The following is a 52,152-nucleotide window of genomic DNA, read 5'->3' on the forward strand; positions in this document are numbered from 1 at the left end:
ACCCCCCAAGGCTTTCGGCCAGCGGACCGACCCGCTTGCCGAAGGCCTCGCCCTGGTAGCTGAAGGCAAGCTCGGCGCCCTCGGCATGGAGCGCCTGCGCGATGCCCCAGGCGATCGAGTGATTGTTGGCGACCCCCATCACGAGGCCGCGTTTGCCGGTCAGGAGGTCAGGCATGGCCGTTCACCCGTGGTATTTCGACAAGGCGAGCGAGGCGTTGGTGCCGCCGAAGCCGAAGCTGTTCGAGATCACCGTATCAAGGGTGGCCTTGCGCGTCTCGGTCACGATTTCCTCGGGCCGGAGCGCCGGGTCGAGGTCGTGCACGTTGATCGAGGGAGCGATGTAGCCGCCCTGCATCATCAGGATCGAATAGATCGCCTCGTGCACGCCGGCCGCGCCCAGCGCATGGCCGGTCATCGACTTCGTCGCGCTGACCGGCGGGTGATCCTGGCCGAAGACGCGGCGGATCGCCTCGATTTCGGTCACGTCGCCGACGGGCGTCGAGGTGCCGTGGGCGTTGATGTAGTCGACAGTGCGGTCCCCCAGCGTCGAGATCGCAAGCCGCATCGCCCGTTCGCCGCCTTCGCCCGACGGGGCGACCATGTCATAGCCGTCCGATGTCGCGCCGTAGCCGGTGACCTCGGCATAGATCTTCGCGCCGCGCGCCTTGGCGTGCTCGAGCTCTTCGAGCACGACCATCCCACCGCCACCGCCGATCACGAACCCGTCGCGCGTCACGTCATAGGCCCGGGCCGCCGTCGTGGGGGCGTCGTTGTACTTCGACGACATCGCGCCCATCGCGTCGAACAGGCAGGACAGCGTCCAGTCGACTTCCTCGCCGCCGCCCGCGAAGACGATGTCCTGCTTGCCCATCTGGATCTGTTCGACCCCGTTGCCGATGCAATGCGCGCTGGTCGAGCAGGCCGAGGTGATCGAATAGTTGATACCCTTGATCTTGAAGGGCGTGGCAAGGCAGGCCGACACGGTCGACGACATGCAGCGCGTGACCATGAACGGCCCCATCTTCTTCGGCGCGCCCTTTTCCTTCACCGTGGTGAAGGCGGTGAAGAAGTTCGAGGTCGAGGGCCCGCCCGAGCCGGCGATGAGGCCGGTGCGCTCGTTCGAGACGTCGCTTTCCTCAAGTCCGCTGTCGGCGACCGCCTGTTCCATGGCCAGATAGGCATAGGCCGCGACCGGCCCCATGAAGCGAAGCTGCCGCTTGTCGATCACGTCTTCCAGAACGATGTCGGGTCGGCCGTGGACCTGGCTGCGAAAGCCGTTCTCGGCGTATTCGGGGGCGAAGGTGATGCCCGAGCGACCGGCGCGAAGGCTCGCGTCGACCTCGGCGGCAGAGTTGCCGATTGGCGAGATGATCCCGATCCCGGTGATGACGACTCGACGCATGGCGTTCCTTCCTCGTAGGGGCCGTCAGCTTTCCGACAGCGCGACCTTCATGTCCTTGACCAGATAGATGATTTCGCCATCGGCCTCTACCCGTCCGTCAGCGACGCCCATGGTCAGGCGGCGTGTCTGCAGCGCCTTGGTGAAATCGACGTGATAGGTCAGCATCTTCCGGTCCGGCCGCACCATCCCGGTCAGCTTGACCTCGCCCACGCCCAGCGCATAGCCCCGTCCGGGCCAGCCGCGCCAGCCGAGGTTGAACCCGGTCAGCTGCCACAGCCCGTCAAGGCCAAGGCAGCCGGGCATGATCGGGTTGCCGGGAAAGTGGCAATCGAAGAACCACAGCTCGGGCGTGATGTCGAACTCGGCCACGACATGACCCTTGCCGTGCGCGCCGCCATCATCCGAGATCTCGGTGATACGATCCATCATCAGCATGGGCGGCAGCGGCAGCTGCGCGTTGCCGGGGCCGAAAAGCTCGCCCCGCGCGCAGGCCAGAAGGGCCTCCTTGTCGAAATAGGTCGGATACTGGCCCATTCTCCCCCGCTTTGTTTTTCTCTGTCCGGTTCCCGGTTCGGCACCTCTATCAAACGTGCAAGCGGACACGCAAGCCTGCCGAACTCCGCGAAAACCCCGCCTTGCCCTTGATTTTCGGGCCAAACTGGACGATTTCAAAGGGGCAGTCGCAATGTAACACCACGCGAGGCCCAGCCATGACGCCCCTGGCCCTGGAACGCAGCACGGAATGGCTGGCCGCCGCCGGCCTGCGCCCGACCCGCCAGCGCCTGTCGCTGGCGGCTCTTCTCGTGGGCGACGGGCTCAACCGCCACGTCACCGCCGAAAGCCTGTTCGAGGCATCGCGCGAGGCCGGCGAGCGGGTGTCGCTGGCCACGGTCTACAACACGCTCAAGGCGTTCTGCGATGCGGGGCTGATGCGCGAGGTCACGGTCGATGGGTCGAAAAGCTACTTCGACACGCGCATCGACGACCACCCGCATTTCTACTGGGAAGACACCGCGACGCTGACCGACGCGCCTGCCGACGAACTCGAGATCGCGCGCCTGCCGAAGGCGCCCGCGGGCGCCGAAGTGGCGAAGGTCGACGTGGTCATCCGCCTGCGCCGCAGCTGAGTGCACCCGGACCCGGCGCGTCCAACCTGACCGCACTCGAAGGGGCCCAGCCCCGCAGCGACGGTCGCGACCGACAGCGGACGCCGGCTCAGAACCATTGGCCGGCCTCCATCAGCCCGAGGTCGAGAAGCTGCTGCGGGTCCCACTCGAAGCGGACAGAATTCGGCCAGACGAAGCTCCCGATCGCCTCCCGGCTTCCCGGGATCGCCCGCAGCGCCCTGGCCGCGCGGAACGAACAGACCGCCGCGGTCAGGTTGTTGTGCCAGGGGCAGGCATAGGTGTTCATCTCTTCGTCCGTCAGCGTCGCGTCCGGGCGCAGGCGCAGCCCGCGTCGCGCCCGGAAAAGCGCCACGCGGTCGATCCGCCGCCGTTCGTGCGGGACATGCTCCTCGAAGCGCCAGCGCAGGCCGCCGTGGAAGTCGAACTGGCGTTCCTTCGCCTTCCAGCTGTTCCCGGGGTCCTTGCGATCGAGCGCGTGATAGCCTGTCCGGTCAAGATGCGCCTCGGCCACCGACACCCCGTCCGGCGCGGCCGCAAGGTTGGGCGCGTAAAGGTCGATCACGAAGGCCACCATCGCGTCGCGCCGCTCTTCGGCGTGGAAGGCCAGCATCTCGGCGACGCTGCGGCTGTCGCAGAAGGGGTAGAACAGGAACTCGGCGTTGTAGCCCCAGTAAAGCCAGGTGCCCGGGGGGGCCGCGTCGATCACGGCATTCACGGCCGCGGGCACCGCGCCCTCGGCCATCGTCGGATAGCGGACGGTGGTGACCTCCGGCCTGGCCGCCTCGTCCGGGATGGCCAGACCCGGCGGCACGAACAGGACCAGACTGCAGAAGCCAAGCCCGAGGTGATGCGTGACCGTCCGGCCCAGCTCGGCCCCGTCCTCGGCAAAGATCAGCGCGACCGGCCCGCGCGCAAGCGCCGCGCGTCCGCCTGACGTCAGCGCGGTCAGCTCGCCGTGGTCGATGCCGTCGATCTGCCCCATCCCTGCGAGCGTTCCACGAAGCGTTTTCCCGCGCAAGCGTTGCAGCGCGGGCCCCGATCCGCTAGAGGGCGCGGGATCGTCAAGCGGCAGGGGACCGGCCCGTCATGGCACCGACGCGCAAGCTCTTCGTCAAGACCTACGGCTGTCAGATGAACGTCTATGACAGCGAACGCATGGCCGAGACGCTGGGCGCGCAGGGCTATGTCCAGACCGATCGCGCCGACGAGGCGGACATGATCCTTCTCAACACCTGCCACATCCGCGAGAAGGCGGCCGAAAAGGTCTATTCCGAGCTTGGGCGCATGAAGCCTCTGAAGATGGCGAAGCCCGACCTCAGGATCGCGGTGGCCGGCTGCGTGGCCCAGGCCGAGGGCGAAGAGATCCTGCGCCGCCAGCCCATCGTCGACCTCGTCGTCGGACCGCAAAGCTATCACCGCCTGGCCGAGATGGAGGCGCGGGTTGCGCGCGGCGGAACGGCGGTCGACACCGATTTCCCGGCCGAGGACAAGTTCGATCACCTCGTGGCGCGCCCCAGGGCCCTGCGCGGACCGACGGCCTTCCTGACCGTGCAGGAAGGCTGCGACAAGTTCTGCGCCTTCTGCGTCGTGCCCTACACCCGCGGCGCCGAGGTCAGCCGCCCCGCCGCGAAGGTCCTTGCCGAGGCGCGCGACCTGGTCGATCGCGGTGTGCGCGAGATCACGCTTCTGGGGCAGAACGTCAACGCCTACCACGGGGTGGGCGAAGACGGCGCCGACTGGACGCTGGCCCGCCTGATCCGCGCCCTTGCCGGGATCGACGGTCTGCTGCGCATCCGCTACACCACCTCGCACCCCAACGACATGAGCGACGACCTGATCGCGGCCCATGGCGAGGTCGAAAAGCTCATGCCCTATCTGCACCTGCCGGTGCAGTCGGGATCGGACCGCGTGCTGAAGGCGATGAACCGCAAGCACGGCGCCGAGGCCTATCGCCGCCTCGTCGACCGCATCCGCGCCGCCCGGCCCGACCTGCTGTTGTCGGGCGACTTCATCGTCGGGTTCCCGGGGGAAACCGAAGCCGATTTCCAGGCCACGCTCGATCTGGTCGAGGCGGTGGGCTACGGACAGGCCTACACCTTCAAGTATTCCGAACGCCCCGGCACCCCCGCGGCCGAGCGCGCGCAGGTGCCCGAGGACGCGAAGGATGATCGCCTCCGGCGCCTGCAGGCGCTGATCACCCGCCAGCAGCGCGCCGCGCAGGATGCGATGGTCGGCCGCGAGGTCGGCGTGCTCTTCGAAAAGGCCGGGCGCATGCCGGGCCAGATGGTCGGCAAGTCCGACCACCTGCACGCCGTCCACGTCGCCGCCCCGGGCATTGCGCAAGGCGACCTGCGGCGGGTGCGCATCGTCGAAAGCGGACCGAACTCGCTTGGCGGGGATCTCGCCGCGGGCTGAAACTCAGCGCCACACGGTTGCGTTTCTTCTGGCCGGAAATACCTCGGGGGTCCGGGGGCAGAGCCCCCGGCATCACGAAATCTTCGTGACAACCGACACTATCCCTTGCGCGATGCCGCCTTCCGAGGCACCATTTCTGCGCAAACCCCTCGAACCGGAGAGCTCCTTGGTTATCAGCGCCCTTGGCCCGACGACTCACCCCGACGACCTTGCGGAAACGCAGCTCGAGTTCCCGGACAACCGGCTTCTGATAGACCTCTGCGGCGAATACGACCGCAACCTCGCCCGGATCGAGCACCAACTCTCCGTCCAGATCCTGCGCCGCGGCAACCGCCTGTCGGTGATGGGCGACGAGACCGCGCGCGCTCAGGCCGCCGCCGTGCTGGAAGAGCTTTACGCAAAGCTCGAATCCGGCCGCGCGATCGAGGCGGGCGACATCGACGGCGAAATCCGCATGGGTGGGGCCGGGGCGCGCCAGGGCGTTCCGCCCGGCATGCGCCCGGCGGCGCATCCGGGGCTTCGCCCGGGCGACCAGCTCGAGATGTTCCAGGGCGGGCGGGTCGAGATCCGCACCCGCAAGAAGCTGGTCGAACCCCGGACCGAGGCGCAGAAGGCCTATGTCCGCGCGCTTTTCGCCAACGAACTCGCCTTCGGGATCGGCCCCGCCGGCACCGGCAAGACCTATCTCGCCGTCGCGGTGGGCGTCTCGATGTTCATCGGCGGGCATGTCGACCGTATCGTCCTCAGCCGCCCGGCGGTCGAGGCCGGCGAACGTCTGGGCTTCCTGCCCGGCGACATGAAGGACAAGATCGATCCCTACATGCAGCCGCTCTACGACGCGCTGAACGACTTCCTGCCGTCGAAGCAGGTGCAGAAGCTGATCGAGGACAAGCGGATCGAGATCGCGCCGCTGGCCTTCATGCGGGGCCGGACACTTTCGAACGCCTTCGTCGTGCTCGACGAGGCGCAGAACGCAACGACCATGCAGATGAAGATGTTCCTTACCCGCCTGGGCGAGGGCAGCCGCATGGTCATCACCGGCGACCGCAGCCAGGTCGACCTGCCGCGCGGCGTGGCCAGTGGCCTTGCCGACGCCGAGCGTCTGCTGAAAAGCATCGACAGCATCAGCTTCAACTACTTCACCTCGAAGGACGTCGTCCGCCATCCGCTGGTGGCGAAGATCATCGAAGCCTACGACGCCGATTCCGAGGCCTGAGGCCCGTGGCCGCGCAGGTCGAGGTGCTGGTCGAGGGCGGCGACTGGGACGCCGCCGCGCTTGAGGCGCTGGCCCTTCGCGCGGTCGCGGCGACGTTCGGGCATCTGGGCATCGGCGGCGACCTCGAAGTGGCGGTGCTCGCCTGCGACGATGCGCGCATCGCCGCGCTAAACGCCGATTTCCGCGGCAAGCCGCAGCCGACGAATGTGCTGTCCTGGCCCTCCGAGGACCGCGGCGCCGACGAAGACGGCGCCGTGCCGCGACCACCCGAGGCGGGGGAGGACACGCTTGGCGACATCGCCATCGCCCATGAAACCTGTCTGCGCGAGGCGGCCGAGGCCGCCAGGCCGTTCGAGGATCACGTGGCCCATCTGCTGGTCCATGCCACCCTTCATCTGTTGGGCTACGACCACACGCGCCCGAAAGATGCGGAATTGATGGAAGGTCTCGAGGTCGAGATACTTGCCACGCTGGGGGTCCCCGACCCATATTGAGCGCGCGCCCGCCGACGGGCGCGGCATTTGGAAAGGTACGATGGGCGACAGCCAGGACGGATCTACGATCGCAGCGCAGGGCGCGCTGCATAGCGGGATCGACGAAGACGAGGACGAAAACCGAACCAGGCCGGGCTTCTGGTCCCGGCTTTTCGGAACGGCGGAACCGGATACTGGGGAGGGCGCCTACAGCGCCGAGCCCGCCCAGGCGAATGGCGTGGCCCGGCTTCCGGGGCTTGGCAACCTGCGTCGCATGCGCGTCGAGGACGTGATGCTTCCGAAGGCCGAGATCGTCGCCGTGCCCGTAACCATCAAGAAGGACGACCTTGTCGAGAAGTTTCGCGAAAGCGGAATGACGCGTCTGCCTGTCTATAACGGCACGCTCGACACACCCATGGGCCTTGTCCATCTGAAGGACTTCGCGCTGAGCCACGGCTTCAACGGGTCGAGCGGGCGTTTCGCGCTGCGCTCGATGTTGCGGCCGTTGCTTTACGTGCCGCCATCGATGCCGATCGGCGTGCTTCTGCAGAAGATGCAGAACGACCGGATGCACATGGCGCTCGTGATCGACGAGTACGGTGGGGTCGACGGTCTGGTGACGATCGAGGACCTGATCGAGCAGGTCATCGGCGAAATCGAGGACGAACACGACACCGGCGAGGACCGCTTCTGGACCGAGGAGAGCCCGGGCTGCTACCTGGCCCAGGCCCGCGCGCCGCTGGACGAGTTCGAGGCCGAAGTCGGCATGAAACTGGTCGACAAGGACGACGAGGAAGAGATCGACACCCTTGGCGGCCTTGTCTTCATGCTGGCGGGTCGGGTTCCCGCGCGGGGCGAGGTGATCCACCACCCCGACGGTCCCGACTTCGAGGTCGTCGACGCCGACCCACGCAAGATCAAGCGGCTTCGCGTGCGCGTGAAGGGCAAGCATGCCGATGCCTGAGGCGCCGCCGGCGCCTCTTGGGCGCCGGCGGTCCGAACGGATCGGGGCGTCGTCCGGGCGGGTCCGATTCGCGCTTGCGCTTGGCGCAGGTGGCCTGGCCGGTCTGGGACAGGTGCCCTTCTCGCTTGTGCCGGTGTCGCTGCTGGGCTTCGCGCTGGCCTGTCTTGCGCTTTTGTCCGCGCCGTCTCTGGGCGCGGCGGCGGTCGCCGGCTGGGCGGTCGGGGCGGGGTATTTCGCGATCACGCTGTTCTGGATCGTCGAGCCCTTCTTCGTGGATGCCGCCCGCCATGCCTGGATGGCGCCCTTCGCGCTTGTGTTTCTTGCCGGCGGACTTGCGCTGTTCTGGGGCGCCGCCTTCGCCGCGGCGCGTCTTCTCGCGCCCGGGGACGAGCGGCGTCAGGCGCTGGCCTTCGCGGTGACGCTGACGCTTGCGGAACTGGCGCGATCCTATGTCCTGACCGGCTTTCCCTGGGCGCTGCCCGGCTATGTCTGGACGGAAACGACCCCGCGCGGCTGGGCCGCCGTCGTCGGGCCCCATGGCCTGAGCTTTCTGACGCTGGGGCTGGCGGCGCTTGTCGCCCTTGTCCTTGCCGCGCCGCCCCGGCCGATGGCGTGGCGGCGGCTTGCGGCGGCGGCGGTGGGCTTTGCCCTATTCCTGGGTGCGGGCCCGCTGTTCCTGCCGGCCCCGGGGCCGGGCGGCGACGGGCGGCCGATCGTTCGTCTGGTGCAGCCCAACGCCCCCCAGCACGAGAAGTGGGACCCCGACAAGGCGGTGGGCTTCGTGCGCCGTCAGATCGATTTCACCGGCGCGCCCGCCGCGCCGGGTCAGGCGCGCCCCGACCTGATCGTCTGGCCCGAGACCGCGATCCCCTATCTGCTGGAACAGGCGGACCCGGTCCTGCGGGACATCGCCGCCGCGGCCGGGGATGCGCCGGTCGTGATCGGCGTGCAACGGCGCGCGGCGGAGCTGGCCTACAACGCGCTGGCCGTCATCGGCGCCGGCGGCGCGATTTCTGCGATCTACGACAAGCATCACCTTGTTCCGTTCGGGGAATACATCCCCCTCGGCCAGCTTTCGACGCTTGTCGGGATGCGCAGCTACGCCGCGCGCGACGGCTATGGCTACAGCCCGGGGCCGGGACCGCAGCTTCTGGACCTGGGACGGCTTGGCGTGGCGCTGCCACTGATCTGCTATGAAGCGATCTTCCCGCAGGATCTGGCCGGCGCGCCGGGGCGGGCGGATTTCCTGCTTCAGATCACCAACGACGCCTGGTTCGGCGAGTTCTCGGGGCCCTACCAGCATCTGGCCCAGGCGCGCATGCGCGCGGTCGAGCAGAACCTTCCCATGGTGCGGGTCGCCAACACCGGCGTCTCGGCGATGATCGATCCCGCGGGCCGGGTCCTGGCAGAGATCCCGCTGGGTCAGGCCGGCTGGATCGACGTGGCGCTGCCCGCGGGCGGGGCGCCCACGATCTACGTGCGCACCGGCGACTGGGCCGCGCTAGCGGGTCTTCTGGGGCTGCTTGCCCTGCTGGCCGCGACACGCGGGATGGCCCGGGCGCGAAATCGTCATTGAAACTGGCGCCAAGCTTTCGTATCGCTGCGCACCGAACCGTCACAACGGCTTCCTGGCGTGACGGGGATACCCCAACGGAGCACTTCCCATGACCCGAAACGATTATCTCTTCACCTCGGAAAGCGTTTCCGAGGGGCACCCCGACAAGGTCTGCGACCAGATCTCGGACGCGATCCTCGACATGATCCTCGCGCGCGAACCCGAGGCCCGCGTCGCGGTCGAGACCGGCGCCACGACCAACAAGGTCGTGCTGATGGGCGAGGTGAAGATCTCCGAGGAGAACGCCGTCAATCACGAAGAGATGGTCGAGGCCGCGCGCGAGACGATCCGCCGGATCGGCTACATGCAGAAGGGCTTTCACTTCAAGACCTGCGACATCGACTGTTATGTCCACGAGCAGAGCCACGACATCGCGCAGGGCGTCGATGCGGCGCTCGACAAGGACAAGGACGAGGGCGCGGGCGACCAGGGCATCATGTTCGGCTATGCCGTCGACGAGACGCCGGAACTGATGCCCGCGCCGATCCTTTACGCCCACAAGGTGCTTCACCGCCTGGCGCAGGCGCGCCATTCCGGTGCCGCGCCCGAACTTGGCCCTGACGCCAAGTCGCAGATCACCGTGGAATACCGCGACGGCAAGCCCGTGCGCGCGCACACGATCGTTCTGTCGACCCAGCATCTGGACGGCGACATGACCTCGGCCGACGTGCGCGACGTGGTCGAGCCGTATATCCGCGAAACGCTGCCCGAGGGCTGGGTCGACGCGCAAACGGTCTGGCACGTGAACCCGACCGGGCGCTTCGTGATCGGCGGGCCCGACGGCGACGCTGGCCTGACCGGGCGCAAGATCATCGTCGACACCTACGGCGGCGCCGCGCCCCATGGCGGCGGCGCGTTTTCCGGGAAGGACCCGACCAAGGTCGACCGCTCGGCGGCCTATGCCGCGCGGCATCTGGCGAAGAATGTCGTCGCGGCCGGTCTGGCGCGGCGCTGCACGATCCAGCTGGCCTATGCCATCGGTGTCTCCGAGCCGCTGTCGATCTATGTCGATACCCACGGCACCGGCGAGGCCGATCCCGCGCGGATCGAGGCCGCGATCCGCGAGAGCGTCGATCTGACGCCGCGCGGCATCCGCACGCGGCTGGGCCTCAACCGGCCGATCTATCAACGGACGGCTGCCTATGGCCATTTCGGGCGCGATCCCGAAACCGACGGCGGCTTCAGCTGGGAGCGCACGGACCTTGCCGCGGCGCTGAAGGCGCTGGTCTGAGGTCAGGGGCAGCCCCGACGGGGCAGGGGGCTCTGCCCCCGCCCCCGCCTTGGCGGGGGCTCCCCCGGGATACTTGACCCAAGAAGAACGCCAGGTGGGGGTTGACGGCAGCCGCCGCCCCGGCAAGACAGCCCGGCCATGACGACAAGAGATCCCCAAAGCCGTCCCGATGGTCACCCGAGCGGCGCGCCGTGGCGCAATTTCTATGGACGCCGGCACGGCAAGACCCTGCGCGACCGGCACAAGGCGTTCCTCGAGACGGATCTGGAAAGACTGTCGCCCGGACCCGTCGCATGGGAGGACAACCCCGGCCGTGCGCCGCTTGACCTTGCCTCGCTGTTCGGCGGGCGCGAGGTCTGGCTCGAGATCGGCTTCGGCGGGGGCGAGCACATGGTGCATCAGGCCGCGTCGCATCCCGAGGTGGGCCTGATCGGGGCCGAGCCCTTCATCAACGCGGTGGCGATGCTTCTGGGGCGGATCCGCGAGGCGGGCGTCGAGACCATCCGCATCCATCCCGGCGACGTGCGGGATCTTTTCGACGTTCTGCCCGAAGGATCGGTGGCGAAGGCCTTCCTGCTCTACCCCGATCCCTGGCCCAAGGCCCGCCATCACCGCCGCCGGTTCGTGACGCCAGAACATCTTGTGCCGCTGGCCCGCGTGCTGAGGCCGGGGGCCGAGTTCCGCGTCGCCACCGACATCCCCGACTATGTGCGACAGACCCTTGAAGAGGTGCCGCGCCACGGTTTCGAGTGGCTGGCCGAGGGGCCCGAGGACTGGCGGCGGCCCTGGCCGGACTGGATCCCGACGCGATACGAGGAAAAGGCGCTGCGCGAGGGACGGGTGCCGCATTACCTGACCTTCCGGCGGCGCTGAGGGCGGCGCGTGCGGCGGGGCTGTGTTAGGCTGCCGGGGTGATCCCGTCCCCAGGCCCGAGCGACCCCGATGCAAGAGACCGAAATCGTCAACTGCCACGTCCATACCTTCACCACCGCCCACACGCCGCGCTGCTTTCCATCGGTCCTCGTGGTCGTGGTGCGGGCGTTCCCGGGGCTGATCACGCTTCTGCGCTGGGGCGCCGAGGCGCTGGGGCGCGAGCGGTCGGCCGACTACCTGCGCCGGATCGAGCTGTTTCACCGCACCGGCAAGCGGCGGTCGCAGCGGGCGGTCTTTCGCGAGGTGCTGCATCACTATCCGCGCACGACGCGCTTCGTGGTGTTGCCGCTTGACATGAGCGAGGCCGGTCACGGGCCGGTGGCGCGCGACATCGTGGCCCAGCATGATGAACTGGCCAGCCTCGCCGCCGATCCTGACTATGGCGCGCAGGTCATCCCCTTCGCAGGCGTCGATCCCCGGCGCGCGGGGGTGATGGATGAACTGCGCCGCTGCGTCGACGACCTGGGCTTTCGCGGCGTGAAGATCTATCCGCGCATGGGCTTTCGGCCTGACCACCCGGTCCTGATGGACGAAGTCTATCCCTTCTGTCTCGACAGGAACCTGCCGGTGATGTCGCATTGTTCGCGCGGCGGGGTCTGGCGCAAGGGCTGGCTGCCGTCGCAGCAGGATGCCGTGACCGCCCCGCAGGCGCACGAGCCGGTGCTGCGGGCCTTTCCCGACCTGCGCCTGTGCCTTGCGCATTTCGGCGGCGATCGCGACTGGCGCGCGCATCTGCGCGACGGCGTCGACCCCGATGACCCCGACGCGCGCGAGCGCAACTGGTCGGCCAAGATCGCCCGGCTTCTGAAGGACCGGACCTATTCGAACCTTTACACCGACATCAGCTATACGATCTTCCGCTTTGCCGATCACATGCCGCTTCTGCGGCTTCATCTTGCGCATCCCCACATTCGCGAGCGGGTGTTGTTCGGATCGGATTTCTACATGACCCGGCAGGAGGAACTGTCCGAGAAGGCCGTCTCGATCCGACTGCGCGATGCATTGGGCGAGGATCTGTTTCATCAGATCGCCCATGTGAACCCGCGCCGCTGGCTGGGCGAGGCGTGAGGGCGCTGGACCCCCGTGCGGCAATTCGCTAAGCGCGCAGGCACGACAGATCCAGAAGAAAGTGCTTCCATGTCCGCCCACGGCGCGCCCATCCCGATGACCTCGCATCCCGCCGGCCCTCTGCGGGGCGAGGCGCGCGTGCCGGGCGACAAGTCGATCAGCCACCGCTCGCTCATCCTTGGGGCGCTTTGCGTGGGCGAGACGCGGATCACCGGCCTGCTCGAGGGCGAAGACGTGCTTGATACTGCCAAGGCGATGCGCGCCTTCGGGGCCGAGGTGACGCAGCACGGCCCCGGCACCTGGAGCGTGCATGGCGTGGGTGTCGGCGGTTTTGCGGAACCCGCGGACGTGATCGACTGCGGCAACTCGGGGACGGGCGTGCGCCTGATCATGGGGGCGATGGCGACCTCGCCCATCGCGGCGACGTTCACGGGCGACGCGTCGCTCCGGTCGCGGCCGATGGGGCGGGTGACGGACCCGATGCGGCTGTTCGGCGCGATGTCCTACGGCCGCGCCGGCGGACGGTTGCCGCTGACGCTGGTCGGGGCGGCCGACCCGGTACCGGTGGATTATGCTCTGCCTATGCCCTCGGCGCAGGTGAAGTCGGCAGTGCTTCTGGCCGGCCTCAACGCCCCGGGCCAGACCGTCGTGCGCGAGGCCGAGGCGACGCGCGACCATACCGAGCGGATGCTGGCGGGGTTCGGCGCCGAGGTGTCGGTCACGGTCGAGGACGGCCAAAGGGTGATCCGCCTGGCCGGTCGACCCGAACTGCGACCCCAGACCATCACGGTGCCCCGCGATCCCTCGTCGGCCGCCTTCCCGGTCTGCGCGGCGCTGATCACCGAGGGTTCGGACGTGCTGGTGCCGGGCATCGGGCTGAACCCGACGCGGGCAGGGCTTTACGCCACGCTACGCGAGATGGGCGCGGATCTGACCTATGAGAACCCGCGCGAGGAAGGTGGCGAACCCGTGGCCGACCTGCGCGCCCGCTTCTCGCCCAACATGCGCGGAATCGAGGTGCCGGCCGAGCGCGCGGCCAGCATGATCGACGAATACCCGATCCTGTCGGTCGTCGCGGCCTTTGCCGAAGGGGCGACGGTGATGCGCGGCGTGGGCGAGCTGCGCGTCAAGGAAAGCGACCGGATCGACGCGATGGCCCGGGGACTCGAAGCCAACGGTGTGCGCATCGAGGAAGACCGCGAGACGCTGATCGTCCACGGGATGGGGCCGAAGGGCGTGCCGGGCGGCGGCACGGCGGCGGCGCGGCTGGATCACCGGATCGCGATGTCCTTCCTTTGCCTTGGCATGGGCGCGCGCCATGCCGTCGGGGTCGACGACGCAAGCCCCATCGCCACGAGCTTTCCGATCTTCGAGGATCTGATGACGGGCCTTGGCGCCAGTCTTGAAAGGGCAAGGGGATGAGCGCGGTCCGCGTCCGTCACGCCGCGCTGCGCCGGCCTCGCGCCTTCGCGGCGGTGCAGGCGGTTCGCGGATGAGCGGGACCGCCCCCTTCACCGTCGCCATCGACGGTCCGGCGGCCAGCGGCAAGGGCACGATTTCGCGCCGGGTCGCGGCGCATTTCGGCTTTGCCCATCTCGACACCGGGCTGCTCTACCGCGCGGTCGGACGCAAGGTGCTTGAGGGGACCGAACCGGTGGATGCCGCGCGCGGTCTGCGTGCCGAGGATCTTGAGGCCCCCGGCCTGCGCAGCGCCGAGGTGGGGCAGGCGGCCTCGAAGGTCGCCGCGATCCCCGAAGTGCGCGGGGCGCTGACGGATTTCCAGGTGGCGTTCGCCCGGCGCGCGGGCGGTGCGGTTCTTGACGGGCGCGACATCGGCACGGTGATCTGCCCCGAGGCCGAGGTGAAGCTCTTCGTCACTGCCTCGGACGAAGTGCGCGCCCATCGCCGCTTCCTTGAACTGAAGGACGGCGGGGCGGACGTGACCGAGACGGGCGTCCTCGATGATCTGCGTGCCCGCGACGCCCGCGACAGTGCCCGCGCGACGGCGCCACTGCGCCCTGCCGAGGACGCGGTCACCCTGGACACCACGGGCATGAGCATCGACGAGGCCGTCGCTGCCGCCATCGCCCTGGTCGAGGCCGCGCGCCTCTAGGCCGTGCGCAGGTTCGCGGCGATGACCTTCGACTTGAGGTCATGCGCGATCGCGACTTCGAGCGCCGCCACCAGACGCGAATTCTGATCGCGCAGCCGAAGCACGGTCGTCAGGGGGATCGCCCAGTGGCGCGTTGGCGTCTCGACCTCGGTCGTGGCCGATGCGGGGCCGCCGCCCACCAGCGACATCTCGCCCACGAAGGACCCCGGCGCGCAGGTCGCCACGCGCCGGCCCCCGACGAAGACGGCGACGGTTCCCGACGAGACATAGATCAGGTCCTGCACCATCTGACCCTGGGTCGTCAGCCGGGTGCCGACGGGGGCGTCGACCCAGGTTCCCAGGTCGAGAAGCCGGCGTGCCTCGAACTTGCCAAGGCCCTGCAGGCGGGCGTCGATGAAGCCCTGTTCCTCGGCGGTGAAGCGTGCCTTGCGGTTGGCGCGCCATTCCAGCGTGATCTGGACGATGTTCACGACCACGAGCGCCGATTCCCAGAAGGTGCTGACCGGATCGTTCAGCCAGATCGCCGCGTAGGCGATCGCGGTAAGGGCGGACAGGATGACAAGAACGCGCAGCCAGAAGAGCGACCGCATCAGCATCGAGACGACGAGAAGGAGATAGGCGAAATGCCCGACAAGCCCGCCCGTCGAGAACGCGGATTCGAGCGTGAGGTCCAACTCTGATCTCCCCGTGACAGGAATACGGGGCAAACCCCACGTTTGATCTGCCTTCGCAGATCTGATTTGTCACGAGATTTCCGGGAAGAGCTTTTGATTGCAAGAAGAATCGAGCCTCGCCCCCCCCCCCCCGCCACCGTCGTTGCCCCGCGCGACGGATTGACGCCGGCCACAGCCCGGCCTGGCGATGGCGGAAGAGGGCAGGGCAGGCCAGAGTGGGCAGGCCCTGTCGACTTACTGTGCGGTTGGGGCAGTATTCCGAAGTGGACGACCGCGAATCACAAGGAGAGACCCATGGCCGATCTGATTGCCGTGACATTCGACGACGAGACCACCGCCTTCGAGCTGCGCGCCGAACTGGCGAAGCTTCAGAAGGAATACCTGATCGACATGGACGACGTCGTGGTCGTGACGCGCGACGACGCCGGCAAGGTCAAGCTTCACCAGGCGGTGAACCTGACCGCGGCGGGCGCCGTGGGCGGGTCGTTCTGGGGGCTGCTGATCGGGATGCTGTTTCTCAACCCGCTTCTGGGCATGGCCGTGGGCGCTGGCGCCGGTGCGCTGTCGGGCAAGCTGACCGACATCGGCATCGACGACAAGTTCATGAAGGAACTGGGCGCGAACCTGCCCAAGGGCGGCTCGGCCCTGTTCACCCTGGTGAAGCGGTCGACGCCGGACAAGGTGCTCGAGCGACTCGAGCCGTTCCGCGGAAAGGGCAAGGTGATGCGCACCTCGCTGTCGAAGGAATCCGAAGACGAACTGCGCGCCTTCCTCGAATCGATTCAGGGCACCTGAGACGGGCCGAAACGCTTGCGCCGGCGGCCGCGTCCCACTATATGGGCGCGGTCAGACGGCGGAAACAGCCGTGAACCGAAGACTGAGCAGGGTCGGGCAACCGGCCCTTTCGTTTTATGGCCCGCTGACCGATCGCAACCCGCGAGGGACCGAAACCAAGACCGGCGGAGACAACCGCCAGGCCCGCATAGAGATGAAAAGGAACTGAATGCGCATGTGCGCTAAAGCGACCATGGAGGAATTCGAGGCCCTCCTTAACGAAAGCCTCGAAATAGACACGCCCGAGGAAGGGTCTGTCGTCCGCGGCAAGGTTATCGCCATCGAGGCGGGCCAGGCCATCATCGACGTCGGCTACAAGATGGAAGGCCGCGTCGATCTCAAGGAATTCGCAAACCCCGGCGAAGCGCCCGACATCGCGGTCGGCGACGAGGTCGAGGTTTATCTCCGCTCGGCCGAGAACGCCCGCGGCGAAGCCGTCATCAGCCGTGAAATGGCCCGCCGCGAAGCGGCGTGGGACCGTCTCGAAACGGCCTATGCCGAAGATGCCCGCGTCGACGGCGCGATCTTCGGCCGGGTCAAGGGTGGCTTCACCGTTGATCTCGGCGGTGCCGTGGCCTTCCTTCCCGGCAGCCAGGTCGACGTGCGCCCCGTGCGCGACGCCGGCCCGCTCATGGGGATGAAGCAGCCCTTCCAGATCCTCAAGATGGACCGCCGCCGCGGCAACATCGTGGTCTCGCGCCGAGCGATTCTGGAAGAAAGCCGCGCCGAACAGCGTGCCGAGGTTATCGCCAAGATCAAGGAAGGCGACACCGTCGACGGCGTCGTCAAGAACATCACCGAATACGGGGCCTTCGTGGACCTCGGCGGTGTCGACGGCCTTCTGCACGTCACCGACATGGCCTGGCGTCGCGTCAACCACCCCTCCGAGATTCTGTCGATCGGCGAGACCGTGAAGGTCCAGGTCATCAAGATCAACAAGGACACTCACCGCATCAGCCTTGGCATGAAGCAGCTTCAGGACGATCCGTGGGATTCGGTCGAAGCGAAGTTCCCGCTCGGGTCGGTCCACCAGGGCCGTGTGACCAACATCACCGACTACGGCGCCTTCGTCGAGCTTGAGCCGGGGGTCGAGGGTCTTGTCCACGTCTCGGAAATGAGCTGGACCAAGAAGAACGTGCACCCGGGCAAGATCGTGTCGACCTCGCAGGAAGTCGACGTCATGGTGCTCGAGATCGACAGCGCCAAGCGCCGCGTGTCGCTGGGTCTTAAACAGACCATGCGCAACCCGTGGGAAGTCTTCGCCGAGACGCATCCGGTCGGCACGCGTGTCGAGGGCGAGGTCAAGAACATCACCGAATTCGGTCTGTTCGTGGGCCTCGACGGCGACATCGACGGCATGGTGCACCTGTCGGACCTCAGCTGGGACCAGCGTGGCGAAGAGGCGATCCAGAACTACCGCAAGGGCGACACGGTCGAAGCGGTTGTCACGGAAGTCGACGTCGAGAAGGAACGCATCTCGCTTTCGATCAAGGGCCTCGACAACAGCTTCTCGGACGTGGTCGAGGGCGTGAAGCGCGGCTCGGTCATCACGGTTGCGGTTACCGCGATCGAGGATGGCGGGATCGAAGTGGAATACGAGGGCGCCAAGTCCTTCATCCGCCGCTCGGACCTGTCGCGCGATCGCGCCGAACAGCGCCCCGAGCGCTTCCAGGTGGGTGACAAGGTCGATGTCCGCGTGACCAACGTCGACGCCAAGACCCGCCGCCTGGGCTTGTCGATCAAGGCGCGCGAGATCGCCGAAGAGAAGGAAGCCGTGGAACAGTACGGCTCGTCGGACTCCGGGGCGTCGCTGGGCGACATTCTGGGTGCCGCGCTCAAGGGCGAGAACAAGTAGAACGACCCTCCCTTCTTGGGGGGTGCGACCCCGCGGCAGCGATGCCGCGGGGTTTTCCTTTGCCGACGGGCGGTTGCCGGACGGCGACGTGCCCTTCGGGCCGCCGGGACGGCGGCCATGCGTCGGGCGCATCCCGGGTTCTGTCCGGGCCTGGGCCGGATTCGCCGGATACCGGGGCGAATCATGCCGTTCGGGATGAAACCGCCACGCTGCACTGCCCGCCCTTGCCGCGACGCGGCACGACGAAACTGACGGCAATTCCCTGTTTTCGAACCGGATTTCGCCACGATTCGTGTTCGAGGCGTATTTCGCGCGTGAGGCTTTGCCCCTATACTCCGACGTCGTCGCGCCGCGCACCTGGGGAGGAACGAATGATCCGGTCAGAGCTTGTGCAGAAGATCGCCGACGAGAATCCACATCTCTACCAGCGCGATGTCGAACGGATCGTGGCCACCATCTTCGACGAGATCATCGAAGCCATGGCGCGCGGCGACCGGGTCGAACTGCGCGGCTTCGGCGCGTTCTCCGTCAAGCACCGCGAAGGCCGGACAGGCCGCAACCCCCGAACCGGCGAAAGCGTCGAGGTCGAGGAAAAGCATGTTCCGTTCTTCAAGACCGGCAAGCTCTTGCGGGACCGGCTGAACAACGAATAGGCTGCGCCCCATGCGCGGCTTGAAATACGCCTTCCTCGCCCTTCTTGCGATCGTGCTTACGACGCTTGCGCTGGCCAATCGCGGCGCCGTCGAGATCCGGCTGCTGCCCGACGAGCTTGCCACGCTCTTCGGCTTCAACCTCGCGGCGTCGCTGCCGCTTTTCCTGATCATCCTTGCCAGCCTCATCGCCGGCATCCTCGTCGGCTTCGTGTGGGAATGGTTCCGCGAACACAAGCATCGCGCCGAAGCGACCGCGCAGCGGCGCGAGAAGGACCGGCTCGAGCGCGAGGTAAAGCGGCTGAAGGACAAGGAGCCGAAGTCCGAAACGGACGAGGTCCTGGCCCTTCTCGACCCCGGCGCGGCGCGCTGACCGGACCATGACTGGACACGTACGGGTCAAGATCTGCGGGCTGACCGCACCCGCCGACGTCGCCGCCGCCGTGAAGGCCGGGGCGGCCTATGTCGGTTTTGTTTTCTTCCCCGCCTCGCCACGCAACCTTTCCATCGAGGCCGCCCGCGATCTTGCGCTTTCGGTGCCGCCGGGGGTGGCCAAGGTCGCGCTCACGGTCGATGCGTCCGACGCCCTGCTCGACGCCATCGTGGCCGGGGTGCCGCTCGACATGCTGCAGCTTCACGGCCACGAGCCGCCGGATCGCGTGGCCGGGGTGCGCGCCCGCCACGGGTTGCCGGTCATGAAGGCGGTCGGCCTCGCGGACGAGGCCGATCTGGCGCGGATCGACGCCTATGCCCCGGTCGCCGATCAGATCCTTGTCGACGCGCGGCCTCCGCGGGGCGCCCCGCTGCCGGGCGGCAACGGCCTGGCCTTCGACTGGCGTCTCATCGCCGGGCGGCGCTGGTCGGTGCCCTGGATGCTGGCGGGCGGCCTGACGCCCGACAACGTGGCCGAGGCGATCCGCCTGACCGGCGCGCAGCAGATCGACGTGTCGTCGGGCGTGGAACGCGCGCCCGGGATGAAGGACCCCGCCCGCATCGAGGCCTTCTGCGCCGCTGCGCGGCGCGCCTCCGGCAGGGATATTTGAGCCAAGAAGAATTCCCTGACCTGTTCTTCTTGGAAGAAATATCCCGGGGGATCCCCCCGCGCAGGCGGGGGCGGGGGCAGAGCCCCCTTTGTCCGGCCCGCGTCAGCTTCGCTTCTTTACCCTTGCGGTCCGGCCCGCTAGATCAGCACTGACCTGAACGGAGGCGCCCGATGCCCGAAGACCTGATCAACAGCTTCATGACCGGCCCCGACGAGAACGGCCGTTTCGGCGATTTCGGTGGCCGCTTCGTGTCCGAGACGCTGATGCCGCTCATTCTCGAGCTCGAGGCCCAGTACGAAAGGGCCAAGACGGACGACAGTTTCTGGGCCGAGATGAACTTCCTCTGGAAGCACTACGTGGGCCGTCCCTCGCCGCTTTACTTCGCCGAGCGTCTGACCGATCACCTGGGCGGCGCGAAGGTCTACATGAAGCGCGACGAGCTCAATCACACGGGCGCGCACAAGATCAACAACGTGCTCGGCCAGATCATCCTGGCGCGTCGCATGGGCAAGACCCGCATCATCGCCGAAACCGGCGCGGGCCAGCACGGTGTGGCGACCGCCACGGTCTGTGCGAAGTTCGGCCTGAAATGCGTGGTCTACATGGGCGCCCATGACGTCGAGCGTCAGGCCCCGAACGTCTTCCGCATGAAGCTTCTTGGCGCCGAGGTGATTCCCGTCACCTCGGGCCGGGGCACGCTCAAGGACGCGATGAACGACGCGCTGCGCGACTGGGTCACGAATGTGCGCGATACCTTCTACTGCATCGGCACGGTGGCGGGCCCTCATCCCTATCCGGCGATGGTGCGCGACTTCCAGTCGATCATCGGCAAGGAAGCGAAAGAGCAGATGTACGAGGCCGAGGGCCGGCTGCCCGACACGATCATCGCCGCCATTGGCGGCGGCTCGAACGCGATGGGGCTGTTCTATCCCTTCCTCGACGATTCCGAGGTCCGCATCATCGGCGTCGAGGCGGGTGGCAAGGGCGTGAACGAGAAGATGGAACATTGCGCCAGCCTCACCGGCGGGCGGCCCGGCGTGCTGCACGGCAATCGTACCTACCTTCTGCAGGACGAGGACGGACAGATCCTGGAAGGCTATTCGATCTCGGCCGGGCTCGACTATCCCGGGATCGGTCCCGAACATGCCTGGCTGCACGACATCGGCCGCGCCGAATACGTGGCGATCACCGATGCCGAGGCGCTCGGGGCGTTCAAGCTTTGCTGCGAGCTTGAAGGGATCATCCCCGCGCTCGAGCCCAGCCACGCGCTGGCACATGTGATGAAGATCGCGCCCACGCTGCCTGCGGACCACATCATCTGCATGAACATGTGCGGCCGGGGCGACAAGGACATCTTCACCGTCGCCCGGGCGCTGGGCTTCGACATGGGTCTCAAGCCCTGAGGGCCGCGGCCGGGGGCGGGCGCGAAAAGACGCCGGCATAAACCTCGGTTTATGCCGGCCCCCCGTGGGTTTATCGACGACAGGCTAAACTCTGGTCCAATGGTGAGGCCGGGTGGGATGTGTTCCGGTCGGGACACGAACGCGGACAGATGCCCTGCCGCGCAACCACCAACGAGGACGTGACCATGAAGAAACTTGCCACCCTCGCCGCCATGGCGGCTCTTATGTCCACCACGGCGCTGGCGCAGCAGTTCCCGCCCGAAGTCCAGTCCGCCATCGACGAGCTTGCCGCGCAGGGCTTCCGCGAGGTGCGGGTCCAGCGCGGCCCGTTCGGCACCCGCGTGAAGGGCGAGGGCGGCGGGATCGAGCGCGAGATCCTGATCCAGTTCGGCGTTGTCGTCAGCGACCGCACCGAGCGGGACGATGACGACGACGACCAAAGCGGGTCGGGCTACGACGACGATGATGACAGCGACGACGACAGCGACGACGACAGCGATGACAACGACGATGACGATGATGACGACGATGACAGCAACTCGTCGGGCGGATCGCGCGACGACAGCGACGACGATGACGACGACGGCGACAGGTCGTCGGGCGGATCGCGCGACGACAGCGATGACGACAACGACGACGACGGGAACTGACGGCAACCATCGCGTCTTGCCCGGGATGCCCCCGGGGGTATAACCCATGCAGCGGGGGGCGTGCATCGTCGCGTCCCCCAGTTCAGGTTCGGTAATCATGCTCAGACGTGCCCTGTTCATTTGCGCGGTCGCGCTGTCCCTCGCCGCCGGCGCCGTGTGGGCGCAGGGCGTCTCCGAGCGGCAGATCGTGGACCAGTTGCGCGATCAGGGGTTCACCGAGATCCGCGTCTCGCGAACGTTTCTGGGGCGCACACGCATCGTGGCCGCCAACGACGAATACCGGCGCGAGATCGTGATCAACCCGACCACGGGCGTGATCCTGCGCGACTACTGGGCTGTCCTTCAGCGCGACGACGACGACGACACCACCAGCCGCATCGTCGCGCCGTCTTCGCGCGACGACGACGACGATGACGGATCGTCGGGCCGCTCGGGCAGCGGGCGAGACGATGACGACGATGATGGCGGGTCTTCGGGAAGTTCGCGTGACGACGATGACGATGACGGCGGGTCTTCGGGCTCGTCAGGCGGCGACGACGACGATGACTGAGGTGGCGCCGACAGCGTGGAATTTCGCGGCGGGGGACGGATCCGGACGGTGTTAGCGCATCCTGTGGTCATCGGCGTGGTCCTGGTGATCCAGGCCGTCTGCGCCTTCTTCTTCACGTCCGAGATTCTGATTTCGGTCTTCGGGCTGCGTATCGCGCCGCTCAACTGGCAGCTCTATGAATTCGTCGAGATCGGCGCCGCGATCGGCCTGATCCTTGGCGTGGTCCTGGGCGCGGTCGCCATCCGCCATGCCCGCGCCCGTTCGGCCCGCGCCGAAGAGGCGCTGCGGGCGGCCTCGGGCGCCTTCATGGAGGTGCTGGAAGAGCGCTTCACCGAATGGGGCCTGACACCCGCGGAACGCGACGTGGCGCTCTTCGCGATCAAGGGAATGTCCACGCAAGAGATCGCGGAACTGCGCCAGACCAGCGAAGGCACGGTGAAGGCGCAGACCAATGCGATCTATCGCAAGGCCGGGGTCAGCGGCCGCCCCCAGCTTCTGAGCCTTTTCATCGACGAACTGATGAACGCCAGCGCCTGAGCGCCTCAGCCCTCGCTGCCTTCGGCACCCACCGAATGGGCCGACAAGACCGCGATCGGCACGATGTCGAGGGCGCGGGCGTGGGTCGCTGCAAGGTCGACCTTCGGGCCCACCCCCTCTTCGGCCGCCTGCAGGAAACGTCCGGCGCAAAGGCACCACCGGTCGCCGGGTTTCAGGCCGGGAAACCGGAACTCGGGGCGTGGGGTCGACAGGTCGTTGCCCACGTATTTCGAATAGGCCAGGAATTCGGCGGTCATGACGGCGCAGACGGTGTGAGAGCCCCGATCCTCGGCGCAGGTGTCGCAGGCGCCGTTTCGGAAGAAGCCCGTCACCGGGTCGGCCGAACAGGCCATGAGCGGTCCGCCCAGCACGTTCACCGAAGGATCGCGGTCGAAGGACATGGCGCGCACCTTTCCCTGCTGCCTGCGCCACGACCTAGCGCAGGTCGGGGCCCGGGGCAATTCACGTCGCCGGGCTGCGCCTCAGCGAAACCGGTCGACGAGACGCTGGAGCGGGCTGCGCAAGTCGGTCTCGGGCCGGGTCTCGGGTCGGGTGGCGGGCGCGGGTCCAGAGTCCGCCTCGGGACCTGCATCGCTCTTTGGTCCGGGGGCCGCGGCCCGGGCGTCCCGGGGCGCGCGGTCGGGCTGCATCCGCAGCGCCACGGCGTTCTGGAACTTGCCCGCGTCGCCCGCCGCCAGCGCCGCCGCGCCGTCGCTGATGCCGCGCAGGAGGTCGTCAAGCCAGTCGGCGTCGGCCTTCGGAAAATCGTGCAGGACATAGCCCGGCACCGCTTCCTTGCGGCCCGGATGCCCGACCCCGATCCGGACCCGCCGGTAGGCGTCGCCGACATGGGCATGGATCGACCGCAGGCCGTTGTGGCCGGCATGCCCGCCGCCCGCCTTCACGCGAAGCTTTCCGGGGGCAAGGTCGATTTCGTCATGAAAGACCGTCACCTCGGCCGGGGAAAGCTTGTAGAACCGCATCGCCTCGCCCACCGACTGGCCGGACAGGTTCATGAAGGTTTCGGGCTTCAGAAGAATGACCTTCGTGCCGCCCAGCGTGCCTTCGGTCGCCTGGCCCTGGAACTTCGCCCGCCAGGGGGCGAAGCCATGATCCCCGGCGATCCGGTCGACTGCCATGAAGCCGACGTTGTGCCGGTTGCGCGCATATTTCGCGCCGGGATTTCCAAGGCCGACGAAAAGTTGCATGGGCAGGCGGGCATCCTCTGGCCGGGTGGTTGACCTGTCCCATGTCATGCAATGAACTGGCGGGAAATGCCAGTGCGGCCGCGAACCCGCAGTCGGCGAAAGGAAGGGACGCGATGCATCTGACGATGAACCGGTTCAAGGTCAGGCTGGGGCAGGAGGCCGCGTTCGAGGCGGTCTGGGTGCGCCGCGACAGCCACCTCAGGACCGTGCCGGGCTTTCTTGCGTTCCATCTTCTGAAGGGGCCGGAACGGGACGGCTACCGCCTTTACGCCTCGCACACCGCCTGGGCGGACGAGGCAAGCTTTTTGGCCTGGACCCGGTCCGAGGCCTTCCGCGAGGCGCACCGGGGCGCGGGCGATCACAAGGACATCTATCTTGGGCCCCCCGAGCTTGAGGTCTTCGAAAGCGTCCAGGCGATCCTCGGTGACTAGGGGCGATGCCGGCCCCGGCCATGGGAAAGCGTTCCATGCCGGTCTTTGACGTCGGCGGCGTCAGTCTTGAGGTGCCCGAAGCCGAACTGGATGCCGGCGTGCGCGAGGCGCTGGCATCGGGGCGCTATGAACATGCCGAGGCCAATGCGCTGCTGGTGCATCTGGCCGCAGGAGACCGGGTTCTCGACCTCGGCGCGGGGTGCGGCTTTCTGACGGTGGTCGCTGCGGCCGTCGTCGGGCCGGATGCGGTCGTGGCGGTCGAACCGAACCCGGCCATGCCCGCGGTGATCGCGGCCAATGTCGCCCGCAACGGTCTTTCGCCGGTCACGGTGATCCACGGCGCGGCGGTTCCGGGAACCGGCGGCGGGACGGTTTTCCTGCATCTGCGCTCGGGGTTCTGGGCCGCGTCGACGCTTGACACCGGACATGGGCGGAAGGCGCCGGTGGACGTGCCTGCCCTTGGCCTTCAGGGGCTTTTCGAGATCGCACGGCCGACCGTCCTCATGGCCGATCTCGAGGGCGCGGAAGCCACGCTCTTCGACGAACCCTTGCCGCAGGATGTGCGTCTGGCCGTGGTCGAACTGCATCCGGCGCAGTATGGTCAGGCGGGCATCGCCGCAGTCTTCGGCGCCTTCGCGCGATCCGGCTTCACGTACTGCCCGCGCGGATCGCGCGGGCGCACGGTCGTGTTCGAGCGCGCAGGCGCGGGCTGACCCTGGTCGCGCCCATCCGGGAGGTCGGCGTCCGTCTTCGGGGGGCGACACTTCGACCGCTTGCAACCGAAAGTGAACGGGGATTACTGTGATTCAACGCAACGGTGCCCTCCGGTTCATAGTGTTGAATGGTCCGTGGCACGCGCGCAGGTCAGGTCGGTGTTGGCGACAGGATCTTCGTGCCAGGAGATGCCAATGGCACAGCCTTCGCCCGGTGGAATGGTGCCGGCCCAAGCGGCCGGCAACGCAGGCGCCCTGACCAACCTGATCTATCGCAGCAAGGCGACATCGGCCTTCGACGCGCCGGCGCTCGCCGATCTTCTGTCGGTCGCGGTGCGGCGCAATGCCGACGAGAGGCTTACCGGGACGCTGGTTTACGACCAGGGCCGTTTCGTGCAGTGGCTCGAGGGGCCGCGCGCCTCGCTCGACCGGGTGGTGTCGGCGATTCGGGTCGATCCGCGCCATGCCGAGTTCGAGGTCCTGCGCGAACGCACGATCCGCGAGCGCGCCTTCTCGGATTGGCAGATGCGACTCGCGGTGCGCCGCAGTCAGCCGTTCCTCGCGCCTCAGGGCGCGCTTCAGGCCACCGATGCGCCGCTTGACGCGCTGATCTCGTATCCCGATGCGGCGCCGTCGCTGTTGCGGGTGCTGTTCAACATCGAGGCCGACAACGACGACCGCGTGCTGCGCCCCGACGGCGCGCGGCTGCGCACCTCGGTCGAGCGTTTTGTCTCGGGGCTGGGGTTCAGCCCGGTCTTCGACGACACCCAGCCCGACAGGGCCCCGGCCGACATCTCGACCGAATTGGCGGCCTGCGCGCGCGAACTTGCCCGGCTTTTCTCGTCCGAGCAGGACGACATCGATTCCCAGCGCGTCGAGGCGCTGTGCCGCACCGCCGGCCGTGGCCTTGACGACTTCGTGCGCCTGTTCGGGCGTACGGCGTCGACACTGGGCGATCTTTGGCACGACAACCGCTGCACCGAGGCCGATATCGCCGTGGCCCTGTCCGAGATGCAGATCACCTACGCGCGGATGCGCCGCCATGGCGTGGTTGACCCCGACCGGAACGTCGGGGCGTTCAAGGTCATGGTCGCGCAGATGCCCGGCGATCTGCACATCGTGGGCTCGATCCTGAAGGCCGACGTCCTGCGTTCGCGCGGATGGAGCGCGGTGTCGCGCTTTCCCGCGACACGTGACGAACTGCTGAAGGAACTTTCGCAAAACGACTTCGACGGCCTCGTCATCGCGACCAGCCGCGTGTCGTCGAGCACCGTCGATCTCGACCGCCTTCGCGCTCTCGTCACGGACGTGCGCAACGTCTCGTGCAACCGCAGGATCGTCATCGTGGTCGGCGGGCGGGTCTTCACCGACAGCCCCCTGGCCTGGCGCGAAGTGGGGGCCGATGCCGCGGCCGATACACCGCTTGCGCTGCCTCCGGTGCTGAAGACCCTTCTTGTCCTCTGACCCTGCTGCTTTTGCCTGATTTTTCGGCAACGGCCCGCGGCCGCACGCGAAATGGGCGCTATTTTTGAGAATGGTTTGCATTTGCATTGACATTGCGAACCGTTCGCATAAATGTCCCTGCAGGGAAAACAGCAGGGAGTGTTTTGCATGAGGTCGTTCAGCCGTCGTGGAGTGGGGCGCGTGGTTTTCGCCGCCGTCCTGTCCGCTTCGCTTCCAGGGGCGGCGCTTGCCGAAGCCGGGGATCGGCTGACCGTGGTGACGACGACCGGCATGATCGCGGACGCGGTCGCGCAGGTCGGCGGCGATCGGGTCGAGGTGCGCGCGCTGATGGGGCCGGGGGTCGACCCGCACGGCTACCGCCAGACCCGCAGCGACATCGTGGCGATGACGCAGGCCGACCTCGTGCTGTGGCACGGACTTTACCTCGAGGCGCAGCTGGAAGAGTTCCTTCTGGACCTTGCCGCGCGCCAGCCCGTTATCGCGGTGGCCGATGGCATTCCGGCGAACCTGTTGCTGGGCAATGAAGACTATCCCGACCGCTTCGACCCGCACGTCTGGATGAACCCCGCGCTGTGGTCGATGGTGGTGCTTGCGGTGCAGGACGCCCTGACCCAGGTCAGCCCGGATGACGCCGAAACCTTCCGCGCCAATGCCGAGGCCTACCAGGCGGAACTGTCGCGCCTTGCCGCCTATCAGGCGCAGGTGCTTTCGACGGTGCCGCCGCAGGCGCGCGTCCTGCTCACGGCACACGACGCTTTCAACTATTTCGGCGCCGCCTACGGGTTCGAAGTGTTGGGCATCCAGGGCATCTCGACCGAAAGCGAGGCCGGGCTGAACCGGATCGGCGAACTGGTCGACCTGCTGGTCGATCGCCGGATCGGCGCGGTCTTCGTCGAAAGCTCGGTCAGTGACCGCAATGTGCGCGCGCTGATCGAAGGGGCCGCCGCCCGCGGCCATGAGGTGGTCATCGGTGGCGAGCTTTTCTCGGACGCCATGGGCGCGCCGGACACCTACGAGGGCACCTACCTGGGCATGATCGACCACAACGCGACCACCATCGCCCTCGCCCTGGGCGGCACCGCGCCCGCGCGTGGGATGGACGGCCGCCTGTCCCCGGGGATGTAGGATGGCCCGACCGGAACTTGTCGCCGCCGACGGACGGCCCATCGCACCACCCGATCCCGCCGGCAGCCCGCTGGCGATCCGGGGGCTGACGGTGTCCTACGGCGAAAGCCCGGCCGTCTTCTCGCTTGACGCGACCTTTCTTCCCGGCGCGATGACGGCCATCGTCGGCCCGAACGGGGCCGGCAAGTCGACCATGCTCAAGGCCGCGCTGGGCATCGTGCCGGCCTTGTCGGGGACGGTCAGCGTCTACGACGAACCGCTTGACCGGGCGCGCGGGCGCATCGCCTATGTCCCGCAGCGCGCGAGCGTCGACTGGGACTTCCCGGCGCGCGTGCTCGACGTCGTTCTGATGGGCCTTTACCGCGAGCTTGGTCTTCTGCGTCCGCTGCGCGCCCGCCACCGCGACCGGGCGCTTGCCTGCCTTGACCGCGTCGGCATGGCCGCGTTCGCCGACCGACAGATCGGCCAGTTGTCCGGCGGCCAGCAGCAGCGCGTGTTCCTTGCAAGGGCGCTGGCGCAGGGCGCGGACCTTTACCTTCTTGACGAGCCCTTCGCCGGGGTCGACGCAGCGACCGAAAAGGCGATCATCGCCGTTCTGAAGGCGCTGCGTGACGAGGGCCGGACCATCGTCGCCGTGCACCACGACCTGTCGACGGTCGTGGATTACTTCGACCGCGTGCTTCTGATGAACGTGCGCGCCATCGCCGAGGGGACGGTGGCCGACGCCTTCACCCCCGAGGCCCTTCAGGCCGCCTATGGCGGGCGGCTCGAGACCGACCATGTCGCGCGGCTGTCCCGTCCCGCGGACCCGGGCCATGCTTCTTGACGCCCTGACGCTTCAGCTTGGCTACAACGCGACCCTCGTCGCGCTGGGCGCGGCGCTTCTGGGCGCTGCGGCCGGCATCACGGGCACCTTTCTGTTCCTGCGCAAACGCGCGCTTGTCAGCGACGCGATCAGCCATGCAACGCTTCCCGGTGTCGGCCTTGCCTTCATCGTCATGGTCGCCCTTGGCGGCGACGGACGGGCCCTGCCCGGGCTGCTTGCCGGCTCGGCGATTTCAGCCGGGATCGGGCTTCTGGCCGTGCAGGCGCTGACCCGCCGGACGCGCCTGCCCGAGGATGCCGCGATCGGGGCGGTGCTGTCGGTGTTCTTCGGCTTCGGCATCGTGCTTCTGACGATCGTCCAGTCGATGTCGGCAGGACGCCAGGCGGGACTGGAAGGCTTCCTTCTGGGATCGACCGCGGGGATGCTGCGCGCCGATGCGCTGACCATCGCGGTGGGGGGCGCGCTGGCGCTGGCTGCCGTCCTGATCCTGCGCCGGCCCATGACGCTTGTGTGCTTCGACCCCGGCTATGCCGCGGCCACCGGCGTCGACACGCGGCGGATCGACCTGGCGATGATGGCGCTGGTGATGGCGGTCACGGTCGTTGGGCTGAAGGTCGTGGGACTGATCCTGATCGTCGCGCTTCTGATCATCCCACCCGTCACCGCCCGCTTCTGGACCGAGCGCAGCGACCGCGTGATCGTGCTGGCCGGCGCGATCGGCGCCGCCTCGGGCTATGCCGGGGCCGCGATCTCGGCCTCGGCGCCGGCGCTGCCCACGGGGCCGATCATCGTGCTGATCGCCTTTGGCGCCTTCGTTCTGTCGCTTCTTCTGTCGCCCCGACGCGGGGTCCTGGCCGCGGTCCTGCGGTACCGCCGTTTTCAGCGCAGGGTGCATCGCCGGCAGGGGTTGCTGGCGCTGGCGCAAGGCCAGCCGATCTACGAGGGGTTCACGCGCCGCCTTCTGGTGCGCGAAGACCTGATGCGCCCCGACGGCGTGCCAACCGAGGCCGGGCGGGCGCGTGCGGCCAAGGCGCTGCTGGACGAACGCCGCTGGAGCCTTCTGCGCACCCTGCCGGGCGAGGGCGCCGCCGCCGCCCGCTATGACGGGCTGACCGGCATCGAGGAGGTGCTGACCTCTGACCAGCTGCGCCTCCTTGACGCGCGACTTGGCCCGCCGGTCGGGGTCGCGCCATGAGCGGCGCCGAGTTCGTTCCCCTCAGCCTGACGCCGATGCTGATCGGCGTGCTTGCCGCGGTGGCCTGCGCGTTGCCGGGGAACTTCCTGCTTCTGCGCCGGCAGGCGCTGATTGGCGACGCCATAAGCCACGTCATCCTGCCCGGCATCGTCGTGGCCTTCCTGATCACCGGGACGGTGACGACGGCGCCAATGATGCTGGGGGCGGCCGGTGCCGCGCTGGTCGCGGTGGTTCTGATCGAGGCGGTGCGCCGGCTGGGCCGGATCGAATCCGGGGCGTCGATGGGGGTCATCTTCACGGCGATGTTCGCGGGCGGCGTTCTGCTGCTCGAGCGTTCGGATACGTCGTCGGTGCATCTCGACGTCGAACATGCGCTGATGGGCAACCTCGAGTCGCTGATCTGGCTTGATGCGACCGGCTGGGGGTCGTTGCTCGACCCCTTGGCGCTGTCGGGCCTGCCGCCCGAGCTTGGGCGCATCTTCGCCACCCTTGTTGTCGTCGCCGCCTATACCTGGCTGCTTTGGCGGCCGCTCAAGATATCGACGTTCGACGAGGGGTTCGCGCGCGTCGCCGGACTGCCGGTCGCAGCGATCGGGCTAAGCCTTGTGGCAGTCGCCGCCTTGGCGGCGGTGGCGGCCTTCGATGCGGTGGGCTCGATCATCGTGATCGCCATGTTCATCTGTCCGCCCGCCGCCGCGCGGCTGATGACCGACCGGCTTGAACGGCAGGTCGGCTGGTCGGTCGCTTTCGCGATCCTGTCGGCGGTGCTGGGCTATGTGCTTGCGGGCTATGGCCCGCTTTGGATCGGGGCCGCGAACTCGGTCAGCGCGGCCGGAATGATCGCGACCGTCTCGGGCGTGATCCTGGCCGGTGCCGCGCTGTTCGGCCCGGCGCGCCACCGCTCGGGCGCGCCCGTAGGCAGCTGAGCCCGACCGCGCGACAGATTGCACCCGCCCGCCCGGCTGCTAGAGTTCCGCCCATGTCCGTCCCTGATCTTTCCGACCGGCTTCTCGCCGCCGTTGCCGCGCGGCGGGATGATCTTGTCGTGCTGACCCAGGACCTGATCCGCATCCCCTCGGTCAACCCGCCCGGGCGGCACTATCGCGAAGTCTGCGACCTTGTGGCCCAGCGGCTGCGTCCGCAGGGCTTCAGCATCGACCTGGTCCGCGCCGAAGGCGCGCCCGGCGACAGCGACAAGTATCCGCGCTGGAACCTGATCGCCCGCCGCGACGGGCCTCGTGGGGGCGAGTGTGTCCATTTCAACTCGCATCTCGACGTGGTCGAGGAAGGTCACGGCTGGACGACGGACCCCTTCGGCGGCGAGGTGAAGAACGGCCGCGTCCATGGCCGGGGCGCCTGCGACATGAAGGGCGGACTTGCCGCAAGCGTCATCGCCGCCGAGGCGTTTCTTTCGGTCGCGCCCGATTTCGCCGGCGCGGTCGAGATCAGCGCGACGGCGGACGAGGAATCGGGCGGCTACGGTGGCGTCGCCTTCCTGGCAGAACGCGGCTGGTTCGACCCGTCGCGCGTCCAGCATGTCATCATCCCCGAGCCGCTGAACAAGAACCGCATCTGCCTTGGCCACCGGGGCGTCTGGTGGGCCGAGATCGAGACGCAGGGCCGCATCGCCCACGGCTCGATGCCATTCCTGGGCGACAGCGCGATCCGTCACATGGGCGCCGTCCTGGCCGAGATGGAGGCGACGCTTTATCCGCTTCTGGCCACCAAGCGCACCGCGATGCCGGTGGTCCCCGAAGGCGCGCGGCAATCCACGCTCAATGTCAACTCGATCCACGGCGGCGAGGCCGAGCCGGAGGAGGGCTTCACCGGCTTTCCCGCTCCGTGCGTCGCCGACCGCTGCCGCATCGTCATCGACCGCCGCTTCCTGATCGAGGAAGACCTGACCGAGGTGAAGGCCGAGGTGACGGAGATGCTCGAAAGGATCGCCCAAGAGCGCCCGGGCTTCGCCTACGAACTGCGCGACCTGCACGAGGTCGTGCCCAGCATGACCGACCGCGACGCGCCCATCGTGCGCACGGTCGAAAGCGCGATCGGCCGTGTGCTTGGCGCCCCGCCCGAGTTCGTCGTCTCGCCCGGGACCTACGACCAGAAGCATATCGACCGGATCGGTCGGCTGAAGAACTGCATCGCCTATGGCCCCGGCATTCTCGATCTGGCGCACCAGCCCGACGAATGGGTCGGCATCGACGACATGGTCGAGGCCGCGCAGGTCATGGCGTTGAGCCTTGTTGCGCTTCTGGCGCGATGATCCGCGCAGGCCCCGCTCTGCCTGGCTTCGAAGACTGGGCGGGCCTTCATGATCTTCTTGCGCAGTGCTTCGGGCCGATGGAGGGGCGGATCGCGCCGCCGTCCTCCTTCGCCGCGATGACTCCCGACACCTTGCGCGCCAAGGCTGCCGGCGAGGTGCTGATCCTTGCCCATGACGGCGATCGGCTGGTCGGCTGCGCCTTCTGCGCGCCAAGGATCGATCACCTGTACCTTGGAAAACTGGCCGTCGCGCCCTTGCACCGTCGTCAGGGGGTCTTGCGCCGGATGCTTGCCGAGGCTGACGCGGTGGCGCGCCGGCGCGGCCTGCCGGCGCTCGTCCTGAAGACCCGCGTCGAACTGGCCGAGACTCACGCCACCTTCGCTGCGCTGGGCTTTCAGCAGACGGGAACCGAGGCGCATCCCGGCTTCGACCGGCCGACAAGCCTTGCCTTCCGGCGCGCCGTCGCGCTGCCGTGACGGCGCACATGCGCGCCCTTCCCAAAGCGCCGCCCCCCGGCTAGCCTGCCGGAAAACGTGCCAGGGAGACCCTCCATGACCCTTCGCCTGCCGATCCTTGCCGCGGGGCTTCTCGTCGCCGCGCAGATGGCCGCAGCCCAGCAGACCTCGATCACCGTCGGCATGGTGCTCGAGCCGCCGAACCTTGACCCCACCGGCGGGGCGGCAGCCGCCATCGACGAGGTCGTCTATGCCAACATCTTCGAAGGTCTCACGCGGTATCAGGCCGACGGCAGCATCGCGCCCGCGCTGGCCGAAAGCTGGGAGATCAGCGACGACGGCACCGTCTATACCTTCCGCCTGCGCGAGGGCGTGACCTTCCACGACGGCACAACCTTCGACGCCGAGGACGTGAAGTTCTCGCTTGACCGGGCCCGGGCCGAGGATTCGACCAACGCGCAGAAGGCGCTGTTCGCCGGGATCACCGACGTCACGGTCGTCGATCCGCTGACCGTGCAGGTCACGCTCTCGGCGCCGAACGGCGGCTTCCTGACCAACATGGCGTGGGGCGACGCGGTGATCGTGGCGCCCGAGTCGGTGGCCGCGGCCGCCACCACCCCCATCGGGACCGGCCCGTTCACCTTCTCGCGCTGGGTGCAGGGCGACCGGATCGAGATCGCGCGCAACGCGGCCTACTGGGGCGCGGCGCCGGCGCTTGAAAGCGCGACGTTCAAGTTCATCTCGGACCCGACGGCCGCCTTCGCCGCCGTCATGGCCGGCGATATCGACGCCTTCCCGAACATGCCCGCGCCGGAGACGCTGCAGCAGTTCGCGGCCGATCCACGCTTTCAGCTTCTGATCGGCTCGACCGAGGGCGAGACGATCCTGGCCATGAACAACAAGTCCGAGGCCCTGTCGGACAAGCGCGTGCGCGAGGCGATCGCCCACGCGATCAACCGGCAGGAAATCATCGACGGTGCGATGTTCGGCTATGGCACGCCCATCGGCACGCATTTCGCCCCGCACAACCCCGACTACCTCGACCTGACCGGGCTGTCGGGCTACGACCCGGAAAAGGCGAAGGCACTGCTGGCAGAGGCGGGGCACGCCGAGGGGCTGACGCTGAGCCTGCGCCTGCCGCCGCCGTCCTACGCGCGCCGCGGGGGCGAGATCATCGCCGCCCAGCTTCGCGCCGTGGGGATCGAGACGCAGATCGAGAATGTCGAATGGGCGCAGTGGCTTGAACAGGTCTTCACCAACAAGGACTTCGACCTGACCATCGTCAGCCACACCGAACCGATGGACGTCAACATCTATGCCCGGCCGGATTACTACTTCCAGTACGACAATCCGGCCTTCCAGCAGCTGATGAGGGACCTCGATCTTGCCGCCGACCCGGCCGAGCGCAGCCGCCTTCTGCAGGCCGCGCAGACGATGATCGCCGAGGATTACGTCAACGCCTTCCTGTTCCAGCTTGCCAAGACCGGGGTCGCGAACGCGAAGATCCAGGGCTTGTGGCTGAACTCGCCCACCCAGGCCAACGATCTGACCGGCGTCAGCTGGACGGAATGACCGGCCGGCCGTGGCGGCCATCGGCGGCCACGGCCCCCTGCGAAAGGCAAACGCGATGCATTTCCTTCATGTTGCCGCGACCGGCGATCCCGAAATCGGCCGACCCGATCCTGCGCGTCTGATTTCGGGCGACCCGGTCCACCGCACCTGGAACGCCGAAGACCACGACGGGCTTTACGCCGGCGTCTGGGAATCCACCCCCGGCGCCTGGCGGGTGGTCTATGACGAATGGGAGTTCTGCCACATCCTTGCCGGCCACTCGGTCCTGACCGCCGACACCGGCGAGGTGCATGTGCTGCGCGCGGGTGACGCCTTCGTCATCCGCCCCGGCTTCAGCGGCACCTGGGAGGTGATCGAGACCACCCGCAAGGAATACGTGATCCGGCCGTGAGCGTGCCCGCCAAGCCCATGGCGCGGCGCCCGGCCGTGGCATAGGCTCGGGTCCATGCTTGCCTTTCTTCTTGGCCGCCTGACCTCGCTTGCGCTGAGCCTTCTCGTGGCAAGTCTTGTCATCTTTCTTGTGACGGACGTGATTCCGGGCGACCCCGCCGCCTTCATGCTGGGGCTCAACGCCGATCCGCAGGCGCTTGAGGCGCTGCGAGAGCAGATGGGCCTGAACGACCCCCTGCCGGTGCGCTATCTGGCCTGGGCCGGGGGGATGCTGGCGGGCGATTTCGGCACCTCGCTGACCTACCGCGTGCCGGTGGTCCAGCTTGTGGTCGCGCGGCTCTGGATCTCGCTGCCGCTGACGCTTTACGCACTGCTTCTGTCCACGGCCATCGCCATTCCCGTGGGCCTGATCGCCGCCGCGCGGCGCGGGCAGGCCGCCGACGTGGCGGTGATGGGGGCGACGCAGCTTGGCATCGCGGTGCCGAACTTCTGGTTCGCGATGCTGCTGGTTCTGTTGTTCGCGATCCAGCTTCAGTGGTTTTCGGCCGGCGGCTTTCCGGGGTGGGAGGCGGGCTTCTGGGCCGGCGTCAAGGCGCTGACCCTGCCTGCAGTCGCGCTGGCGCTGCCGCAGGCCTCGATCCTTGCGCGGGTCATGCGCTCGAGCGTGCTCGAGACATTGGGGCAGGACTACATCCGCACCGCCCGCGCCAAGGGGCTGAGCCGCGCCCAGGCCACCCGCCGCCACGCCTTCCGCAACGCGCTGATCCCGGTGATGACGATCCTCGGACTTCAGTTTTCGTTCCTGCTGGCCGGCGCGATCATCATCGAGAACGTCTTTTTCCTGCCCGGCCTCGGGCGGCTGATCTTCCAGGGCATCACCCAGCGCGACCTGATCGTGGTGCAGTCGGTCGTGATGCTTCTGGTCTTTGCCGTGATCGTCGTGAACTTCCTTGTCGACCTGGCCTATGCCGCCATCGACCCCAGGCTGAGGCGGAAGGCATGAGACTGCCCGCCTCCCTCTGGATCGGGGCCGCGCTCAGCGTCGTCTTCGTCGCGGCGGCGATCGTGTCGTTCCTCTGGACGCCCCATGCGGTCGAGGCGATGAACATCCAGGGCCGCTTCCTGCCACCGGGCGGAGGGCATCTTCTTGGCACCGATCACCTTGGCCGCGACATGCTGTCGATGCTGATGGTGGGCGCCCGCACCTCGATCGCGGTGGCGATCGTGGCGGTCGGCATCGGGATCCTGGCGGGGGTGCCGCTTGGGCTTCTGGCCGCCGCGAACCGGGGCGGGATCGTCGACGAGATCATCATGCGCGGCAACGATCTGGTCTTCGCCTTCCCGTCGCTTGTCATCGCGATCCTGATCACGGCGGTCTTCGGTCCCTCGGCAGTGAACGCGATCCTGGCGATCGGGATCTTCAACATCCCGGTCTTCGCCCGTGTCACGCGCGGCGCGGCGCTGCCGCTCTGGACACTCGATTACGTCATGGCGGCGCGGGTCGCGGGCAAGAACCGGGCGCGGATCAGCGTCGAACACATCCTGCCCAACATCGCGAACCTTCTGATCGTGCAGGGCACGATCCAGTTCTCGCTTGGTATCCTCGCCGAGGCGGCGCTGAGCTATGTCGGCCTCGGCGCGCAGCCGCCCACGCCAAGCTGGGGCCGTATGCTGGCTGAAAGCCAGACGATGATTTCCTTCGCGCCGATGCTGGCGATCCTGCCCGGCCTTGCCATCGTCCTGACGGTGCTGGGGCTGAACCTGATGGGCGACGGATTGCGCGACATCCTCGACCCCCGGCTGAGGCGCGCGCGATGACGCTTCTTTCGGTCGAGGGCCTGTCTCTGGACATCCGCGGCACGCCGATCCTGCGCGACGTCGCCTTCGACATCGGCGAAGGCGAGATCTTCGGCATGGTGGGCGAGTCGGGCTCGGGCAAGTCGCTGACCGCGTTGTCGCTGATGCAGCTTCTGCCCCATGGCGCGGGTGTCTCGGGCCGCGCGATGTTCGGCGGCAGCGATCTTCTGGCGCAGACCGAACGCGCCATGTGCAGCATTCGCGGCCGCGACATCGGCATGATCTTCCAAGAGCCGATGACGGCGCTCAACCCGGTGCAGACCATCGGTGACCAGGTCGCCGAGACGCTGCGTGTGCACGGCATCCACCGCCGCGACGAGGCCATGCGGGTCGCGCGCGAAAGGCTTGACCGCGTCGGGCTGACCGCCGACCGTTTTCCTCTTGATCGGTTCCCGCACGAGCTGTCGGGTGGCCAGCGCCAGCGCGTGTGCATCGCCATGGCGATCGCCCTGCGCCCGCGGCTGCTGATCGCCGACGAACCCACGACCGCGCTCGACGTGACCACGCAGGCCCAGATCCTCGACCTGCTTGGCGATCTGGTCCGGGACGAGGGGATGGCGCTGATGCTGATCACCCACGACCTTGCCGTGGTGTCGGGGTTGGCCCACCGGGTCGCTGTCATGAAGGACGGCACGATCGTCGAGACGGGCGAGACGCGCGGGCTTTTTTCGCGCCGGCATCACCCCTACACCCAGCGGCTGATCGCGGCCTCGGCGCATGTGCCCGACCGCAAGCCGATGGCCACGGACCGGCCGCTTCTGTCCGTCGAGGGCGCCGTCCGCGATTATCCGCTGCCCCGCCGCACCCCCTTCGGCCCGCGTCCGCAGTTCCGGGCGGTCGACGGGGTCGACCTGACGCTGAGAGCGGGTGAAAGCCTTGGTCTTGTGGGCGAATCCGGGTGCGGCAAGTCCACGCTGACGCGCGCGATCCTTGGCCTGGAGCCGCTGCAGGGGGGGCGTATCACGCTGGATGGCGACCCGGTTCTGGCCCCCCATGTGCCAAGCGCGGTGCGGCGCAGGATGCAGGTGGTCTTTCAGGATCCCTTCGGGTCCTTCAATCCGCGCCACCGGGTCGACCGTCTGGTGGCCGAGCCCTTTCACCTGACCGACACGGCGCCCGCCGAACGGCGCGATCGGATCGCCGAGGTGCTTCTGGCGGTGGGCCTGAAGCCCGCCGACGCCGACCGCTATATTCACGAGTTCTCGGGCGGTCAGCGCCAGCGCATCGCCATCGCCCGCGCTATCGTGATCCGCCCCGAGCTTGTGATCCTGGACGAGGCGGTCTCGGCCCTCGACGTGTCGATCCGGGCGCAGATCCTCGACCTTCTGGCCGAGCTTCAGGGCAGCTTCGGCCTGTCCTATCTGTTCATCAGCCACGATCTGTCGGTGGTGCGCGCGATCACCGACCGGGTGATGGTGATGCAGGCGGGCAGGATCGTCGAAGAGGGACCGACCCCACGGGTCTTCGACGCGCCGGGGCATCCGTATACCCGGCGACTGATCGACGCGACGCCGCGGCTTGAGCTGGTGGGCTGAAGCCGGGGGCTTTGCCCCCGGACCCCCAGGATACTTGCGGGTCGATGGAGGTCTTTGCGGATTATCGGACGATCGGTTCGAGCGGGTCGTAGAGGGCGGGCCCCTCGTCCCCCCAGGCCGCGCGGCCCAGACTGTCGGGCTTGACGCGCAGCCGGGCGAATTCCCCAGGCGTGACGAAGCGATGGCGGTTCACGATGCCTTCGGGGTCGCGCCAGCCGGCCGGGATCGCCGGGGTCAGCAGGCGGCAGCGGAAGAACATCTCGACCTGGTGAAAGCCGCTGGCGGGGTCGTGAAACTCGTTCACAAGGGCAAGCGTGCCGACCTCGACCGACAGGCCGGTTTCCTCGTGCACTTCGCGGCGCAGGTTCTCGGGCAGCGAGGTGCCGGGTTCGACCCCGCCGCCGGGCGCGCACCACAGGTCGCTGGCCTCGCCCGGATAGGCGTTGACCAGAAGCAGCCGGCCGTCTTGCACGATCAGGCCGCGCACCGCCAGCCGGGGAGAGCGGACCCTAAGACCCAAGGCGCGTGACGTGGTTGACATGGCCCATCTTGCGGCCCGGCCGCGCCTCGGCCTTGCCGTAAGCATGGATCGCCGCGCCGGGGGTCGCGGCCAATGCCGGCAGGCGCTCGATGTCGGCCCCGATCAGGTTCTCCATCGTCACGTCGGCGACGCGGTCGGGCGCGCCCAGAGGCCAGCCCGCGACGGCGCGGATGTGCTGTTCGAACTGGTCGACCGCGCAGGCGTTCTGCGTCCAGTGGCCGGTGTTGTGGACCCGCGGCGCGAATTCGTTGACGAGAAGGGCGTCGGGCGTCACGAAAAGCTCGACCCCGATGACGCCCACATAGTCGAGCGCGTGAAGGATCTTCGCGGCAATGCCTGCGGCCTCGACCCGCTGGGCGCCGGACAGGCGGGCGGGCAGGGTGGTGGTGCGCAGGATGCCGCCCTCGTGCACGTTTTCGCCCGGCTCGTAGGACACGACATGGCCGTCGAGACCGCGCGCCGCGATCACCGAGACCTCGCGTTCGAAGGCGATCATGCCCTCGAGGATCGCGGGCGCGCCCGCCATCGCGGCCAGGGCCGCGTCGGCGTCGGTGGCCGTCGCGAGCCGCGCCTGTCCCTTGCCGTCGTAGCCGAAGCGCCGCGTCTTCAGGATCGACGGTGTGCCGATCTCGGCGACCGCCACCGCAAGCTCGGCGGCATCGCCCGCTGGCGCGAAGGGCGCGGTGGCAAGCCCGAGACCGGCAAGGAAGGTCTTTTCGCTCAGCCGGTCCTGGCTGACCGACAGCGCGCGACTCCCCGGACGGATAGGGCGCGAGGCGCCCAGGATCTCAAGCGCTGCGGCGGGGATGTTCTCGAACTCGTAGGTAATGACCGCGACGTCGTCGGCGAAGGCGGCAAGGGCCGTGTGGTCGTCGTAGCCCGCCGTCGTCACGGCGTGGGCCACATGCGCCGCAGGCGCTGCGGGATCGGGATCGAAGATGTGGCAGCGGTAGCCAAGGCGCGCGGCCGCGACCGACAGCATCCGGCCAAGCTGTCCGCCGCCGAGGATGCCGATGACGCTGCCTGCCGGAAGGGGGTCAGTCATCCGCGGGCTCGTCCGGGATCGAGGCCGACAGCGCCGCGCGCCAGGCGTCAAGCCGCGATGCGAGTGCCGGGTCCGAAAGCGCAAGGATGCCGGCCGCCATCAGGCCCGCGTTCGCCGCGCCGCCGATCGCCATGGTCGCCACAGGATAGCCCCTGGGCATCTGGACGATGGAATAAAGGCTGTCAACGCCACCGAGCGCCTGCGTCTGCACCGGCACGCCGATCACGGGAAGCCGTGTCTTCGAGGCCATCATGCCCGGCAGGTGCGCGGCCCCGCCGGCGCCGGCGATGATCACCTTCAGCCCGCGGTCAACGGCGGTCCGGCCATAGTCCCAAAGCCGGTCGGGCGTGCGATGGGCCGACACGATGCGGGCCTCGTAGGGTACGCCCAGTTCGTCGAGAATCGCGGCGGCCGCCTTCAGCGTGGGCCAGTCGGACTGGCTGCCCATGATGATGCCTACATCCACGCCCACTGCCGCGCCTCCGTGTCTTCGGGGAAGCGGCACTATAGCGGGACCAAGGCCTTACGCAATGATGTCGGGGGTCAGCGTGTCCTCGATCTGCGCGATCCGGTCCTTCAGCTGGAGCTTCTGCTTCTTCAGCCGGCGGATGGTCAGCTGGTCGCCCGTGCCCTTCTGTTCGAGCGCGAGGATCGCCTCGTCGAGATCGCGATGTTCGCGTCGCAGCACCTCGAGCCTGACGCGCAGCATCTCTTCGGACATCATGGTCATCGGCGTGGTGACGTTCATCTTCGAACCGTCTCAATCCCCTGGCGCCCCAACATAAGCGATTCTCGTGCTTTCAGGCAAAAAAATGCGACTTGCAGGGTGCTGGAGTGGACCCCATATTTCGCGTGTGGCCGCCAGACAGGGGCCACGACGACGGTCGCTTTTCGAAGGACACGTGATGACGAAACTGACTTTGGGGTCCCATCCCTTCCTTCTGGGGTTCGACCAGCTCGAGCGGCTGGTGGAGCGCACGGCCAAGTCCGATTCGGCCGGATATCCGCCCTACAACATCGAACAACTGGGCGAGAACGCCTTCCGCATCTCGCTTGCGGTCGCGGGGTTCCGCGAGGACGATCTTGCGATCACGCTTGAGGATCGGCAGCTGGTGATCCGCGGCCGGCAGTCCGACGAGGACGAGAGCCGCGTCTTCCTGCATCGCGGGATCGCCGCGCGCCAGTTCCAGCGCAGCTTCGTCCTGGCCGACGGGGTCGAAGTGGCCGGCGCTACGGTCGAGAACGGGCTTCTGCACGTGGATCTCAAGCGCGCGGTGCCCGAGTCTGTGGTGCGCCGTATCGAGATTTCCAAGGCGAAGTGAGGGGATGAGCAGATGAACACGCCATACGATTTCGACAGGATCGACGAGAACCGGATCGTCTATGTCCGGCCCGTCGCCGTGGCCGACCTGCCCGAGGACGTGCGCCAGCAGGCCCAGGGCATCGACCAGCTTTTTGCTGTCCACAACGCCGAGGGCGAGCGTCTGGCCCTGGTGCGCGACCGCAAGCTTGCCTTCGTTCTGGCCCGGCAGAACGACCTTGCGCCGGTGAACGTGCACTGACCGGCCGGCGGACATTGCGCGAATGAAGTTCGCGGCCATCGCCGACATTCACGGCAACTCGGCCGCGCTGCGCGCCGTTCTTGAAGACATCGACCGTCAGCGCATCGACCGGGTGGTGAACCTGGGCGATTCGCTGTCGGGTCCGCTCGACCCGGCGGGGACGGCGGATCTTCTGATCGACCGTGGCTTTCCCACGGTCGCGGGCAACCACGACCGGGCCCTGATCGACCGGCCCCTCGCCGCGATGGGCCTGTGGGAACGGTGGACACATCCGCATCTGAGCGAGAGGCACCTTGCCTGGATCGCCGCGCTTCCCGCCACCTTGCGCTGGGAAGAGACGTTTCTCTGCCATGCCACGCCCACCGATGATGAGACCAACTGGCTTGACGTTCGCAGCCCGAAGGGCCGCATGGAGATGGCCGATCGCGATCACGTCGCCGCCCTGCTTGGCGATGTCGCCGAAGGTCTGATCCTTTGCGCGCATACCCATGTCCCGCGCATGGTGCGGATCGGCGACCAGACCATCCTGAACCCCGGGTCGGTGGGATGCCCCGCCTATCTTGACGACCGCGAGGTCGACCCCTTCATCGCCGAAACCGGCGCCGGCGACGCGCGCTATGCGGTGGTCGAGCGCGTGGGCGACACCTGGCGGACAAGCCTGCGCACGGTGCCCTACGACCCCTCGGAAATGGCCGAGCGCGCCCGGGCGAACAATGCCGAAAGCTGGGTTCTTGCGATGACTTCAGGCTGGTTTACCGGCGATGCGGTCAGTCGGCCGGGGTGATCTCGACCCGCTGCCTCAGGGCACCCGTCGCCCGGTCGAAGATCAGGATCTCGTCGCCCGCGGTCACCACCGCGTACCAGTCGCGCCCCTGCGTGAAGGCCTGCGCGCGGGCGCCGTCCGGCAGGGCGATGCTGTCAGGCAGCGGCAGGGTTTCCGGCGCGGGGGCCTGAAGCCGGATGACAAGCAGCGCCACCACAGTTACAAGCCCAAGGATCATGACAGCCGTCAGCACCGTCACCAACAGCCTGAGAAACCTCAGGTTTCGCGCCTCGGCCTCCGGGATCGGGGGCTGATCCATGGCATCCTCGCTGATCCGCGTGATCCTTGGCGACGATCCGCCGTCGCGCCTTGATAAGGCACTGGCCCGCGATGTGCCAGACGAGGCGCATCTGTCGCGCTCGCGGCTTTCGCGGCTGATCGCCGAGGGCGCCGTGTCGAAGGATGGCGCGCCGGTGACCGACGCGAAGGCGCGCGTCGCGGCGGGCGAGGTCTACGAGGTCAGGGTCGACGAGGCCGCAGAGGTCGACACCGCGCCCGAGGACATTCCGCTGGCGGTCGTCTACGAGGATGCCGATCTTGTCGTGATCGACAAGCCCGCGGGGATGGTGGTTCACCCCGCTCCGGGCACGCCTGGCGCCACGCTTGTGAACGCGCTTCTGCATCATTTCGGCGGCAGCCTTTCTGGGGTGGGGGGCGAAAAGCGCCCCGGCATCGTTCACCGCATCGACAAGGACACGACCGGACTTCTGGTAGTAGCCAAGTCGGATGCCGCCCACCATGGCCTTGCCGCCCAGCTCGAGGATCATTCGATGACCCGCGAGTACGTCGCGCTGTGCCACGGTGTCCCGGACCCGGGCGACCCCCGCCTGCGCGGCGTGCGCGGCACCAGTTTCGAACTCGGCGGGGTGTTGAAGATCACGACACGCCTCGACCGCCATCGCACCGACCGCCAGCGGCAGGCCGTGTATTTCGACCGCGGCCGCCACGCCGTGACCCGCGTGACGGTCGACGAGGCCTTCGCCGATCAGGCGGCGCTGATCCGCTGCCGACTCGAGACCGGGCGCACCCACCAGATCCGCGTCCACCTGTCCCACGCGGGCCATGCGTTGATCGGCGACCAGATCTATGGCGGACGGCGCAGGATCAACGCGAAGGTGCTGGGCGCGGCCGCCGCTGATGCCGCGGCAGCCTTCCCCCGGCAGGCGCTGCACGCCTCGGTCCTGGGGTTCGATCATCCGGTCACGGGCGAGCGGATGGAGTTCCAAAGCCCGATGCCCGCCGACATGGCCGCCCTTGCCGCCCTGCTGCGGGGCTAGGCGGCACGCGGCGCAGCCCGGTGGCGCGGGAGGCCTGCAAGGAGCGCGATGCAGAACGCGGTCTCGGCCAGAAGGGGCAGGGCGTAGGCGGGTTGAAGCAAGGCGTTGACCTCGGGCGCCAGAAGCCGGGTGAAGCTGCCGGCAAGATAGACAAGGCCCGCCCCGCCAAGAAGCCCCGCAAGCCATACAGGCACAAGGCCCGAGCGGCACAGCAGCCAGGCTGTCAGCACCGTGTTCACGCCAAAGAAGATCAGGCCGAAGTCATAGCCGGCGCCATGCAACTCCATGAGGAAAAGCGCGCTGCGGGCCGGGTCGGTCACATCTGCGTTGGCCAGCAGGACAACGCCGATCGGCGCCAGAAGGCTGGCCCCGATGATGGCCGCCTGGATCAGGCGCAGGACCATCGCGGTCAGCGCGACCTCGCGGTGGACGTGACGCAGAAGGGCGAAGAGCAGCACAGAAAGTGCCACGTCGGCAAGAAGCATCACCGCGTCGGCGGCGATGCTCGCCCTCAGAAGCGGCAGGTGGGCGCCGATCGCCGCCCAGGTCGCCTCCGCATCGCCGGGCTGGATCAGGCGGGCGCGCACGCCCAGTTCGCTCCAGATGCCGGCGGCGATGATGACGGCGTAAAGCGCGCCGGCGGCGCGCGCGGTTCGGGTGATCAAGTGGGTGTGCATCATGGCCTCCTTATCCCGGACAGGACCGGTGACGCGGGGATAATGAATTACGGTATGCATGGAAATTTGTGATATAGGCATTCTATCCATGCAGGATCGCATGGATTGGTGCCAATGCAGGCGGCGCGCCGCCGCTCAACACCAGTGCGTGAGCGCACTGACACAGGGCTTTCCTTTTCGTCCGCGTCGTTCATGCTTTGTCAGCACAGGCACGTTAGCGGTCACATCTTGATCTGAACCGAATAGTTCACTATCTATGTTAAGCCTCGCAACATGCGAGGCGAGCAAGGGAGAAGTCCATGGCCACATACGCGAATCTTCCCGCGCCCAGTCCCGAGCAGGGCCTGAACCGGTATCTGCAGGAAATCCGCAAGTTCCCGATGCTGGAGCCGGAGGAGGAATACATGCTGGCCAAGCGCTGGGTCGAGGATCAGGACACCGACGCCGCGCATCAGCTTGTCACGTCGCACCTGCGGCTCGCAGCGAAGATCGCCATGGGCTATCGCGGCTACGGCTTGCCGCAGGCCGAGGTCATTTCCGAGGCCAACGTTGGCCTGATGCAGGCGGTCAAGCGCTTCGATCCCGAAAAGGGCTTCCGTCTTGCGACCTACGCGATGTGGTGGATCCGGGCTTCGATCCAGGAGTATATCCTGCGTTCGTGGAGCCTTGTGAAACTTGGCACGACCTCGGCGCAGAAGAAGCTGTTCTTCAACCTGCGCAAGGCGAAGGCCCGGATCGGTGCGCTTGAGGAAGGCGACCTTCGGCCCGAACACGTGGCCCGGATCGCGCATGACCTGAGCGTGACAGAGGACGAGGTGATCTCGATGAACCGGCGCCTGTCGGGGGGCGACGCCTCGCTCAACGCGACGGTGTCGGCCGATGGCGAAGGCGCCGCCCAGTGGCAGGACTGGCTTGAGGACGAGGATGCCGACCAGGCCGCCGATTACGCCGAGCGCGACGAGCTCGAGATGCGGCGCTCGCTTCTGGCGCGGGCAATGGACGTTCTGAACGAGCGCGAGAAGGACATCCTGATGCAGCGGCGCCTGCAGGACCAGCCGGTTACGCTGGAAGAACTGTCGACGCAATACGACGTCAGCCGGGAACGTATCCGCCAGATCGAGGTGCGCGCCTTCGAGAAGCTGCAAAAGCGCATGCGCGATCTTGCGCGCGAGAAGGGCGTCCTCGAAACCGCCTGACGCCACCCCGTCCGGGGGCCGTGCCCGGTTTGCACGGGCCGGCCCGAGTGATAGCCTCCCTCGCAGAAGCGAGGGAGGCTTTTTCATGTCCGATCCGGTCCGCTGGGGGGTGCTTGGCGCCTCGAAATTCGCGCGCGAGCAGATGGCCCGCGCCCTTCATGCCGCCGACGGCGCCGACTTCGTGGCGCTGGCCACCTTCGACCGGGCGAAGGCAGTCCCTTTCCAGGCCTTTCGACCGGGCCTGAAGGTGCATGGCAGTTACGAGGACCTTCTGGCCGATCCCGAGATCGAGGCGGTCTACATCCCGCTGCCCAATCACCTGCATGTGCCGATGACGAAGATGGCGCTGGAGGCGGGCAAGCACGTGCTTTGCGAAAAGCCGATCGCGCTGCGGGCCGGCGACATCGACGGGCTGATCACCGCGCGCGACGCCTCGGGGCTGTTCGCGACCGAGGCCTACATGATCGTCCATCACCCGCAGTGGCAGCGGGCGCGGCAGCTTCTGCGCGAAGGCGCGATCGGGCGACTTCAGCATGTCGAAGGGTTCTTCGCCTACGACAACTCCGGCGATCCGGGCAATGTGCGCAACAAGGCCGATCTGGGCGGCGGGGGCATCCCCGACATCGGCGTCTATACCTACGGCGCGACGCGCTGGATGACCGGCGAGGAACCCGTCGAAATCACCCATGCCGACGTCACCTTCGAAAACGGCGTCGACGTGATCGCCCATGTGCTGGCCCGCTTCCCGACCTTCACGGCGCATTGGGTGAATTCGATGCGGATGCATCCGGCGCAGGAGATGACCTTCCACGGCACCGACGGCCTTCTGCGCCTGACCGCGCCGTTCAACGCGGGCCTGTTCGGCGAGGCGCGGGTCGAGCTGCATCGCAACGGCAAGGGGCCGGGCGCGCCTGCGGTCACTGTCGAGCGGTTTCCGGCGGCCAACCACTATGTCCTGCAGGTAGAGGCCTTCTGCCGGACCCTGCGCGAGGGCGAGGCCTATCCTTGGACGCTGGAGGACGCGCGCGGCACGCAGGCGATGATCGACGCGGTCTTCGAAGCCGCCGGGCGCGGCTAGCCGGCCGGGGGGCGGGGGCTCTGCCCCCATCCCCGCTGGCGCGGGGATTCCCCCGGGATACTTGCCCCAAGAAGAACCCCGGAGGGGTGTCAGGTGAGCGCCGCGCAGAAGCGCCGGATGCGTGTGCAGGCCTCGGTCAGGGTTGCCTCGTCGGTGGCGTAGCTCACGCGGAAGTTCGGAGAAACCCCGAAGGCCGCGCCGAACACGACCGCCACGCCCTCCTCGTCGAGAAGGGCCGTCGCGAAGGTCTCGTCATCGGTGATGTGCACGCCCTTGGGCGTCGTCTTGCCGATGCAGCCCGCGATCGAGGGATAGACGTAGAAGGCGCCTTCGGGCACCGGGCAGGTGACGCCGGGCGCCGTGTTCAGAAGGTCGACGACAAGGTCGCGGCGGCGCTGGAACAGGCGGGCGTTGTCCTTCAGGAAGTCCTGCGGGCCGTTGAGCGCCTCGACCGCGGCCCACTGGCTGATCGTGCAGGGGTTCGAGGTGGACTGCGACTGCACCTTGCGCATCGCCCCGATCAGCGCCTTGGGGCCGGCGGCATAGCCGATCCGCCAGCCCGTCATCGCGTAGGCCTTCGAGACGCCGTTCACCGTGAGCGTGCGGTCGTAAAGCCCGGGCTCGACCTCGGCCGGGGTGCAGAAGGTGAATCCGTCGAAGGCGATGTGTTCGTACATGTCGTCGGTCAGGACCCAGACATGGGGGTGGCGCATCAGCACATCGGTCAGGCCCTTGAGTTCGTCGCGCGAATAGCCCGCGCCGGTGGGGTTCGAGGGCGAGTTGAAGATGAGCCACTTCGTCTTCGGCGAGATCGCCGCCTCGAGCTGGGCCGGCGAGATCTTGAAGGCCGTGTCGATCCCGGCGGCCACGGTCACGGGCGTCCCGCCTGCAAGCAGCACCATGTCGGGATAGCTGACCCAGTAGGGCGCGGGCAAGATGACCTCGTCGCCGGGGTTCAGCGTGGCCATGAAGGCGTTGTAGAGCACCTGCTTGCCGCCGGTGCCGACGCTGACCTGGTCGGGCGTGTAGGTCAGGCGATTGTCGCGGGCGAACTTGGCGCAGATCGCGGCCTTGAGTTCGGGGATGCCGTCGACGGCGGTGTACTTCGTGCGCCCGGCGTCGATCGCCGCCTTCGCGGCGGCCTTGATGGAGTCGGGCGTGTCGAAGTCGGGTTCGCCCGCGCCAAGGCTGATGACATCGCGGCCCCGCGCCTTCAGCTCCATCGCGAGGTTCGAGACCGCGATGGTGGGCGAGGGTTTCACGCGATCGAGCGTCGCGGACAGAAAGCGCATGGTCGTCTCCGGTTGGACAGTCGGGCGCTCGTGTCATAGGTAGGGGAACGAGGCCGATCAAGCGCCACCACGCCACGCGGGAGGAGAAGATGCCTGAAAACGCAGCCGCCACCGATGCAGACTGGTTCTCGGACGCCGCCGCCACCTTCGGCGACCGGCTTGCCGGGGCCCGCGAGGCCGCCGGACTGAGCCAGGCCGACCTGGCGCAGCGCCTTGGCGTGACGCTGGAAAGCCTGCGGTCATGGGAAGACGACCGGTCCGAGCCACGCTCGAACCGGTTGCAGATGCTGGCCGGGCTTCTCAACGTCTCCATCGCCTGGCTTCTGACGGGCGAGGGCGAGGGGCTGGAAGCCCCGCCCCAGGATCGGCCTGCGGCATCGGAACCGGCGGCGATCCCGGACGAACTGGGGCCCGCGGTCCTTGCCGAGATCCGCGACATCCGCGCCCGCATCGAGGCCGAGGTGGCGCGGCTTGCCGCGCTTGAAGCGCGTCTGGCAGGGGGCAGGAATGGCTGACGAGATCCGCCTCAAGCGCCTGAAGATCCGCGCCTGGAGGCGGGGCACGAAGGAGATGGACCTTGTCCTTGGCCCCTTCTGCGACGACGAGGCTGCGAGCCTGAGTGAACCCGAGCTTGACCTGTTCGAGGCGCTGCTGGCCGAGAACGACCACGATCTTTACGGCTGGGTCACGGGCCAGGCCCCGGTGCCGGACCGTTTCGCCCCGCTGATCGGACGCATTGCGCGCCACGCCGGCGCGCTGTGATCGCCTGTCGGGGCCGGCGCGCAGCCCGGTCAATTCGATGCGAGTTTTTGGCTCTTTAACCGGATATTCGGATTTTTCCGCGATGCCACCTTCTGCGACCGGAACAGGCGGAGCGGCGGATGAGCATGCATCAGACCCTTGGGCAGACAGAAACACGCGGGTTTCTTGACGATTACCTCGAAAGCCTGTCGCTGGTGGAACGGCTGCACCGGCTGCTTCTCGACGTCATCAAGGACGAGTTCGAGCGTCTTGGCATGCTGGAAATCAACGCGGTCCAGGCGCTTTTGCTGTTCAACATCGGCGACAACGAAGTGACCGCGGGCGAATTGCGCACGCGCGGCTACTACCAGGGCTCGAACGTCAGCTACAATCTCAAGAAGTTGGTCGACATGGGATACATGCACCACCAGCGGTGCGAGATCGACCGTCGTTCGGTTCGCGTGCGCCTGACGCCCAAGGGCCGCGAGGTCCGGCGCGTGGTCGGCGATCTGTTCGCCCGCCATGCCCAGGGGCTGGAGCGCAGCGTCGCGAACGATGCGGGCGGGCTGGGTGCGCTCAATCGCGCGCTGCACCGGGTCGAGCGTTTCTGGGGGGACCAGATCCGCTATATCTACTAGGGGCGGCGACCCGTCCCGGGGCCACGTCCTACCAGTGGCCGGTGTTCTCCATGCTTGCCCAGGGTTCGGCCGGTGGCAGCGCCTCGCCCTTCTGCAGAAGCTCGATCGAGACATTGTCGGGCGAGCGTACGAAAGCCATGTGCCCGTCGCGCGGGGGGCGGTTGATCGTCACGCCTGCGTCCATCAGGCTTTGACAGGCCGCGTAGATGTCGTCGACGGCATAGGCCAGGTGGCCGAAGTGCCGGCTGTCCGACGGCAGGCCTTCGTCCCCGTCCCAGTTGTAGGTCAGTTCGACCGGGCAGTCCTCCTGGCCAGGGGGCGCCATGAACACCAGCGTGAAGCGGCCCTTGTCGTTTTCGAAGCGCCGCGTCTCCTTCAGGCCCAGAAGCTCGTAGAAGGCCATGGATTTCTCGAGGTCGAGCACGCGCACCATCGTGTGCAGGTATCGGATCGTCATGTCTGTCCTCCGGTCATCTGCCGCGACCCTAGGCGGTCGCGCGCGCGCGTTCCAGTCCCGCCGCACGCCGCGCCGTCAGAACACCGAGGTGATGCCCAGGCGGATCCCGATATCCTCGGCCTCGTAAAGGCTGATGTTCGACAGGGTGCGCGAGGCTTCGATCGTCATTGTGGGGCCGAAGCCATAGAAATTCCAGGCCGGCGCGCCCAGCGTGGCCCATATCCCCAGGCGCGTGTCCTGCCGCCCGTCGGTGGTGAAGGGCGAGGCGTCGTAGAGCCGCCGCTCGACGTTCAGCCCCACCCCCAGCGTCGTCGGCCCGATCACGGGTTCGGCGAAGGTGTAGTCGACCTCGACCAGCACTGCGTCGTTGTCGATCTCGATCGAGTCCGACTGCACCAGCCGGACCCCGCCGCCAAGGCCGAAGACGTCGCCGTTTCCGGCTTGCCAGATCCGCCGCAGGTCGACCCGCGACACCCAGGCGGATCGGTCGGGGTCGTCAAGGCGCTTCTGCCGCTCGACCGAGGCGGCCAGCGTCGCCAGTGACTGCTGGCCCGGCGCCCATTGCGCCATGAGGCCCCCGCGCAGGTAGTCGCTCAGCGGTGCGCCGCCATAGCGGTTTCGCCCGGCCAGCGTATCGAAGCGCAGCACCACGTCGTCGGACCAGCTGCTGACCACCTGCGAGAGCCCGACCTCGATCGCCTCGAAGGCGTAGTCGGCACCACGTGCCTCGGGCGCCTGGCGTCGGGCCTCGTCCGACAGGACGACCTGCTGCACGGCGAAGCCGGCATAGGCCTGCGCGGGCTGTCCGCCCAGCCCCGCGAACCGCAAGCGCGCCGAGCCCGACACAGCGATCTCGACCCCCGACAGCGCCTGCGCATCGCCGCTCAGCACGAAGGGCAGGCCGGCGATCTCGACGATGTCCGCCCGCGAGCCGTTGTTGACGTTCGACGAGGGAACCACGCTGAAGGACAGCGAATAGGACCAGGGCGTGCGCGCGCGCACCGACCGGAAGTCGCGGATCGCTGCGGCGCGCAACTCGTCGGTCGGGGCCACCTGGGCGGCGCGTCGCAGCCAGAACTGCGCGATCAACCCTTGTTCGCGCAGGAAGTTGCCGGCGGCAAGCTCCATCGCGGCGGCAAAGCGTTCGTCGTCGGTCGCGGCAGCGGCGTTCGCCCGCCGCGCCGCGTCAAGCGCCCCCTCGACATCCCCCGCCGCGCGACGGATGCGCGCGACAAGGATCCAGGCCACCGCGTCGTCGGGATCGCGCTGCAAAAGCGCCGCGGCGATGGCGGCCGCGTCCTGCTGCCGCCCTTCGGCTTCGAGGGCCACGGCGATCGCCCGGGCCTCGGGGATCGACACCTCGACCTCGGCCGCGGCCGGACGCCCCGCCATGGCCGGGGCAAGCGCCGAAAGAAGGCAGATCGCCCGCCACAGGGGCCGGGGCGTCAGGGGCAAGCAGGATCGGCGCCCGCCGTTCCGCAGCGCGCCACGTTGAACGACCCGAATTCCCGCACCGTGCTGCCCTGGATCGGCGTGAACACCATCACGCCCGCCACGTCGGTGGCGTCGACGCCGCCGAAGATGCCGCCATAGGTGCCGCTGGTGGTGAGGTCCGGGAACTGCGTCGCTCCCAGGAACTCGCCATTGGCGTCGATGCGGGCGGTGGCCAGCGTCTGGGCGGGAAGGGCCGCGCCGCCAACGATCGCGCGGTTGCCGATCTCGCCGCCGACCTCCATCGCCGCGAACCTGGCCTCAAGCCGCGCCGTCCCCTGGGTGCGGACCGGATCGGTCGCGCCGGTGCCGAAGACCCCGGCGTAGGACCCGATGTAGGTCGCGGTGCCTGCGCGGGGCACGGACCAGGTGTCGATGCGCACATAGGTGCTGCCGCCGAAGGCGTCGCCGGCGAAGGCGTTGTCGCCTACCGCGCCCGCCACAAGGGTGCCGCGCGGGTTCTCGCGGAAGAGGGCGAGGAAGCTGCGATCGGGGCTTTGCCGGGCCACGTAGGCCTCGTAGCCCGGAACGTCGAGGTCGGGCCGCCGCGTGTAGTCGGCCACGAAGGCCGTCCCGTCGAGGTCCATGTCCAGGCGCAGCGTGTCGGCCACCGCGTCATAGCTTGCCGCGTTCAGGTTTCCGGCCAGTTCCGCGGGAAAGACCGGCGTGCCGCCGATCGTGCCGCCCTGGTTCTCGCCGTCGCAGGCGGCCAGAAGTGCAACCGCGGTGATCGACAACGCCTTGCGCAGCATCGCGCCCTCCCCCGGACATATGATGCGCCCATAGTCCGGGGCCGGGGTCGGGGCTGTCAATCATCCCGTGGCGGAATTCGGCCCCTGTGGCGGGCCGATGACAGGCCGTGACGCGCAGACTGTCAGCCTATTGTGTTTCCACGCCTGCCCGCCGCCAGATATAGTGTGGCCGAGTCGCACCCCGACTCGCCGACCGACTCGCACCCCGACTCACGCCGCCACGACCCCCGAAGGAGCCCGCCGATGCCGCTTTCCCCCGACCAGATCGCCGAGATCGACGAGCTTCGCGCCACCCCGCGCCCCACGCTGCGCGCCGTCTCGGACGGGATCGAGGCGCATCTTTACCGCGCCATCCCGGTGCTTGATCACGGCTTCGTCCGGGTGATCGACTACATGGGCGACGACGCCGCCATCGTGCAGGCCGCGCGCGTCAGCTATGGGCGTGGCACCAAGGCCGTGCAGAACGACGAAGGCCTGATCCGCTATCTCATGCGGCACTGGCACTCGACCCCCTTCGAGATGTGCGAGATCAAGCTGCACGTGAAGCTGCCGGTCTTCGTCGCCCGCCAGTGGATCCGCCACCGCACCGCGAACGTGAACGAATACTCGGCCCGCTATTCGATCCTCGACCGCGAATTCTACATCCCCGCGCCCGAACACCTGGCCGCGCAATCCACCGTCAACAACCAGGGCCGGGGCGAGGTCCTGACCGGCGAGGAAGCCGCCCGCGTGCTCGACATCCTGCGCGGCGACGCCATGCGCAGCTATGACCACTACGAGGAAATGCTC

The 52,152-nt window shown here is 67.9% G+C and carries 61 protein-coding genes and 1 riboswitch (2 of these 62 running past the window's edge); of the genes, 44 read left to right on the top strand and 17 right to left on the bottom strand.

From position 1 onward, the window contains the following. The 3 genes in view from ACRDNQ_RS12300 to fabA are tightly spaced (at most 24 nt apart) and all read right to left on the bottom strand, a layout consistent with a single transcriptional unit that may run on beyond the window. A protein-coding gene (locus tag ACRDNQ_RS12300; RefSeq protein ID WP_431828942.1) for an enoyl-ACP reductase FabI crosses the window boundary here: on the bottom strand, positions 1 to 175 show its 5' end (the start). Its footprint begins 623 nt before the window's first position; the window shows 175 of its 798 coding nt (coding positions 1-175); the start codon lies at positions 173 to 175; its stop codon lies beyond the left edge, outside the window. Positions 176 to 181: 6 nt separating this feature from the next. Beyond that, positions 182 to 1,402, bottom strand: a complete 1,221-nt coding sequence (fabB, locus tag ACRDNQ_RS12305) for a beta-ketoacyl-ACP synthase I (protein WP_431828943.1) — start codon at positions 1,400 to 1,402, stop codon at positions 182 to 184. 24 nt (positions 1,403 to 1,426) lie between these two features. Continuing rightward, entirely contained in the window at positions 1,427 to 1,936 is a 510-nt protein-coding gene (gene fabA / locus ACRDNQ_RS12310; RefSeq protein WP_431828944.1) for a bifunctional 3-hydroxydecanoyl-ACP dehydratase/trans-2-decenoyl-ACP isomerase, read from the bottom strand. Positions 1,937 to 2,112: 176 nt separating this feature from the next. Between fabA and irrA the strand changes: the two genes are divergently transcribed. Further along, complete coding sequence (irrA, locus tag ACRDNQ_RS12315; RefSeq protein WP_431828945.1) at positions 2,113 to 2,529, top strand: iron response transcriptional regulator IrrA; 417 nt, start codon at positions 2,113 to 2,115, stop codon at positions 2,527 to 2,529. Positions 2,530 to 2,617: 88 nt separating this feature from the next. Here irrA and ACRDNQ_RS12320 read toward each other — a convergent pair whose 3' ends face one another. Next, positions 2,618 to 3,493 (bottom strand): glycosyltransferase family protein, encoded by an 876-nt coding sequence (locus ACRDNQ_RS12320; protein ID WP_431829121.1) that lies wholly within the window; start codon positions 3,491 to 3,493, stop codon positions 2,618 to 2,620. Between the two features lie 122 nt (positions 3,494 to 3,615). On the opposite strand from ACRDNQ_RS12320, the gene miaB reads away from it, so the two are divergent. The 10 genes from miaB to ACRDNQ_RS12370 all read left to right on the top strand — a co-directional run bounded on the left by miaB (position 3,616) and on the right by ACRDNQ_RS12370 (position 14,557). Beyond that, complete coding sequence (gene miaB, locus ACRDNQ_RS12325; RefSeq protein WP_431828946.1) at positions 3,616 to 4,944, top strand: tRNA (N6-isopentenyl adenosine(37)-C2)-methylthiotransferase MiaB; 1,329 nt, start codon at positions 3,616 to 3,618, stop codon at positions 4,942 to 4,944. Positions 4,945 to 5,110: 166 nt separating this feature from the next. Continuing rightward, positions 5,111 to 6,160, top strand: coding sequence for a PhoH family protein (locus ACRDNQ_RS12330; RefSeq protein WP_431828947.1), 1,050 nt, complete (start codon positions 5,111 to 5,113; stop codon positions 6,158 to 6,160). Between the two features lie 5 nt (positions 6,161 to 6,165). After that, on the top strand, positions 6,166 to 6,654 hold the full coding sequence (gene ybeY / locus ACRDNQ_RS12335; protein WP_431828948.1) for an rRNA maturation RNase YbeY: 489 nt from the start codon (positions 6,166 to 6,168) through the stop codon (positions 6,652 to 6,654). A gap of 40 nt (positions 6,655 to 6,694) precedes the next feature. Beyond that, on the top strand, positions 6,695 to 7,597 hold the full coding sequence (locus tag ACRDNQ_RS12340; protein WP_431828949.1) for a hemolysin family protein: 903 nt from the start codon (positions 6,695 to 6,697) through the stop codon (positions 7,595 to 7,597). Next, complete coding sequence (gene lnt / locus ACRDNQ_RS12345; RefSeq protein WP_431828950.1) at positions 7,584 to 9,173, top strand: apolipoprotein N-acyltransferase; 1,590 nt, start codon at positions 7,584 to 7,586, stop codon at positions 9,171 to 9,173. The genes ACRDNQ_RS12340 and lnt overlap by 14 nt, the downstream gene beginning before the upstream one ends. A 33-nt stretch (positions 9,174 to 9,206) precedes the next feature. Next, positions 9,207 to 9,255: riboswitch (SAM-SAH riboswitch) on the top strand. Between the two features lie 6 nt (positions 9,256 to 9,261). Beyond that, complete coding sequence (metK, locus tag ACRDNQ_RS12350) at positions 9,262 to 10,443, top strand: methionine adenosyltransferase (RefSeq protein ID WP_431828951.1); 1,182 nt, start codon at positions 9,262 to 9,264, stop codon at positions 10,441 to 10,443. Positions 10,444 to 10,581: 138 nt separating this feature from the next. Continuing rightward, positions 10,582 to 11,316, top strand: coding sequence for a tRNA (guanine(46)-N(7))-methyltransferase TrmB (gene trmB, locus ACRDNQ_RS12355; protein ID WP_431828952.1), 735 nt, complete (start codon positions 10,582 to 10,584; stop codon positions 11,314 to 11,316). A gap of 69 nt (positions 11,317 to 11,385) precedes the next feature. After that, positions 11,386 to 12,444 carry an amidohydrolase family protein gene (locus ACRDNQ_RS12360; protein WP_431828953.1) on the top strand — a complete coding sequence of 353 codons (1,059 nt, stop codon included), beginning with the start codon at positions 11,386 to 11,388 and terminating at the stop codon, positions 12,442 to 12,444. A 69-nt stretch (positions 12,445 to 12,513) separates the two neighbouring features. After that, on the top strand, positions 12,514 to 13,866 hold the full coding sequence (gene aroA / locus ACRDNQ_RS12365) for a 3-phosphoshikimate 1-carboxyvinyltransferase (RefSeq protein ID WP_431828954.1): 1,353 nt from the start codon (positions 12,514 to 12,516) through the stop codon (positions 13,864 to 13,866). Between the two features lie 70 nt (positions 13,867 to 13,936). After that, positions 13,937 to 14,557: a (d)CMP kinase gene (locus tag ACRDNQ_RS12370; protein ID WP_431828955.1), complete on the top strand. Its 621-nt coding sequence runs from the start codon at positions 13,937 to 13,939 to the stop codon at positions 14,555 to 14,557. On the opposite strand, the gene ACRDNQ_RS12375 is transcribed toward ACRDNQ_RS12370, so the two are convergent. Beyond that, positions 14,554 to 15,231, bottom strand: coding sequence for a Crp/Fnr family transcriptional regulator (locus tag ACRDNQ_RS12375; protein ID WP_431828956.1), 678 nt, complete (start codon positions 15,229 to 15,231; stop codon positions 14,554 to 14,556). The two genes, ACRDNQ_RS12370 and ACRDNQ_RS12375, sit on opposite strands and share 4 nt — an antisense overlap. 294 nt (positions 15,232 to 15,525) lie before the next feature. On the opposite strand from ACRDNQ_RS12375, the gene ACRDNQ_RS12380 reads away from it, so the two are divergent. The 9 genes from ACRDNQ_RS12380 to ACRDNQ_RS12420 all read left to right on the top strand — a co-directional run bounded on the left by ACRDNQ_RS12380 (position 15,526) and on the right by ACRDNQ_RS12420 (position 22,753). After that, the gene (locus tag ACRDNQ_RS12380) at positions 15,526 to 16,026 is read left to right on the top strand and encodes a DUF1269 domain-containing protein (protein ID WP_431828957.1); all 501 of its coding nucleotides are present in this window, start codon (positions 15,526 to 15,528) and stop codon (positions 16,024 to 16,026) included. 214 nt (positions 16,027 to 16,240) lie between these two features. After that, complete coding sequence (gene rpsA, locus ACRDNQ_RS12385) at positions 16,241 to 17,920, top strand: 30S ribosomal protein S1 (protein WP_431828958.1); 1,680 nt, start codon at positions 16,241 to 16,243, stop codon at positions 17,918 to 17,920. Positions 17,921 to 18,291: 371 nt separating this feature from the next. After that, positions 18,292 to 18,573 carry an integration host factor subunit beta gene (gene ihfB, locus ACRDNQ_RS12390; RefSeq protein WP_431828959.1) on the top strand — a complete coding sequence of 94 codons (282 nt, stop codon included), beginning with the start codon at positions 18,292 to 18,294 and terminating at the stop codon, positions 18,571 to 18,573. 10 nt (positions 18,574 to 18,583) lie between these two features. Continuing rightward, positions 18,584 to 18,943: a LapA family protein gene (locus ACRDNQ_RS12395; protein WP_431828960.1), complete on the top strand. Its 360-nt coding sequence runs from the start codon at positions 18,584 to 18,586 to the stop codon at positions 18,941 to 18,943. Between the two features lie 7 nt (positions 18,944 to 18,950). Next, positions 18,951 to 19,613, top strand: coding sequence for a phosphoribosylanthranilate isomerase (locus ACRDNQ_RS12400; protein WP_431828961.1), 663 nt, complete (start codon positions 18,951 to 18,953; stop codon positions 19,611 to 19,613). Between the two features lie 170 nt (positions 19,614 to 19,783). Further along, the gene (gene trpB / locus ACRDNQ_RS12405) at positions 19,784 to 21,016 is read left to right on the top strand and encodes a tryptophan synthase subunit beta (protein ID WP_431828962.1); all 1,233 of its coding nucleotides are present in this window, start codon (positions 19,784 to 19,786) and stop codon (positions 21,014 to 21,016) included. 185 nt (positions 21,017 to 21,201) lie between these two features. Next, positions 21,202 to 21,666, top strand: coding sequence for a hypothetical protein (locus ACRDNQ_RS12410; RefSeq protein ID WP_431828963.1), 465 nt, complete (start codon positions 21,202 to 21,204; stop codon positions 21,664 to 21,666). 97 nt (positions 21,667 to 21,763) lie between these two features. After that, complete coding sequence (locus ACRDNQ_RS12415) at positions 21,764 to 22,216, top strand: hypothetical protein (protein WP_431828964.1); 453 nt, start codon at positions 21,764 to 21,766, stop codon at positions 22,214 to 22,216. 48 nt (positions 22,217 to 22,264) lie between these two features. Continuing rightward, entirely contained in the window at positions 22,265 to 22,753 is a 489-nt protein-coding gene (locus tag ACRDNQ_RS12420; RefSeq protein WP_431828965.1) for a helix-turn-helix transcriptional regulator, read from the top strand. A gap of 5 nt (positions 22,754 to 22,758) precedes the next feature. Here the strand turns inward: ACRDNQ_RS12420 and ACRDNQ_RS12425 are convergent, their stop codons facing one another. Next, entirely contained in the window at positions 22,759 to 23,154 is a 396-nt protein-coding gene (locus tag ACRDNQ_RS12425) for a DUF2237 family protein (RefSeq protein ID WP_431828966.1), read from the bottom strand. Between the two features lie 81 nt (positions 23,155 to 23,235). Further along, positions 23,236 to 23,961 (bottom strand): aminoacyl-tRNA hydrolase, encoded by a 726-nt coding sequence (gene pth, locus ACRDNQ_RS12430; RefSeq protein WP_431828967.1) that lies wholly within the window; start codon positions 23,959 to 23,961, stop codon positions 23,236 to 23,238. A gap of 113 nt (positions 23,962 to 24,074) precedes the next feature. Here pth and ACRDNQ_RS12435 point away from each other — a divergent pair, with 113 nt between their 5' ends. The 14 genes from ACRDNQ_RS12435 to ACRDNQ_RS12500 all read left to right on the top strand — a co-directional run bounded on the left by ACRDNQ_RS12435 (position 24,075) and on the right by ACRDNQ_RS12500 (position 37,793). Next, positions 24,075 to 24,392, top strand: coding sequence for an antibiotic biosynthesis monooxygenase family protein (locus tag ACRDNQ_RS12435; RefSeq protein WP_431828968.1), 318 nt, complete (start codon positions 24,075 to 24,077; stop codon positions 24,390 to 24,392). 35 nt (positions 24,393 to 24,427) lie between these two features. Beyond that, positions 24,428 to 25,105, top strand: coding sequence for an FkbM family methyltransferase (locus ACRDNQ_RS12440; RefSeq protein WP_431828969.1), 678 nt, complete (start codon positions 24,428 to 24,430; stop codon positions 25,103 to 25,105). Between the two features lie 195 nt (positions 25,106 to 25,300). Further along, positions 25,301 to 26,569 (top strand): BLUF domain-containing protein, encoded by a 1,269-nt coding sequence (locus ACRDNQ_RS12445; RefSeq protein WP_431828970.1) that lies wholly within the window; start codon positions 25,301 to 25,303, stop codon positions 26,567 to 26,569. Between the two features lie 147 nt (positions 26,570 to 26,716). Beyond that, positions 26,717 to 27,694, top strand: coding sequence for a metal ABC transporter solute-binding protein, Zn/Mn family (locus ACRDNQ_RS12450; RefSeq protein WP_431828971.1), 978 nt, complete (start codon positions 26,717 to 26,719; stop codon positions 27,692 to 27,694). 1 nt (position 27,695) lies between these two features. After that, positions 27,696 to 28,520, top strand: coding sequence for a metal ABC transporter ATP-binding protein (locus ACRDNQ_RS12455; RefSeq protein ID WP_431828972.1), 825 nt, complete (start codon positions 27,696 to 27,698; stop codon positions 28,518 to 28,520). After that, positions 28,510 to 29,715, top strand: a complete 1,206-nt coding sequence (locus ACRDNQ_RS12460) for a metal ABC transporter permease (RefSeq protein ID WP_431828973.1) — start codon at positions 28,510 to 28,512, stop codon at positions 29,713 to 29,715. Before ACRDNQ_RS12455 ends, ACRDNQ_RS12460 begins: the two co-directional genes overlap by 11 nt. Then, positions 29,712 to 30,641: a metal ABC transporter permease gene (locus ACRDNQ_RS12465; protein WP_431828974.1), complete on the top strand. Its 930-nt coding sequence runs from the start codon at positions 29,712 to 29,714 to the stop codon at positions 30,639 to 30,641. Before ACRDNQ_RS12460 ends, ACRDNQ_RS12465 begins: the two co-directional genes overlap by 4 nt. A gap of 53 nt (positions 30,642 to 30,694) precedes the next feature. Continuing rightward, the gene (locus tag ACRDNQ_RS12470) at positions 30,695 to 31,984 is read left to right on the top strand and encodes an acetylornithine deacetylase/succinyl-diaminopimelate desuccinylase family protein (RefSeq protein ID WP_431828975.1); all 1,290 of its coding nucleotides are present in this window, start codon (positions 30,695 to 30,697) and stop codon (positions 31,982 to 31,984) included. After that, complete coding sequence (locus ACRDNQ_RS12475; RefSeq protein ID WP_431828976.1) at positions 31,981 to 32,460, top strand: GNAT family N-acetyltransferase; 480 nt, start codon at positions 31,981 to 31,983, stop codon at positions 32,458 to 32,460. Before ACRDNQ_RS12470 ends, ACRDNQ_RS12475 begins: the two co-directional genes overlap by 4 nt. A gap of 75 nt (positions 32,461 to 32,535) precedes the next feature. Beyond that, on the top strand, positions 32,536 to 34,011 hold the full coding sequence (locus ACRDNQ_RS12480; RefSeq protein ID WP_431828977.1) for an ABC transporter substrate-binding protein: 1,476 nt from the start codon (positions 32,536 to 32,538) through the stop codon (positions 34,009 to 34,011). A gap of 55 nt (positions 34,012 to 34,066) precedes the next feature. Beyond that, positions 34,067 to 34,402, top strand: coding sequence for a cupin domain-containing protein (locus tag ACRDNQ_RS12485; protein WP_431828978.1), 336 nt, complete (start codon positions 34,067 to 34,069; stop codon positions 34,400 to 34,402). 54 nt (positions 34,403 to 34,456) lie between these two features. Further along, positions 34,457 to 35,404, top strand: coding sequence for an ABC transporter permease (locus tag ACRDNQ_RS12490; RefSeq protein ID WP_431828979.1), 948 nt, complete (start codon positions 34,457 to 34,459; stop codon positions 35,402 to 35,404). Further along, positions 35,401 to 36,219, top strand: a complete 819-nt coding sequence (locus tag ACRDNQ_RS12495) for an ABC transporter permease (protein WP_431828980.1) — start codon at positions 35,401 to 35,403, stop codon at positions 36,217 to 36,219. Before ACRDNQ_RS12490 ends, ACRDNQ_RS12495 begins: the two co-directional genes overlap by 4 nt. Beyond that, positions 36,216 to 37,793 (top strand): ABC transporter ATP-binding protein, encoded by a 1,578-nt coding sequence (locus ACRDNQ_RS12500; protein ID WP_431828981.1) that lies wholly within the window; start codon positions 36,216 to 36,218, stop codon positions 37,791 to 37,793. Before ACRDNQ_RS12495 ends, ACRDNQ_RS12500 begins: the two co-directional genes overlap by 4 nt. Positions 37,794 to 37,854: 61 nt before the next feature. On the opposite strand, the gene ACRDNQ_RS12505 is transcribed toward ACRDNQ_RS12500, so the two are convergent. From ACRDNQ_RS12505 to ACRDNQ_RS12520, 4 genes are read right to left on the bottom strand one after another with little or no spacing between them, the layout of a single operon-like run. Further along, complete coding sequence (locus ACRDNQ_RS12505) at positions 37,855 to 38,334, bottom strand: NUDIX domain-containing protein (RefSeq protein WP_431828982.1); 480 nt, start codon at positions 38,332 to 38,334, stop codon at positions 37,855 to 37,857. Beyond that, entirely contained in the window at positions 38,303 to 39,379 is a 1,077-nt protein-coding gene (locus ACRDNQ_RS12510) for a 5-(carboxyamino)imidazole ribonucleotide synthase (protein WP_431828983.1), read from the bottom strand. The genes ACRDNQ_RS12505 and ACRDNQ_RS12510 overlap by 32 nt, the downstream gene beginning before the upstream one ends. After that, the gene (gene purE / locus ACRDNQ_RS12515; RefSeq protein WP_431828984.1) at positions 39,372 to 39,851 is read right to left on the bottom strand and encodes a 5-(carboxyamino)imidazole ribonucleotide mutase; all 480 of its coding nucleotides are present in this window, start codon (positions 39,849 to 39,851) and stop codon (positions 39,372 to 39,374) included. Before purE ends, ACRDNQ_RS12510 begins: the two co-directional genes overlap by 8 nt. 51 nt (positions 39,852 to 39,902) lie before the next feature. Beyond that, on the bottom strand, positions 39,903 to 40,127 hold the full coding sequence (locus tag ACRDNQ_RS12520; RefSeq protein WP_431828985.1) for a YdcH family protein: 225 nt from the start codon (positions 40,125 to 40,127) through the stop codon (positions 39,903 to 39,905). Positions 40,128 to 40,284: 157 nt separating this feature from the next. Here ACRDNQ_RS12520 and ACRDNQ_RS12525 point away from each other — a divergent pair, with 157 nt between their 5' ends. The 3 genes from ACRDNQ_RS12525 to ACRDNQ_RS12535 are packed head-to-tail and all read left to right on the top strand — an operon-like array spanning position 40,285 to position 41,725. Continuing rightward, complete coding sequence (locus tag ACRDNQ_RS12525; RefSeq protein WP_431828986.1) at positions 40,285 to 40,701, top strand: Hsp20 family protein; 417 nt, start codon at positions 40,285 to 40,287, stop codon at positions 40,699 to 40,701. A 12-nt stretch (positions 40,702 to 40,713) separates the two neighbouring features. Further along, complete coding sequence (locus ACRDNQ_RS12530) at positions 40,714 to 40,941, top strand: DUF1150 family protein (RefSeq protein WP_431828987.1); 228 nt, start codon at positions 40,714 to 40,716, stop codon at positions 40,939 to 40,941. 22 nt (positions 40,942 to 40,963) lie between these two features. Next, entirely contained in the window at positions 40,964 to 41,725 is a 762-nt protein-coding gene (locus ACRDNQ_RS12535; RefSeq protein WP_431828988.1) for a metallophosphoesterase family protein, read from the top strand. On the opposite strand, the gene ACRDNQ_RS12540 is transcribed toward ACRDNQ_RS12535, so the two are convergent. Beyond that, positions 41,709 to 42,023 (bottom strand): DUF6476 family protein, encoded by a 315-nt coding sequence (locus ACRDNQ_RS12540; RefSeq protein ID WP_431828989.1) that lies wholly within the window; start codon positions 42,021 to 42,023, stop codon positions 41,709 to 41,711. The two genes, ACRDNQ_RS12535 and ACRDNQ_RS12540, sit on opposite strands and share 17 nt — an antisense overlap. Between ACRDNQ_RS12540 and ACRDNQ_RS12545 the strand changes: the two genes are divergently transcribed. Then, the gene (locus ACRDNQ_RS12545; RefSeq protein ID WP_431828990.1) at positions 42,022 to 43,041 is read left to right on the top strand and encodes an RluA family pseudouridine synthase; all 1,020 of its coding nucleotides are present in this window, start codon (positions 42,022 to 42,024) and stop codon (positions 43,039 to 43,041) included. The two genes, ACRDNQ_RS12540 and ACRDNQ_RS12545, sit on opposite strands and share 2 nt — an antisense overlap. Here ACRDNQ_RS12545 and ACRDNQ_RS12550 read toward each other — a convergent pair. After that, positions 43,038 to 43,718: a DUF4386 domain-containing protein gene (locus ACRDNQ_RS12550; protein ID WP_431828991.1), complete on the bottom strand. Its 681-nt coding sequence runs from the start codon at positions 43,716 to 43,718 to the stop codon at positions 43,038 to 43,040. The genes ACRDNQ_RS12545 and ACRDNQ_RS12550 overlap by 4 nt on opposite strands. A gap of 299 nt (positions 43,719 to 44,017) precedes the next feature. Between ACRDNQ_RS12550 and rpoH the strand changes: the two genes are divergently transcribed. Beyond that, a complete protein-coding gene (gene rpoH, locus ACRDNQ_RS12555; protein ID WP_431828992.1) occupies positions 44,018 to 44,914 on the top strand; it encodes an RNA polymerase sigma factor RpoH in 897 nt (298 codons plus the stop codon). A gap of 85 nt (positions 44,915 to 44,999) precedes the next feature. After that, entirely contained in the window at positions 45,000 to 45,992 is a 993-nt protein-coding gene (locus ACRDNQ_RS12560; RefSeq protein ID WP_431828993.1) for a Gfo/Idh/MocA family protein, read from the top strand. 89 nt (positions 45,993 to 46,081) lie between these two features. On the opposite strand, the gene ACRDNQ_RS12565 is transcribed toward ACRDNQ_RS12560, so the two are convergent. Next, complete coding sequence (locus ACRDNQ_RS12565; protein WP_431828994.1) at positions 46,082 to 47,284, bottom strand: pyridoxal phosphate-dependent aminotransferase; 1,203 nt, start codon at positions 47,282 to 47,284, stop codon at positions 46,082 to 46,084. Between the two features lie 89 nt (positions 47,285 to 47,373). Between ACRDNQ_RS12565 and ACRDNQ_RS12570 the strand changes: the two genes are divergently transcribed. The 3 genes from ACRDNQ_RS12570 to ACRDNQ_RS12580 all read left to right on the top strand — a co-directional run bounded on the left by ACRDNQ_RS12570 (position 47,374) and on the right by ACRDNQ_RS12580 (position 48,663). Continuing rightward, positions 47,374 to 47,799, top strand: a complete 426-nt coding sequence (locus ACRDNQ_RS12570) for a helix-turn-helix domain-containing protein (RefSeq protein WP_431828995.1) — start codon at positions 47,374 to 47,376, stop codon at positions 47,797 to 47,799. Further along, the gene (locus ACRDNQ_RS12575) at positions 47,792 to 48,046 is read left to right on the top strand and encodes an FAD assembly factor SdhE (RefSeq protein WP_431828996.1); all 255 of its coding nucleotides are present in this window, start codon (positions 47,792 to 47,794) and stop codon (positions 48,044 to 48,046) included. The genes ACRDNQ_RS12570 and ACRDNQ_RS12575 overlap by 8 nt, the downstream gene beginning before the upstream one ends. Positions 48,047 to 48,165: 119 nt before the next feature. Continuing rightward, positions 48,166 to 48,663: a MarR family winged helix-turn-helix transcriptional regulator gene (locus ACRDNQ_RS12580; protein ID WP_431828997.1), complete on the top strand. Its 498-nt coding sequence runs from the start codon at positions 48,166 to 48,168 to the stop codon at positions 48,661 to 48,663. A 28-nt stretch (positions 48,664 to 48,691) separates the two neighbouring features. Here the strand turns inward: ACRDNQ_RS12580 and ACRDNQ_RS12585 are convergent, their stop codons facing one another. From ACRDNQ_RS12585 to ACRDNQ_RS12595, 3 genes are all read right to left on the bottom strand, one after another. Then, entirely contained in the window at positions 48,692 to 49,120 is a 429-nt protein-coding gene (locus ACRDNQ_RS12585) for a VOC family protein (RefSeq protein ID WP_431828998.1), read from the bottom strand. Positions 49,121 to 49,195: 75 nt separating this feature from the next. Then, the gene (locus ACRDNQ_RS12590) at positions 49,196 to 50,512 is read right to left on the bottom strand and encodes a hypothetical protein (RefSeq protein ID WP_431828999.1); all 1,317 of its coding nucleotides are present in this window, start codon (positions 50,510 to 50,512) and stop codon (positions 49,196 to 49,198) included. Positions 50,513 to 50,565: 53 nt separating this feature from the next. Next, positions 50,566 to 51,363 carry a hypothetical protein gene (locus tag ACRDNQ_RS12595; protein WP_431829000.1) on the bottom strand — a complete coding sequence of 266 codons (798 nt, stop codon included), beginning with the start codon at positions 51,361 to 51,363 and terminating at the stop codon, positions 50,566 to 50,568. Between the two features lie 243 nt (positions 51,364 to 51,606). Between ACRDNQ_RS12595 and thyX the strand changes: the two genes are divergently transcribed. Continuing rightward, positions 51,607 to 52,152, top strand: partial view of an FAD-dependent thymidylate synthase gene (gene thyX, locus ACRDNQ_RS12600; protein ID WP_431829001.1) — the 5' portion only. 363 nt of this gene lie beyond the right edge of the window; the window shows 546 of its 909 coding nt (coding positions 1-546); the start codon lies at positions 51,607 to 51,609; its stop codon lies off the right edge, out of view.

This window comes from Saliniferula longa, from assembly GCF_050789285.1.
In the GTDB taxonomy this organism is placed as follows: domain Bacteria; phylum Pseudomonadota; class Alphaproteobacteria; order Rhodobacterales; family Rhodobacteraceae; genus CAVPWP01.

Bases quoted from the DNA above. Each gene is read 5' to 3' on its own strand.
- ACRDNQ_RS12455 (WP_431828972.1), top strand. From the start codon at position 27,696: ATGGCCCGACCGGAACTTGTCGCCGCCGACGGACGGCCCATCGCACCA.
- ACRDNQ_RS12520 (WP_431828985.1), bottom strand. From the start codon at position 40,127: ATGAACGTCACCACGCCGATGACCATGATGTCCGAAGAGATGCTGCGC.
- fabA (WP_431828944.1), bottom strand. From the start codon at position 1,936: ATGGGCCAGTATCCGACCTATTTCGACAAGGAGGCCCTTCTGGCCTGC.
- ACRDNQ_RS12535 (WP_431828988.1), top strand. From the start codon at position 40,964: ATGAAGTTCGCGGCCATCGCCGACATTCACGGCAACTCGGCCGCGCTG.
- ACRDNQ_RS12410 (WP_431828963.1), top strand. From the start codon at position 21,202: ATGAAGAAACTTGCCACCCTCGCCGCCATGGCGGCTCTTATGTCCACC.
- ACRDNQ_RS12380 (WP_431828957.1), top strand. From the start codon at position 15,526: ATGGCCGATCTGATTGCCGTGACATTCGACGACGAGACCACCGCCTTC.
- ACRDNQ_RS12510 (WP_431828983.1), bottom strand. From the start codon at position 39,379: ATGACTGACCCCCTTCCGGCAGGCAGCGTCATCGGCATCCTCGGCGGC.
- ACRDNQ_RS12580 (WP_431828997.1), top strand. From the start codon at position 48,166: ATGAGCATGCATCAGACCCTTGGGCAGACAGAAACACGCGGGTTTCTT.
- ACRDNQ_RS12400 (WP_431828961.1), top strand. From the start codon at position 18,951: ATGACTGGACACGTACGGGTCAAGATCTGCGGGCTGACCGCACCCGCC.
- ACRDNQ_RS12480 (WP_431828977.1), top strand. From the start codon at position 32,536: ATGACCCTTCGCCTGCCGATCCTTGCCGCGGGGCTTCTCGTCGCCGCG.
- pth (WP_431828967.1), bottom strand. From the start codon at position 23,961: ATGCAACTTTTCGTCGGCCTTGGAAATCCCGGCGCGAAATATGCGCGC.
- rpsA (WP_431828958.1), top strand. From the start codon at position 16,241: ATGTGCGCTAAAGCGACCATGGAGGAATTCGAGGCCCTCCTTAACGAA.
- ACRDNQ_RS12530 (WP_431828987.1), top strand. From the start codon at position 40,714: ATGAACACGCCATACGATTTCGACAGGATCGACGAGAACCGGATCGTC.
- ACRDNQ_RS12585 (WP_431828998.1), bottom strand. From the start codon at position 49,120: ATGACGATCCGATACCTGCACACGATGGTGCGCGTGCTCGACCTCGAG.
- ACRDNQ_RS12500 (WP_431828981.1), top strand. From the start codon at position 36,216: ATGACGCTTCTTTCGGTCGAGGGCCTGTCTCTGGACATCCGCGGCACG.
- ACRDNQ_RS12575 (WP_431828996.1), top strand. From the start codon at position 47,792: ATGGCTGACGAGATCCGCCTCAAGCGCCTGAAGATCCGCGCCTGGAGG.
- ACRDNQ_RS12490 (WP_431828979.1), top strand. From the start codon at position 34,457: ATGCTTGCCTTTCTTCTTGGCCGCCTGACCTCGCTTGCGCTGAGCCTT.
- ACRDNQ_RS12425 (WP_431828966.1), bottom strand. From the start codon at position 23,154: ATGTCCTTCGACCGCGATCCTTCGGTGAACGTGCTGGGCGGACCGCTC.
- ACRDNQ_RS12415 (WP_431828964.1), top strand. From the start codon at position 21,764: ATGCTCAGACGTGCCCTGTTCATTTGCGCGGTCGCGCTGTCCCTCGCC.
- ACRDNQ_RS12560 (WP_431828993.1), top strand. From the start codon at position 45,000: ATGTCCGATCCGGTCCGCTGGGGGGTGCTTGGCGCCTCGAAATTCGCG.
- fabB (WP_431828943.1), bottom strand. From the start codon at position 1,402: ATGCGTCGAGTCGTCATCACCGGGATCGGGATCATCTCGCCAATCGGC.
- rpoH (WP_431828992.1), top strand. From the start codon at position 44,018: ATGGCCACATACGCGAATCTTCCCGCGCCCAGTCCCGAGCAGGGCCTG.
- aroA (WP_431828954.1), top strand. From the start codon at position 12,514: ATGTCCGCCCACGGCGCGCCCATCCCGATGACCTCGCATCCCGCCGGC.
- trpB (WP_431828962.1), top strand. From the start codon at position 19,784: ATGCCCGAAGACCTGATCAACAGCTTCATGACCGGCCCCGACGAGAAC.
- ACRDNQ_RS12545 (WP_431828990.1), top strand. From the start codon at position 42,022: ATGGCATCCTCGCTGATCCGCGTGATCCTTGGCGACGATCCGCCGTCG.
- ihfB (WP_431828959.1), top strand. From the start codon at position 18,292: ATGATCCGGTCAGAGCTTGTGCAGAAGATCGCCGACGAGAATCCACAT.
- ACRDNQ_RS12435 (WP_431828968.1), top strand. From the start codon at position 24,075: ATGCATCTGACGATGAACCGGTTCAAGGTCAGGCTGGGGCAGGAGGCC.
- ACRDNQ_RS12485 (WP_431828978.1), top strand. From the start codon at position 34,067: ATGCATTTCCTTCATGTTGCCGCGACCGGCGATCCCGAAATCGGCCGA.
- ACRDNQ_RS12590 (WP_431828999.1), bottom strand. From the start codon at position 50,512: ATGGCGGGGCGTCCGGCCGCGGCCGAGGTCGAGGTGTCGATCCCCGAG.
- ACRDNQ_RS12340 (WP_431828949.1), top strand. From the start codon at position 6,695: ATGGGCGACAGCCAGGACGGATCTACGATCGCAGCGCAGGGCGCGCTG.
- lnt (WP_431828950.1), top strand. From the start codon at position 7,584: ATGCCGATGCCTGAGGCGCCGCCGGCGCCTCTTGGGCGCCGGCGGTCC.
- irrA (WP_431828945.1), top strand. From the start codon at position 2,113: ATGACGCCCCTGGCCCTGGAACGCAGCACGGAATGGCTGGCCGCCGCC.
- ACRDNQ_RS12550 (WP_431828991.1), bottom strand. From the start codon at position 43,718: ATGCACACCCACTTGATCACCCGAACCGCGCGCGCCGCCGGCGCGCTT.
- ACRDNQ_RS12595 (WP_431829000.1), bottom strand. From the start codon at position 51,363: ATGCTGCGCAAGGCGTTGTCGATCACCGCGGTTGCACTTCTGGCCGCC.
- ACRDNQ_RS12565 (WP_431828994.1), bottom strand. From the start codon at position 47,284: ATGCGCTTTCTGTCCGCGACGCTCGATCGCGTGAAACCCTCGCCCACC.
- ACRDNQ_RS12460 (WP_431828973.1), top strand. From the start codon at position 28,510: ATGCTTCTTGACGCCCTGACGCTTCAGCTTGGCTACAACGCGACCCTC.
- ACRDNQ_RS12360 (WP_431828953.1), top strand. From the start codon at position 11,386: ATGCAAGAGACCGAAATCGTCAACTGCCACGTCCATACCTTCACCACC.
- ACRDNQ_RS12470 (WP_431828975.1), top strand. From the start codon at position 30,695: ATGTCCGTCCCTGATCTTTCCGACCGGCTTCTCGCCGCCGTTGCCGCG.
- ACRDNQ_RS12395 (WP_431828960.1), top strand. From the start codon at position 18,584: ATGCGCGGCTTGAAATACGCCTTCCTCGCCCTTCTTGCGATCGTGCTT.
- miaB (WP_431828946.1), top strand. From the start codon at position 3,616: ATGGCACCGACGCGCAAGCTCTTCGTCAAGACCTACGGCTGTCAGATG.
- ACRDNQ_RS12540 (WP_431828989.1), bottom strand. From the start codon at position 42,023: ATGGATCAGCCCCCGATCCCGGAGGCCGAGGCGCGAAACCTGAGGTTT.
- ACRDNQ_RS12445 (WP_431828970.1), top strand. From the start codon at position 25,301: ATGGCACAGCCTTCGCCCGGTGGAATGGTGCCGGCCCAAGCGGCCGGC.
- ACRDNQ_RS12370 (WP_431828955.1), top strand. From the start codon at position 13,937: ATGAGCGGGACCGCCCCCTTCACCGTCGCCATCGACGGTCCGGCGGCC.
- ACRDNQ_RS12495 (WP_431828980.1), top strand. From the start codon at position 35,401: ATGAGACTGCCCGCCTCCCTCTGGATCGGGGCCGCGCTCAGCGTCGTC.
- ACRDNQ_RS12450 (WP_431828971.1), top strand. From the start codon at position 26,717: ATGAGGTCGTTCAGCCGTCGTGGAGTGGGGCGCGTGGTTTTCGCCGCC.
- trmB (WP_431828952.1), top strand. From the start codon at position 10,582: ATGACGACAAGAGATCCCCAAAGCCGTCCCGATGGTCACCCGAGCGGC.
- ACRDNQ_RS12505 (WP_431828982.1), bottom strand. From the start codon at position 38,334: ATGTCAACCACGTCACGCGCCTTGGGTCTTAGGGTCCGCTCTCCCCGG.
- ACRDNQ_RS12440 (WP_431828969.1), top strand. From the start codon at position 24,428: ATGCCGGTCTTTGACGTCGGCGGCGTCAGTCTTGAGGTGCCCGAAGCC.
- ACRDNQ_RS12570 (WP_431828995.1), top strand. From the start codon at position 47,374: ATGCCTGAAAACGCAGCCGCCACCGATGCAGACTGGTTCTCGGACGCC.
- ACRDNQ_RS12525 (WP_431828986.1), top strand. From the start codon at position 40,285: ATGACGAAACTGACTTTGGGGTCCCATCCCTTCCTTCTGGGGTTCGAC.
- metK (WP_431828951.1), top strand. From the start codon at position 9,262: ATGACCCGAAACGATTATCTCTTCACCTCGGAAAGCGTTTCCGAGGGG.
- ACRDNQ_RS12475 (WP_431828976.1), top strand. From the start codon at position 31,981: ATGATCCGCGCAGGCCCCGCTCTGCCTGGCTTCGAAGACTGGGCGGGC.
- ACRDNQ_RS12465 (WP_431828974.1), top strand. From the start codon at position 29,712: ATGAGCGGCGCCGAGTTCGTTCCCCTCAGCCTGACGCCGATGCTGATC.